The organism is Lacrimispora sphenoides (assembly GCF_900105215.1).
GTDB classification, from domain to species: Bacteria; Bacillota; Clostridia; order Lachnospirales; family Lachnospiraceae; genus Lacrimispora; species Lacrimispora sphenoides_A.
The window spans coordinates 1,671,501-1,729,171 of record NZ_FOIP01000002.1 but is presented as its reverse complement, the minus strand read 5'-3'; the positions used below and the strand labels follow the sequence as shown (position 1 = coordinate 1,729,171).

Sequence of the window (57,671 nt, the reverse complement as noted above, 5' to 3'; positions counted from 1 at the left end):
AGCAGAAAGATAAAAACAGGCGATAAAGATGAACGCGAGATTTCCTACCGCTATGGAAGGAGCCTGCTGGAATCCAAAGATCCTGTTTTAAAAGAATATTTAATAAAGGAAGAAGAGCAGCTGGAGCAGATCATGAGAGGGCTTTCCGGGAGCCAGACGGAGGCAGCGGTCAGAAGAATGGAAGAGCTGAAGCTGGAACTAGCCTATAACAAGGAGGCACAGGATGCAGTGCGATAAACTCATAGAAAAACTGGAACAGCTGGCGCCGCCAGTTTGTGCCTGTGATTGGGATAATGTGGGCCTTTTAGCAGGCCGTAGTGATAAAGAAGTAAAAAAGGTTTTTATTGCCTTAGATGCTACTGACGAGGTGGTGGAAAATGCTGTCCGGTGGGGAGCGGATTTATTGATTACCCATCATCCCCTTATTTTCAAGCCTTTGAATAGAATTAATGATAAGGATTTTATATCCAGACGTATTATAAGCCTGATTCGCAATGACATCTCTTATTATGCCATGCATACAAACTTTGATGCCGCTCCTGGCTGTATGGCTGATGCGGCCGCACAAAAGCTTGGGCTTACAGATTTAAACGTGCTGGATAAAGAAGGCGTGATGCTTAAAGAAACAACGGAAGGTTCCAGGGAAATGGTATATGGAATCGGGAAAACGGGGTATCTTAAGGAAGAGATGACAGTAAAGGAGATCGCTGTTCTTGTGAAGGAGCGGTTTCATCTTCCCTTTGTCACTGTTTATGGAGAGGCAGCACCAGGAGCGGCCGTACGTTTTGTAGGCATAAGTCCTGGATCCGGAGGAAGTATGATCAAACCGGCTCTGGCTGCAGGTGTGAAAGTCTTTATAACAGGCGATATCGGCCACCACAGTGGGATTGATGCCGCTGCAAACCATATGGCTGTCATTGATGCCGGCCATTACGGCCTGGAATATCTGTTTTTGGACTTTCTGGAAGAGTATCTGGAGAAAGAAGTAGGGGAGGACTTAGAAATCTGCAAGGCGGAAGTAGAATTTCCTGAAACATTCATATAAGGAGGAAGCGAATGGCAGTTGTTACTATAAACGGTGTAGAAAAGCAATACCCAATTGGAACGTCTTATCAAGAGATTGCAAAAGAATATCAGCCCCAATATGAAAATGATATCTTACTGGTAAGCATAAACGGAAAATTAAGTGAGCTCCATAAAACAGTCCAGTTCGACTGCAGCCTTCGTTTCTTTACAGGGAAGGATCAGCCCGGAATCCAGACTTATCACAGAAGCGCAATATTTGTTATGATGAAAGCCTTTTACGATGTGGCTGGCGCAGAAAATATTGAAAAAGTGACTGTGGATTTTTCTCTTGGAAAAGGCTATTATATAGAGGCTCACGGAAAGATTGGACTGACTGAGGAACTGCTTTCCCGGGTAAAAGCCCGCATGCAGGAGTATGTGAGCCAAAAAATCCCGATTATGAAACGGAGCGTAAACACGGACGATGCCATTGATTTATTTCACAAGCACCGGATGTATGACAAAGAAAGACTGTTTCGCTACCGCCGGGTTTCCCGTGTCAATATCTACAGCATAGGCGGCTTTGAAGACTATTATTATGGATACATGGTACAGAATACCGGATATGTTAAGTATTTTGACCTGATATTACATGATGACGGCTTTATGCTCATGCTGCCCCAGAAGGAAAACCCCAAAGAAGTGCCTGTATTCGAGCCGGAAAAGAAGAAGAAGCTGTTCCGTGTGCTGAAGGAGAGTGTAAAATGGGGGGAACGGTTGAATGTATCCCATGTAGGCGCTCTGAATGAAGAGATTGCATCGGGTAATATCAATGAACTGATTTTAATTCAGGAGGCCTTACAGGAAAAGAAAATTGCTGAGATCGCGGAACGAATTGGCGCTGACAGGAGCAAAAAATTTGTAATGATCGCCGGACCGTCCTCATCCGGAAAAACCACCTTTTCCCACCGGCTGTCCGTTCAGCTAAAGGCTCAGGGAATGATCCCTCATCCCATTGCCGTGGACGATTATTTTGTCAATCGGGTAGACAGTCCGAAAAATCCGGACGGAAGCTACAATTATGAGGTTTTAGAAAGTCTGGATATTGAACAGTTTAATAAAGACATGACGGCTCTTCTGGCCGGAGAAACAGTGGAAATGCCGCGGTACCAATTTAAAACAGGGGTCAGGGAGTACCGAGGTGATTATCTTAAACTGGGAAAAGACGATATCCTGGTTATCGAAGGGATCCATTGCTTAAATGACAGGCTCTCCTATACCCTGCCAAAGGACAGTAAATTCCGTGTATATGTAAGTGCACTGACTCAGTTGAATATTGATGAACACAACCGGATTCCAACAACCGATTGCCGCCTGATCAGGCGGATGGTACGGGATGCCAGGACAAGGGGCGCTTCCGCGCAGGACACCATACGCATGTGGCCGGCGGTGAGAGCAGGAGAGGAAGAGTATATTTTCCCCTTCCAGGAATCTGCGGATATGATGTTCAACTCGGCTACGGTCTATGAACTGGCTGTGCTGAAGCAGTATGCAGAACCGCTGTTATTTGGCATTCCCAGAGAATCCCCGGAATATATGGAAGCAAAGCGCCTGCTAAAATTCCTGGATTATTTTCTTGGGGTTAATTGTGAGGATATCCCACGCAATTCCATTGTCAGAGAATTTATAGGAGGAAGCTGTTTTAAGGTTTAAACCGGAAAGTAGCTTTACAAATTAAGAAATGTATGATATGTTAGTATAGCTTATGAGAAGCTGTCTTTTTCGCTTCTCATAAAAGGTGCTGTTTTTTAGCACCGTCCATCCGATTATGAAAACAGTTTTTCATAATATAGTTTTGAGTAAGACAAATGGCCGCAGCTGCAAAGCCGAAAGGCTGCAGGTGAGGAAAGTCCGGGCTTCACAGGGCAGGATGCCAGATAACGTCTGGCGGAGGCGACTCCAGGGAAAGTGCAACAGAAATATACCGCCGCTTAATGCGGTAAGGGTGGAAAGGTGGTGTAAGAGACCACCGCCCTTCTGGTAACAGGAGGGGTCCATGTAAACCCCATCCGAAGCAAGACCGAACAGGGAGCATAAGGCGGCCCGTCTGCTCCCGGGTAGGTCGCTTGAGCCTGCTGGCGACGGCAGGCCTAGATAGATGGCCATTCAATGACATAACCCGGCTTATCGTCTTACTCAAAACTTAGAGAAGTGGATACGTATGTAATGTCTCTGTTCCTTATCAGAGCAGATCATATGGAAAGAATAAAAAACTGCCTTCCTTATATTCCGGGAAGGCAGTTTTTGAATTATTTAGAATATTTTTCTTCGCAATACCGACAGCGGTAAACTTCTTTCTGCTCATCGGCAAGATAGAATACATGAGGAAGCCCCTGCTCGATGGAGGTAATGCAGCGGGGGTTTTTGCATTGTATCACGTTGGTGATCTTATTAGGAAGGCTTAAGGTCTTCTTTTCCACAATCAGGTTATCCTTAATAATGTTAACCGTAATGTTATGGTCAATATATCCCAGGATGTCTAAATCAATGTGGTCTAAGCCGCCTTCAATTTTTATGATGTCCTTTTTTCCCATCTTATTGCTTCTTGCATTCTTAATGATGGCGACCTGGCAGTCCAGCTTGTCCAGACCCAGGTTATAATAGATTTCCAGACTTTTGCCGGCTTCAATGTGGTCTAATACGATTCCTTCTTTTAATCCGCTGATATTTAACATGATTTTTCTACCTCCAGTAATGTCATGATAAGAGCCATACGCACATACACGCCGTACTGTGCCTGCTTAAAGTAGGCGGCTCGGGGATCCTCGTCAACCTCCACTGAGATTTCGTTGACTCTTGGAAGAGGGTGAAGAACATACATATCTTTTTTCGCCAGTTTCATTTTCTTTTTGTCCAGAATGTAGCAGTCTTTCAAACGGATGTAATCTTCCTCATTGAAGAAGCGTTCCTTCTGAACGCGGGTCATATAGAGGATATCAAGAGAAGGCATGGCATCGTCAAGGCTGTCCATTTCTACAAATTCAATGTTGTTGGCTTTCAGTACATCTTCTCGGATGTATTCAGGCACCCGTAGCTCTGGGGGGGAAATTAAGATGAATTTGATGTTTTCGTAACGTACAAGAGCATTAATCAGAGAGTGAACCGTGCGGCCAAATTTTAAGTCGCCACAGAGGCCAATGGTCAGATCATTCAAACGGCCTTTTAAAGAATTGATGGAAAGCAGATCAGTAAGGGTCTGGGTCGGATGCTGGTGGCCTCCGTCACCGGCATTGATGACCGGTATGCTGGAATGGTTGGCAGCTACCAGTGGAGCACCTTCCTTTGGATGTCTCATGGCACATATGTCTGCGTAGCAGGAGAGAACCCGAATGGTATCAGCAACACTTTCTCCTTTTGCGGCAGAACTGGAGTCGGCAGAAGAAAAGCCTAGTACACTGCCGCCCAGATTTAACATGGCAGCCTCGAAACTCAAACGAGTTCTTGTACTTGGCTCATAAAATAATGTCGCTAATTTTTTTCCATCGCATACATGAGAATATTTTGGAAGATTTTCCTCGATATCTTTCGCCAGGTCTAAGAGTTGTCCTGTCTCTTCCACACTAAAGTCTAACGGGTTAAGTAAATGTCTCATAAGAATCTCCTTTATCCACTAAATTATGGTTTAAAATTCTATCCCATCTATTATACAGTATCCGTTAGAAAATTTCCACACTTTTTTAAAATTTATGATATAATCTTTTCGTATGCCATTTTTCCAGAAATTAGCAGCTTCCCTCCTGTAAGGAATATTTAAGGAAGCTTAAGAAAATAAAGAATGACCGATGGAAATATCTTGTTGTATAATGTGTATGCAAAGTCAAGTGTCCTGCAACAGGTACAGGATCGTTGACACTAGCAGCATTCGCCAGATACAAGAATGTCTGTATTCCTGTGCCTGGCTCATTGCTTGCATAAATAAAGAAAGGGGGTATCTATTTTGGCGGAAAAAAAGTCACCTATGATTCAGGTCAAGAATCTCTACAAGGTGTACAAAGTGGGAAACACAAAGGTCTATGCGTTAAACGGCGTGGACTTTACTATATATAAGGGAGAGTTCTGTGCGATCGTGGGCCCCTCCGGTTCCGGTAAATCCACTCTCTTAAATATGTTGGCCGGCCTTGAGAAGCCGTCAAAGGGAGAGATTGTCATTGGAGGGAACCATATAGAAAAGCTTTCGGAAAATCAGCTGGTATCATTCCGCAGAAAGCACGTGGGTTTTATTTTTCAGTCCTATAATCTTATACAGACTATGAACGCGGTAGAGAATGTGGCTATGCCTCTGTCATTTCGGGGAGTGCCGAAGAAAACAAGAAATGAAAAGGCAAAGGAATACATAAAGCTGGTGGGGCTTGAGAAACAGATGAAGCATATGGCCAATGAGATGTCAGGAGGTCAGCAGCAGAGAGTCGGCATTGCAAGAGCTTTGGCAGTGGATCCTAAGATCATCTTTGCGGATGAGCCAACTGGAAACTTAGATTCCAAGACCACCAGGGAAATTTTAAGTTTAATGCAGAAAATCGTTCGGGAGCAGAATCAGACTCTGGTCATGGTTACACATGATAATTATATTGCAAAGTTTGCAGACAGACAATTCCATATAGTAGATGGAAAGATCGTTAAAATCGAAGAACAGCATCATGAGGAACAGCATCATGAGGTTACGAAGGAGGACATGGGATATGAAGAAGGTTAGGAAAGGGATTTTATGGCTGCTTGCGGCCCTTATGATCATAGGAGCCATGCCCGGTGCGGCTTTTGCCCAGTATGACCTAAGCAAAAACACTTACATAGATGTTAAGAAGACTCCGTCAGGAAAGACCGGGGAAAACGTTACCATTAATATGGTTTTTACGAATAATAGCGGCAATGATTTAAACAATGTGGCTGTGAGGTTTGACCGGGATCTGGCGGAACAGGAATACCGGGCAACGGAAGACGCAGATGAAGATTCGAAATATACTGGATCAGTCTTTCCTTTTGAAATTACTTCCAGTACTTTTGACAACAAAAAGCTGGGAACAGTAAAGAGCGGATCATCTAAGAGTATTTCTCTTACTGGAAGGGTTCGAAGAGATATTGCAGAGGGTTATTACCTGGTACCTTTGGAAGTCGTAACGGATGCATCAAAAAAGGATGACGGCGCCCATTCCAGCTACGAAAAGGTCAACATCTGGATCACAAAATCCTCATCAACCACGGAATCCGGGAAAGATGAAGGGACGATCCAGTTTGAGCTGGGTGAAAACCAGAATACGCCTTTTGGCATCTATCCTCAAACCATGAATTTTAATATGAACGTCCGCAATGCCTCCCAAGTTACGGCTTTTGATGTGAATGTCCGGATGAAGCTGGACCAGGACAGCACAAAGTTCCCATTTGATATTAACGATGGTAACTACACCAGACATTATGACCGCATGGGCGGCGGTGAAACGGTGGAGATTCCCTACAGCATGAATATCCGCAAGGATGTTTACAGCGGATACTATCCCATTACCTTTACGATCGAATACCGCGACAGCACGGACGGTGACGTCCAGAAAGCGGAAGAGACCTTTTATGTCAAAGTTCAGAATAAAGACAAGGAAGAGGAGACCGGTGATTTCAATGCCAATGACAGAACAAAGGCCAGAATCATTGTAGATGGGTTCCAGACGAACCCGGAGACAGTTTATGCCGGGGAGGAATTTGAAATGATCCTCCATATGAAAAACGCCTCCGAAAACGTGGCAGCAACCAACCTCCTCTTTAACCTGGAATCAGAAAAAGTTACAGACAGCGCGGTATTTACCATGGATTCCGGTTCCTCATCGATTGTTGTGAATTCTCTTCCCGCAGGCCAGACCACGGATATAAAGTTAAAGCTTCGGGCGGGAGCATGGGTGGATCAAAGAACCTATGCCATCACCATCAACGAAAAGTACGACAGCCCTGAATTTAAAAACGCGGAAGAAAAGGTGACAGTAAACATTCCTGTTAAGCAGGTTTCCAGGTTGAACACGGGAACGATCGAGGTAATGCCAGATACGATTTCCGTAGGTTCAGAGACAAATGTAATGTTTCCCATTAATAACACGGGAAAGGTTCTCCTTTACAACGTAATGGTGGCCTTTGTGGGAGATTCCATCCAGCAGACCAACAGCTATGTAGGAAATATAAAGCCAGGAGAATCTGGAAATGTGGATGCCATGATCAGCGGAACAGCGCCGACCATGGATGATGGGAAAATTAAGATTATGATCACCTATGAGGATGAAAATGGGGTGGTCAGCGAACCCGTCGAAAAAGAGATAAGTTTAACGGTAACGGAACAGGAAGATTTAGATCCCGGAATGGATGGTTCAGGAGAATTTCCGGCAGTAACAGAGCCGGAAGGCACTTCCAAATATGGAAAGATCATCATTCCAGCGGTGATTGCCGTCCTGGTGATAGGAACCATTGGAACCGTATATGTGCTAAAAAGGCGTAAAAAGAAAAAGGAAGCACTGGAAGAATTAGAAGAGGAAAAAGACAATGAAATTTAGCGATTTGCTTTCCATGAGTGTAAATAACTTAAGACGCAGGAAGCTAAGGACATTTTTAACGGTTCTGGGAGTTTTGATCGGTACGGCTTCCATTGTTGTCATGGTGTCTTTGGGGATCGGCTTTAATGAACTTACCATGGAACAGATCGCTTCCTATGGAAGCCTTACGGAAGTTTCCGTATATTCCAATGCCATGTGGGGAGGAAATGAAAGCAGCAAGGACCCAAATTACATGACGGATGATGTGATTGCACAGTTTGAACGGATCGATCATGTGAATGCAGCATCCCCCCTTCTGGAAACCAGTGTTATGATGACTCAGGGTGCTTACCAGGCTTATATCAACCTGATCGGAGTCACCCAGGAGTACATGAAAAATATTCCCTTAAAGGAAGGGCAAATTCCAGAAGCGGGAAAAAAAGACTTACAGATGATTGTAGGGAATATGGTTGCCAGGAATTTCAGCAACCCTAAAAGCAATCGTAACAACTATTATGACGATTCCTCCAGCATTCCTGATATTGATTTTATAAATAGGCCCATGTTTGTTATTTTTGATATGGATGCCTATTATCAGTCCCAAAACGGGGGAACTGGGGAAGGCGGTGTAACCGTCAAACCGCCCAAAAAGTATCTCATACCAACGGCCGGCCTGGTGGAAGGCGGGCCGGAGGATTGGAATAACTACAGTTATAGCGTTTATGTGGATTTAGAAGCGCTGAAGTCCCAGTTAAAACAGATTTTTAAAAAGAAGCCCATTCCCAACCAGCCAACCAATAAAAAGGGAAAACCCTACAACTATTTTATTTATCAGCAGGCGGTTGTGGAAGTGGATGATATGAACAATGTAACAGCGGTACAAAAAGCGATTACAGATATGGGCTTTCAGGCCAATAGCAACATGGAGTGGCTGGAGCAGTCTCAGAAGCAGGCCAAGATGGTTCAGGCTCTTTTAGGAGGAATCGGAGCTGTATCCCTATTTGTGGCGGCAATTGGTATCGCCAATACCATGATGATGTCCATTTACGAAAGAACAAAGGAAATCGGGATCTTAAAGGTCCTTGGCTGCGATATGAACAATATCAGGAACATGTTCCTTCTGGAGTCAGGTTTTATCGGATTTTTAGGAGGCATAACGGGAATCCTGTTCAGCTATGGGGTTTCTTTCCTTATTAACAGATTCCTTTCGGGCCGTTTTATGTCCAATATGCCTGGCGATCTTTCCAGGATTCCTCCCTGGCTTTCCCTAACAGCCGTTGGTTTTGCTGTTTTTGTAGGAATGGCCGCAGGATTTTTCCCTGCCCTAAGAGCCATGAAGCTAAGTCCTCTTGCAGCCATAAGGAATGAATAACTAAGGGGTTTACTTGACTCGGGTAAAAAAGAGGGTTGCTTTTTTTTAGAGAATATTATATGATGATGTACAAGGTACGTGCGACTGGCGGATAAGTGGATTTTTACCACGGGGAGCACGATACGTAAAAAGCCGACCGCCTGGGCACCCTATGGGATGCCCAGGCGGTTTTTTGCGTGAACAGCGAGCCAAATGAGTTCATTGTGTTTCATTCAGAAAGGAGACCAGATCTGATGAGTTTGATTTCTTTACAAGACGATTTAAAGAGTAATTCCTATCCGGGAAGAGGCATTATTATGGGAAAAACGCCGGATGGAACAAAGGCGGTTGCCGCTTATTTTATTATGGGAAGAAGCGATAACAGCCGCAACCGTGTATTCGTAGAGGAAGGGGAAGGAATCCGTACCCAGGCCTTTGATCCCTCGAAGGTCACAGACCCCAGCCTTATTATTTACGCTCCGGTGCGGGTTATGGGCAATAAGACCATCGTGACAAACGGAGATCAGACCGATACCATTTACGAGGGAATGGACATACAGCTGACGTTTGAACAGTCCTTACGGTGCCGGGAATTTGAACCGGATAGCCCGAATTATACGCCCCGTATTTCCGGGATCATGCACATAGAAGACGGACGCTTCAACTACGCCATGTCCATCATAAAGAGCAATCGTGGGAACCCGGATTCCTGCAATCGTTATACCTTTGCCTATGATAATCCTGAGGCAGGTGAAGCCCATTTCATTCATACCTATATGCATGATGGAAGTCCTTTGCCAAGCTTTGAAGGGGAACCAAAGGTGGCAGCTACCCTTGATGACCTGGATGAATTTACTGCCATGATATGGGAAAGCCTCCATGAGGAGAATAAGATTTCTCTCTTTGTAAGATATATTGACATAGAATCCGGAGCTTATGAAACACGGATTGTAAATAAAAATCAATGACAGGAGTACAAAAGATGAACGAGCTGGAATTAAAATATGGCTGTAACCCGAATCAGAAGCCCTCAAGGATTTTTATGCCACGAGGGAAAGAGCTTCCAATTAAGGTCTTAAGCGGCCGGCCGGGATATATCAATTTCCTGGATGCCTTTCATGGATGGCAGCTGGTAAAAGAATTAAAGGAAGCGACCGGCCTTCCTGCGGCGGCTTCTTTTAAACATGTGTCTCCGGCCGGTGCCGCAGTGGGACTGCCTCTTGACCGGATCCTTGCAAAGATCTACAGGGTAGAGGATATGGAAGGGCTTTCCCCCCTGGCCTGTGCCTATGCAAGGGCAAGAGGTGCCGACCGTATGTCTTCTTTCGGAGATTTCATTTCCCTGTCGGATATCTGTGATACGGATACTGCCAGAATAATCAAACGGGAAGTGTCGGACGGCGTTATCGCCCCAGGGTATGAACCGGAAGCCCTGGATATCTTAAAGTCAAAGAAAAACGGCAATTACAACATCATTCAAATTGACCAGGATTACCAGCCGGAGCCGCTTGAGAGAAAACAAGTTTTTGGGATTATGTTTGAGCAGGGAAGAAATGAAGAGAAAATTCATGAAGATCTTTTAAAGAATGTGGTGACAAAAAACCAGGATATCCCCCCATCAGCAAAAATTGACCTGATTATTTCCCTTATTACTTTAAAATATACCCAGTCCAATTCTGTCTGTTTTGCAAAGGACGGACAAGCGATTGGGATCGGGGCTGGTCAGCAGTCCCGCATCCACTGCACAAGGCTGGCAGGAAATAAAGCGGATAACTGGTTTCTTCGCCAGGCACCACAGGTCTTGGAGCTGCCGTTTGTGGATGGCATCAGTCGTGCCGACCTGGACAATGCCATTGATGTCTACATTGGAGAAGATTATATGGATGTTATTGCTGACAACAGATGGGAAAATATTTTCAGGGTAAAGCCAGCCGTATTTACAGGAGAAGAAAAGAAGGCCTGGCTTAGTCGGCTGACTGAGGTTTCCCTGGGATCTGATGCTTTCTTCCCATTTGGCGATAACATTGACCGAGCATACAGAAGCGGTGTAAAGTACGTAGCCCAGCCTGGGGGATCGGTCCGTGATGACCAGGTAATTGAAACGTGTGACCAATATGGGATGGCCATGGCTTTTACAGGGCTTCGTCTGTTCCATCATTAATGGAAAGGAAAATAAGTACCAGCCTATATTTTTTGTAAAAGCACTTTAAAGAGAAGGCCGGCATAAAATGAGAGTAAGTAAGTTTAAGGTGGCTTTCTTTGAAAACTTTTCCCAAACCTTTAACTGCGCGAGAAGAACGAGAGTGTCTGGAACGATACCAGGAAGGGGATCAGGAGGCGAGAGCCACACTCATCGAGCGAAATATGCGTCTGGTGGCACATGTGGCAAAAAAATATCAGAATACAGATTATGATATGGAAGATCTTCTTTCCGTAGGTACCATAGGACTTATAAAAGCCGTCAATACCTTTCACCCGGACAGAGGCTCCAGACTAGCCACTTATGCGGCCAAGTGTGTGGAGAATGGTATCCTATCATAGCGGCTCCATACGGGGCGAAAGCAAGGAACCGGTGTATGCCTGCAGCAGCAGAGCATACACCGGTTCCTGACGGTTATATATTAAATTCTAAGATCATAGCATGCAAATCTTCGGCGAGACCGGATAAAATGTCGCTGGAAGCTGCAATTTCTTCTAACACATCGGCTTACGATATTTTGACCAAATCCATGGTTGATTCCTGATCAGTATATCCTTAAAGTGGTAAGGGTGCAAGCTTGATTTTTCGAAACAATTGCAAAAATATGTGCAAAAGAAACAAAAGTTTATGAAAGTTTATGTGAGTAATGCATAAAGGTTTTGGGAAAATCATCCTAATATTTCCGGAACGTATCAGGAATACAGCCACCTTTCCGCCAATAATCCCCCCGGCAAAGAATATTTAAATTTGTCCAACATATATATTGATAAATAACAATTTTGAGAAGGGGGCAAGGGTATGGTGAAGTTAGTTGCTATCGGCAATCGTTTTATGAAGGATGACGCCATAGCAATTAAAGCTGCCGAAATCTTGGAAGACCGGCTGACCCGCCAGGATATTCATGTGATCATTGGTGAAACCGATTTTCAAAACTGCTTTTATTTACTAGATAAGGGTGACTTTGTTTTCATCCTTGATGCACTTTCTTCTGGAGCGGAGCCGGGAAGCGTTCATCTGACCAGCCTTGAAGATGTGATGTCACAGCCTTCCTTATTCTCCATGCAGCATGATTTGAGTATGGTGGAACTCATGAAGCTATATGGCAGTCCATTTAAAGGGTACCTGATGGGCATAGAAATCTGCGAAATCGGCTTTGACCAGGAAATAAGCACTGTTTTAAGGGATAAACTGCCCCAGATCTGCAGGGTAATTGAATGCGCAATAAAAAAAATCATATCGGAGGAAATCACTAATGCATGATACGTTCCTAAATCAGAATATATATGAAGCAATTGTCGAAATATGCGGGGAGAATTTCATTGAGAAGATTTTTTATTTAACAATTACGGTACATACAAACAGCCATATAAGTGAAGACAGCATCCGTGACTATTTTTCAGAAAGAAATAATACGCTGATTGGAGACTGGACAAACATACAGGTTCTTAAACAGGATATAGAGCCGCTTACTGCGGTTATAGATGAAATTGAAGGTGAGATATCCCAATGAGAAAGGCCTGACTGTTGTCCGGTAAAAATATCAATCATTCAGTATTTTATTATGGGAGGTTATTTCATGGAATTAAATATGTTTTTGAATTATATCGGGAACTGCATCAAGCACATGAACGAGGATATAGAGAGACTTCATTCCAACCAGTACAACAATAACGTTGTGTTGGATCATTTGAGCAGTGAAGTGTTTATGCTGGAAAGTCATATCAAATATTTTAGCCAGACAAATCAAGTGGATATGGAAGAAACACAGTATCCATATCAGAACATCCATGCAAATCAAGCTGAGGAGGAAGTTCCAAGATACTTTACCCTGGAAGAGTTATCCCTATACAATGGAAAGAACGGAGCTCCGGCTTATGTAGCGGTAAACGGAGTGGTGTATGATGTGACAAATAATTCCGTCTGGAAAGGAGACAGCCATTTTGGTCTTGATCCAGGAAATGATTTATCAGTTAATTTTGCAACATGTCATCCGGGAGCAATGGTCCTGACCAGATTACCGATCATCGGCTATTTGGCTACAGAGTAAAGCTGGTGAAACGTTTGGATTGCGGAAGCTTTGAATGTCCTTATCAGGAAAGCAGGTTAAAAACAACGGAAAGTCTTGTGAACAGGGTAAGGGATGAAATCGCTGGTGAGACGCGGCAAAAGCGGAATCTTGTCTGGCTTGAATTAAATGGCTGCTCTGGTAATACCATCTCCCTTTTGGACGGGCAAAATCCGGATTTTAAGTATCTGCTCACTCAAATGACTAATTTTATATACAGCAACAGTCTGATGAATTCTTTTGGAAACAAGGCCATGGATCAGTTGTTCAACGTGATAGGCAGTGATTATATCCTTGCTGTGGAAGGTGCAGTATCTTTAAAAGACAACGGTTCTTATAACGTCATCGGCCGGCACAACGGCAGGGAGATTACCGGATATGAGGCGGTTAAAAGACTGGGTGAACAGGCGGCCCATGTGATTGCCGTGGGAGCCTGCGCTTCCCACGGAGGCGTGTCGGCGGCAAGGCCCAATCCAACTCAGTGTGTGGGAGTACAGGAGGTTTTGCAGAGAAAAGTGATTAAATTAACAGGCTGTCCATGTCATCCGGACTGGTTTATGGGCACTCTGGCATATCTGATATTATATGGGGAACCCCCGCTTGATAGCAGAGACCGTCCCTTGATGTTTTACAGCATTACCATTCACGACAGATGTCCAAGGAGATCTTATTTTGACAGCGGCATCTTTGCAACGAAGCTCGGACAGGAAACCTGTATGTACATGATGGGCTGTAAAGGTCCGGTTACCCAGATCGACTGTCCCATTCGCCAATGGAACGGGCATGTCAACTGGCCCATAGGAGGTGATTCGCCCTGCATCGGGTGTGCTCAGTTTGGATTTCCTGATGCAATGGAGCCTTTTATCACCTATGACACTATGAGAGGGGAGTAAATATGGCCGAGAGAATAACCATTAATCCTGTGACCCGTATCAGCGGCTTCATGGAAATTGATGCCGATATTGAAGAACGGTCAGTGGTGGATGCAAAAATGAGAGGCCTGATGTTCCGTGGATTTGAAAAAATGCTTCAGGGCAGAAGTCCTTTTGATGCTGTTTATTTTACACAGCGCATCTGCGGTATCTGTTCAACCGCACATTCCATGGCTTCTGCTCTTGCCCTGGAAGAAGCATTGAACATTGTCCCCTCTGAGCAGGGAAGGTATTTAAGGGACCTTCTTCATGCCTGCGAGTTCCTGCAAAATCACTTAAGACATTTTTACCAGTTTACCTTGCCGGATTTTGTAAAGCTTCCTGAGGATTATCCGCTGTTTAAGACAGATCACAATGATTACAGGCTTCCAAAGGACATAAACGATAAAATGGTAAACGATTATTTTGAATCCCTTCAGTTCAGCAGGGCTGCGCATCAGATGCTGGCCATTCTTGGAGGAAAAGTTCCTCATAATCACGGAATATTCATTGGAGGGATCACTTCGCCGATCTCAGCAGATAAGATCATTACCATAAAATCTATCCTATATGACATTGGACAGTTTATCATTGAAAAAATGGTTCCGGACGTATACACAATCGGAACCTTTTATCCGGAGTATTATCATTACGGCGGAGGCTACGGCAACTTACTTTCCTATGGGAGCTTTAACCATTATAAAAATTTAGGAACGCTCTATGTGGATCCTCTGGTTTATTCTAATGGACAGACATCCCCCTTTGATCCTGCCCTTATAACTCAGGAAGACGAATACGCCTGGTTCAACGAAAATGATGAACCGGACAGAAATAAACCCCAGGCATATTCCTGGATAAAAGCGCCGAGATACAATAATATCCCTTATGAGGTAGGGCCGTTGGCAAGGCAGTGACTCTCCGGCGAGTACAGAAACGGGATCTCTGCCATGGACCGGACCATTGCAAGAGTGCTGGAAGCTAAGAAAATTGTGGAAATTATGCAGACCCTTATCGATCATCTGATCCCGGGAGTATCCATGCAGAGGGAATATGAGATTCCTGTGCAGGCATCGGGGAAAGGACTGGTGGATACGACACGGGGAGCCCTGGGCCATTGGCTGTATATTGACAACAGTAAGATAGCCTTTTACCAGATCATAACCCCGTCTGCATGGAATCTGTCAACACAGACAAATGGAATGAAGGGAACCGGAGAACAGGCACTGATGGGGGCACCTGTAAAAGATGCAACAGAGCCTATGGAAATCGGAAGGATCATACGGTCTTTTGATCCCTGCGTGTCCTGCGCCACTCATGTTTTCTTAAGCGGGAAGTATATGAATACAATTCAGATTGTGTGAAGCTCTTCCATAAGAGCCTGTTTTTGGTCATTCGGGCAGGAAAGCTGCTGGATGTATTGAATGACAGCCTGACTATGCAGGAGTGCAGCTTTTTTTCTCAATTCTTTTCTGTCTTCTTCTGTTTTGGGCTGATATACGATCATATTCATAAACGGACCTGATATAGACTGTTATTATAATGTATGTTGCCTCCCATGTCCTGTATGTTTGGGATTAAGGGGGCAAAACGCAGCGTAATGCTTTAGTAAGGAGGAAGGGCCAGGTGGAAGCCGGGAAAGAGCGGTTTGCAATTTATTCAAGAAAATCAAAATTTACCGGAAAAGGAGAGAGCATCGGAAACCAGATCGAGCTGTGCAGACAATACATTTCCGCACATTATGGAGCGTGTTTCGCTGACAGCGCCTGTGTATATGAGGATGAGGGGTTCTCCGGTGGAAACCTTGAACGGCCTCAGTTTAAAGTCATGATGCAGGAAGCAAAAAAGAAGAAATTTACGGCGGTGGTATGCTACCGTCTTGACCGGATAAGCCGTAATATCGGTGATTTTGCAAATCTGATTGAAGAACTTAATGAACTTCATATTTCCTTTATCTCCATAAAAGAGCAATTTGACACATCCTCTCCCATGGGGCGGGCCATGATGTACATTGCTTCTGTTTTCTCTCAGTTGGAGAGAGAGACAATTGCGGAACGCATCCGGGATAATATGCTGGAGCTCTCCAAAAGCGGAAGATGGCTGGGAGGAAATACTCCTACGGGTTATACGTCGGAGAGCGTGTCCTCCGTGACCATAGACGGTAAGGTGAAAAAAGCATTTAAGCTTAAGATGATTCCGGAAGAGGCAAATCTAATCAAGGTTATTTACGAGAAATTCTTAGAGACAGGATCACTGACTCAGACTGAAACCTATTTGCTCCAGAATGGTCATAGGACAAAATATGACCGTTTATTCAGCCGTTTTGCATTAAAAGGAATATTGACCAATCCGGTTTATATGATTGCAGATCAGGAGGCCTATGAGTATTTACGGGAAAAGAACGTGGATCTGTTTGCAGAAAGAGAAGCCTTTGACGGAAACCATGGGGTGATTGCATATAACCGTACCCTTCAAAAAGCCGGAAAAACTCACGAGATGAAAGATATGGAAGAATGGATCGTGGCAGTTGGAAAGCATAAAGGAGTGATTTCCGGCTCCATGTGGGTCAAGGTTCAACTGCAGCTGGACCAAAATAAATCAAAAAATTACCGGAAACCCCGCAGTAATGTGGCTTTGCTGTCCGGAATTCTCTTTTGCGGCGGCTGCGGCGGTTATATGCGGCCAAAGCTGTCCGGCCGGTACAATGACGAAGGGGAACAGATCTATTCTTATTTATGCACCATGAAGGAAAAAAGCCGTATGAAATGCTGCGGAATGAAGAATGTTAATGGAAATATGCTGGATCAGATGGTCTTGGAGGAAATCAAAAAAATATCTGTGGATTGGAGTGAATTTCAAAAGCAGCTTTGCCGGAGCAAAAAGGCAGTGGATGACAGCAAAGAGGAAGCGGAATGGGATATATCCCGTTTAAAGGGTGAACTGAAGAATATGGAAGGAGAAATAAACGGACTGGCGGCCTCCCTTGGAAAAGCCGGAGGAACCGGGGCAGAAGGATATATCATACAGCAAATCGAAGGACTCCATAAAAGAAAAGGGGAAATGGAGCGACGGTTATGGGAGCTTTCCCTTAACACAGAAAATAAAGAGCTTTCCGATACAGAATTACAGTTCATTAAGCAGACCCTGTCTTCTTTTCAACAGGTGATAGACCTTATGGATGTCCGGCAAAGACGGGCGGCGGTCCGTACATTTGTGTATAAGGTCATATGGGATGGAGAGAATGTTCATCTGTACCTGTTTGGCTCGAAGGTGCCTGAATTACCAGAGCCGCAAGGTGACTCTAGCAAATGAAATCCTAATGCTTCTTCGTGCGAACAAGAAATATTCAAAAGAGGTTTCTTTGTTTGAACCCATCGGCGTAGACAAGGATGGAGAGACTGTAAGTCTAGTAGATGTCATTGAAATGGAAAATAAGGAGACTCTGGAATCTATTATTTTAAAACAGGATATTAAGGAACTGTATGAGGCCTTTGACAGTTGTCTTAAGGAAAATGAAAAAACCATAATCGGAATGAGGTACGGTCTGCATGGAGGAAAAGAGTATACACAGCGGGAGATCGCGGATGTCATGGGAATCTCCAGATCCTACGTATCCAGGCTGGAAAAAAAGGCTTTGGAGCGGTTGAGAGACGAACTTAAAAAGAATTGTATTTAAAAAGAAGCATTATTAAATTATCCCATCTCTGATGGTTGAGTAAAAAGTCTGGGAGGCCTGATAAACAGGGCGTTCCGGACTTCTTTGCTGTCATGAAACAGTGTGTAAGACGATTAGGGTGTTCTTATAAGGACTTGCTGCAGATTGTAATTAATATGGTTGACAAAAAAACAAAATCATAATACTATGTAAAAAAGGATATTTCATACTAAACATATATGTATTCTTAATATAAGAAATGCGTACAATGCGCAGGACAAATATCTGAGAAAATTATGTTTATTTAAGGAGGAGGACAATTATGAAAAAAGTAGTCTTTCAAAAACTGCATAAGGTAATTGGATCCATGCTTGTTTTCGGCATGGTAGTATCTCTTGCGGCCTGTGCAAAGCCAAATTCCAATCCGGGAGCTGAGAATCCGGCTAAGGGAAATGCGGCAGAGGATAATTCCGCAAAAGGTGAGAGTTCGGAGGATAAGATCGTTAATATTGGAATGACCGATTCTATCAGCAGCGTCAACCCACTGTTGATGGATGCAACTGAGATCATGAAGACCTCCACGGCAATGGAATTCCTGCCTCTTGTTGAATTAAACAGCAATCTGGAGTTTGAGGGGATGCTGGCTTCTTCTATTACTACGGAGGACAATATTCATTTTACAGTGAATATTGATCCGAACGCAAGCTGGTCCGACGGTCAGGCAGTAACTGCGGATGACGTCGTATACACCGTTCTTAAGCTGTCAAGCCCTGTCCGTGCCAATGCAAGCATGGCGCTCTATGCCATTGAAGGCGTGGGCGACGATGGATTTTCGGAGGCGGGAGCGACGGAGATATCCGGTGTTAAAGCAATCGACAATAAAACCGTCGAATTCACGACCAAATATCAGATGGCTCTTACCACCTTCCAGAATACATATGGACGCTATATACTGACACTGCCCAAACATGTTCTTGAGAACGTAGCGGATGAGGATCTGGCAGGTTATGACTGGTTCAACGCTCCGACGGTAGTTAACGGACCCTACCGCATCACTTCCGTTGATTTGCAGCATTATGTGTCCTATGAGGCAAATGATACATACTGGAAGGGCGCTCCAAAGATTAACAGGTTAAATATCAAGATCGTACCTGCGGCACAATTGCTGACCGGGCTGCAATCAGGAGAGATTGATTTTGTGCAGCAGACCACCGGCAATATCCTGCAGGAGGATTATGCCAGCGTAGAAGCCCTTGCGAATGTGACGGTCAACTATGGTGCTCCTGTTATCAACCAGTCGATCTTCTTTAATACCACCACGGTTACGGATCCCCGCATCCGTCAGGCGATTCTTTATGGAATTGACCGCCCATCCATAATAACAGGGCTTTTAAACGGAAAAGGCGAAGTGGTTGACGGTTTCCTGTCCAGTGCGGGACCTTTCTATGATGAGGGCCTTACGCCCGCTGTTTATGATCCGGAAAAAGCAAAGGAATTAGTCGCCCAGGCAGTTGCAGACGGCTGGGATGATTCAAGGACATTGAACTTCTATGTAAACAGTGGAGATTCCACTTTCTGCCAGGCCGCAGATTATATCGCTGCGAAGCTGCAGGAAATCGGACTTAAGATTCAGGTGACAACCGTGGACTTATCCAGCTTAATGACCAAAGCGGGAAGTAAGGATTTTGATTTGCTGGCAGTGCAGTATACCTATGCACCGGTAGATCCTTATCCGGACGTTAACTGGTTATTATCTGCGGACGGTTGGACCGGCTATGTGAATGATACCGTAACACAGGCCCTGGCGGCAACCCAGGCTACCAGTGACATTAGTGAAATCAAGAAAGAATATAGAAAGATCGATACCGTCATGCAGCAGGAGGCCCCAATGATTTCTGCCTATATCATAAGTGCAATCGGAGCTGTGAATAAAAGGGTGGAGAATGCAACGCCGGATGTATATGGCTCTTTTAATAATATCCACCAATGGGATGTGACACAATGACACCGCTGCTGGAAGTAGATTCGCTGGAAATGGCGTTCTCTACCGGTGCCGGAGATATCAAATGTTTAGACAGGGTCAGCCTTCGTGTAAATCAAGGTGAGATCCTGTGCATCGTTGGAGAATCCGGCTCCGGCAAGAGCGTTACGCTTCTGTCGGTCATGGGTCTGCTTGGAGAAAATGGTAAAATCACAGGAGGTAAGGTGGTCTTTGACGGGCAGGAGCTGCTTAATCTGCCGGATGAGGAATTGGACCGTATTCGCGGAAGTAAGATGACCATGATCTTTCAGGATTCCATGGCCAGCTTAAATCCGTTATTCACCATTGGGAACCAGATCATGGAAGCTATGCGAATACATATGAACCTGGACAGGAAAACAGCGAAGGAACGGGCACTGCTCCTCCTGGATAAGGTGGGGCTTCCGGATCCTTCTTCTATTATGAACAAATATCCGCATACACTGTCTGGAGGAATGCGGCAACGGGCAATGATCGCCATGGCGCTTGCCTGTGATCCGAAGCTTCTCATTGCGGATGAGCCAACCACTGCGCTGGATGTTACGATTCAGGCACAAATTATGGAACTCTTAAGGAACTTGCGTGAAGAGCTTCATATGTCAATCATTTTAATTACCCATGACATGGGACTGGTTGCAGAAATGGCGGACCGGGTTATGGTTATGTATGCCGGACAGATTGTGGAGGAGGCAGGCGTTCTCGATTTATTTAAAAAGCCGGGACACCCTTATACACAGGCTCTGCTGAAATCCATTCCCAGTATCAGAGATAAAGAAGAGAGAGAACTGCTGACGATTAAGGGTACTGTTCCAGAGCATTACGGTGAGATCACCGGCTGCCGCTTTGCAAACCGCTGCCCGTATTTGGCCGATGGCTGTGATCTGGAGCAAAGTCTGGTTGAAATAGAAGATAGTCACGGGATAAGATGCTGGCGGGCAGAAGAAATCCGGGAGAAGAAGACGCAGGCGTCAGGAAGGAATTAACAAATGCAAAAGGAACGACAACCTCTGGCAGAGATAAAGGGATTAAAAAAATATTATCCGGTTCGCGACGGTATTATTCCACATACAGTTGGGTTCATCCATGCTGTGAACGGTGTGGATTTTGAACTATATCCGGGAGAAACTCTGGGACTGGTAGGTGAATCCGGCTGTGGCAAATCCACCATAGGGCGGCAGCTGGCAGCGTTAGAAACTCCCACAGAGGGCAGCATTGTATATGAAGGACAGCCGTTCACGGACCGGTCGGCGGCTGGAATGAGGCAAATCCGCACCCAGATACAGATGGTGTTTCAGGATCCTTATACCTCCCTTAATCCGAAAAAACGTATTTTTGAAACTCTATCCTATCCAATGCTGTATCATGGCGTCACTACAAAACAGAATGTCCATAGGGAGGTTGACCGCCTGCTTGATATGGTGGGACTTCCGAAAAATACGAAGGGGCGTTATCCTCATGAGTTCTCCGGCGGGCAACGGCAAAGGATTGGAATCGCAAGAGCGCTGTCTCTTAACCCCAGGCTGATCATCTGTGATGAGCCGGTCAGTGCCCTTGATGTATCAATACAGGCTCAGATTCTTAATCTGCTTCGTGATCTGCAAAAGGAGCTAAAGCTTACCTATCTGTTTATTGGCCACGGTCTGGATGCGGTCAAATACATCAGTGACCGAATTGCCGTCATGTATCTTGGGAAAATTGTGGAGCTTGCGGATGCAAAAGAACTGTTTGATAATCCGGTGCACCCTTATACGCAGGCATTGTGCAGTGCAGCACCGATTCCCGATCCTGAGGCCAGAGGCAGAAAAAGAGTAATATTGCAGGGGGAACTGCCTTCCAATAAGGATCTTCCTTCCGGCTGTCATTTTCACAGCCGGTGTCCCTATGCCATAGAGGAATGCAAACGATCGGAGCCGGCGCTGATCCAGGTCCAGCCAGGAAGCGGGCACCTGGCGGCCTGTCCGGTGCTGACCCTGGGTAAACGGCCAAAGGAGGGTGCGGATGCTTAAATATATTATTAAGCGTATTCTTATCGCTATCCCGGTCCTGATAGGCATAACCGTAATCGATTTTCTGATCATGACTATGGTAGGAAGTCCATTGGAACTGCTCCAGGGCCCCAGAGTGTCCGAGGCGGCCATCGAAACGAAAAGAATAGCTTTGGGCCTTAATAAGCCTGTCTATGTACAATACTGGATCTGGCTGACAAATCTACTTCAGGGCAACATGGGATATTCCATGAAGAGTTTCCAACCGGTAAGCCAAATGATTAAAATCTATATTGGGCCAACGTTACTGCTCATGTCCGTCTCGTTATTTGTCAGTATGCTGATTGCGGTACCGGCAGGAATCTATAGCGCAGTCCACAAATATACACCGCAGGACTATACCGTAGTTACGCTTTCCTTCCTTGGAAGCAGTGTCCCCAGTTTTTTCCTGGCATTGGTGCTGATCTATCTTTTTACCGTCAGGCTTGGCTGGCTGCCCTCCAGCGGTATGTATACCCTGGGAGCGCAGAAAAGTGCCATTGATGTCCTCAGGCATATGATCATGCCTGTGATTGTATTGGCGACCTCCATGGCGGGGACAAATATCCGTTATATCCGCAGCGCCATGCTTGAGATACTTCGGATGGATTATCTGCGAACGGCAAGGGCAAAAGGAATTGGCCGATTTCTGGTGATTAATAAACATGCGCTTCGCAATGCGTTAATTCCGGTCATTACTGTATTCGGGATGCATATACCGATCTTGTTTGGCGGAGCCATCATCATAGAACAGGTATTTTCCTGGCCAGGGCTCGGGATGATGACCATGAGTGCAATTATCAGCAGAGATTATCCGGTCATTATGGGCGTCTGTCTGATGTCCGCCATTGTTGTTCTGGTGGCAAACCTGCTGACAGATATCATCTACGCACTGGTAGATCCGACGATTACGTATTAAAAGCAGGAGAAAATGTATGAATAGAGATAAAACAATAATCAGTGAAGATAATGCATACCGCAATACGGTAATGAGGCGGTTCTTAAAACACAAATTGGCTGTGGCCAGCACCGTGTTCCTGGCTATAATCCTCCTATGTGCGCTGCTGGCGCCGGTTCTTTCGCCTTATGACCCGAATAAGGTGGTCGGTGGATTCAGCGATCCGCCTTCCTTAAAGCATCTGCTTGGAACCGACCAGGTGGGAAGGGATGTATTAAGCAGAATGCTGTACGCCGTTCGAATCTCATTGTTGGTAGGATTTGCTGCTACTGCTGTATCCACGGTTGTGGGTGTGGTTCTGGGCCTGGTATCCGGGTTCTTCGGAGGAATCCTTGATATGATTATCATGCGGTTTACTGATATGGTCATGTCCTTTCCTTATATCCTGCTTGTATTAGTTTCTGCCGCGATCTTTCGCCCGGGCCTTTTAAATATTATTCTGATTCTCGGTTTTGTTGATTGGCCCGGAATTGCCCGGCTGGTCAGAGGGAATGTTTTATCCATCCGGGAGATGAATTTTATTCAGGGGGACCGCGTCGCAGGAATGCCAAAGCGTTATATCCTGTTTTCTGAGATACTTCCCAATACGGTCGCACCCATTCTGGTATATGCGACTTCGGTTATCGCCATATCGATGTTAGATGAAGCAGCCCTAAGCTTTCTTGGTATGGGGATTCAACCGCCACAGTCCAGCCTTGGCAATATGTTAAATGGAGCTCAATCCATCTCCATCCTCACTTCCAAGCCATGGTTGTGGGTACCGCCGGGACTGATGATCATATTGCTGGTTGTCAGTATTAATTTCATTGGAGACGCTTTAAGAGATGCTTTTGATCCTTCGGGAAATTAAAGGAGAGAGGATTTAGGCAAAAAATCGAGGAATTATAAAAAATATAAATAATGTATAAAATTTTATTGACTTTTTTGAAATAACTGGTATAGTTATAGCAAGGATATATAAAGTGGATTGTTACTGGAAAGCAGGCAAAACCAATTTTGATTATGGAAAATGAAATTTTATTTTCGTGGTCGAAGTTGGTTTTTTATTTTATAGGATGGGACATTGTATGAAAATTGACAAAATAATCAATAACAATATTGTCAGTGCGCTGGAGCCGGATGGAAAAGAAATTATAGTCATGGGCAGGGGAATCGGTTTCGGTATGAAGCCGGGAAAAGAGATTCCGGAGAGCGCAGTTGAAAAAGTATTCCGTCTGGACAGCCAGAACAATGTTGACAAATTTAAAGAATTGCTGGTGAACCTTCCCCTTGAACACATCCAGGTTTCTACGGAAATCATAAATTACGCGAAAAGCGTATTAAACAGGAGTCTTAATCAAAACATATACATAACGCTGACGGACCACATCAATTTTGCCATTCACCGATTTAAGCAGAAGATGAAGTTTTCTAACCCTCTGCTTAATGAGATAAAAACCTTTTACAAAGAGGAATACTTAATCGGTGAATACGCCATCGCATTAATTGAGCGGAGGATAGGAATAACCCTTCCTGTTGACGAGGCGGGATTCATTGCGTTTCACATCGTCAATGCGGAATTTAATACCGCCATGCGTGATACCATTGATATCACAAACCTGATCCAGAATACCGTAGGGATTGTGAAAGAATATTTTTCAATGGAACCTGATGAAATGTCTTTAAATTATCAGCGGTTTGTTACCCATTTAAGGTTTCTGGCACAAAGAATCGTTACAAAGGAGCTGTTAAACAGCGGGAATGTTGAATTTAACCAATTAATATCCGAGATGTACCCGGAGGAATATAGGTGCAGTTTAAAAATTAAGGATTATATCATGGAAACATACCATCACGATGTAACAGAAGAAGAGACCGCATATCTGGCGGTTCACATCAAGAGAATGAGGCTATAGTAGAAAGGAGAATCATTTATGTTTGATTCATTAAAAAAAATATTCGGTGGAGGGGGAGAAAAAGAAAGAGAAAAAATTCTGGCCCCGGTTGAAGGAACAGTAGTACCCTTAAGTGAAGTGAATGATCCCACATTCAGCCAGGAGATTCTTGGAAAAGGAGTCGCCATTATTCCGGCAAAAGGTAGAATTGTGGCTCCGGCCGACGGAATCCTGACGGTGGTGTTTGAGACAAAGCATGCTGTCAGCATAACGACTCCGGAAGGCGCTGAGATCATTGTCCATGTAGGACTTGATACGGTCAATTTAAAAGGGGAGCATTATACTGCTCATAAAAAGCAAGGAGACAAAGTGAAAGCTGGGGAGCTTCTTCTTGAATTTGACATGGCAGCCATAAAGGAAGCAGGATATGAGGTGATTACTCCGGTTATCGTCTGTAATACGCCGAATTATCCGGATATGGTATGCCATACAGGGATGCAGGTAAAGGAACTGGAACCAATCATCGAATTATAGGTATTAAAATGAGGGAGTATTTGTATGAATTAAAAGATCCCCTGGGACTTCATGCCAGGCCGGCTTCCATGATCTTTATGGAAGCAAGGAAATATTCGTGCAGCATAGAAGCCCAGTGGGAATCAGACAAAGCGGATTGTAAAAGCCTTTTGGCATTAATGGGGCTTGGAGCCAAAAGAGGAAGCATCATCCGGTTTCGGTTTGACGGAGAGGATGAGGCGGCGGCCATGACCGCGCTTTGCACCGTTTTGGAAGAAATGTGATCTGAACCTGCTTGGCAGCAGGTGTGGATAAAAAATGTCCGTTAGGACAAAAAGAAAGGGGTTTCTTTATTATGATGAAGTATTTGCAAAAACTAGGTAAGTCATTGATGCTTCCGGTGGCATGTTTGCCTGCGGCAGGCATCCTGATGGGAATTGGTTACTGGATTGACCCCACCGGCTGGGGGGCTAACAGTGCCATTGCTGCCTTTTTAATTAAGGCAGGAGGCGCCATCATCGATAACATGGCAGTTCTGTTTGCAATCGGTGTAGGTGTTGGTATGGCAGATGACCATGAGGGTACCGCAGCACTTGCAGCCATTGTTTCCTGGCTGATGATTCAGACGATTCTTTCACCTGGAGTGGTTGCCATGCTGAAAGGAATTGATGTCAGCGAAGTGAATCCTGCTTTTGGTAAGATTGGAAACCAGTTTATCGGTATCGTATCCGGTATTATCGGTTCCAGCTGCTATAACAGGTTTAAGAATACCAAGCTTCCTGATGCGTTGGCATTCTTCAGTGGTAAACGGTCTGTTGCCATTGTCACAGCACTTGTTTCTTTGGTAGCCTGCCTTGTTTTATTCTTTATATGGCCGGTTGTATATTCAGGATTGGTTGCATTTGGTAAGGGCATCCTGGGATTGGGCGCAATAGGAGCTGGTATTTATGGTTTCTTCAACCGTCTTCTGATCCCGGTAGGTCTCCATCACGCACTGAACTCCGTATTCTGGTTTGACGTTGCAGGAGTAAACGACCTTGGTAATTTCTGGTCAGGAAATGGTGTCCTGGGTCAGACAGGTCAGTACATGACAGGATTTTTCCCGGTTATGATGTTCGGTCTTCCGGCTGCAGCTTTGGCTATGTATCATACCGCAAAACCTGGTAAAAAGAAAAATGCATATGGTTTATTGCTTGCAGCAGCAGTTTGTTCCTTCTTTACAGGCGTAACGGAACCTCTGGAATTCGCTTTCATGTTCCTTGCTCCAGGCCTTTACTTAATCCATGCAATTTTAACTGGTATTTCCTTAACAATCTGCGCCCTGCTTCCTGTACGTGCAGGCTTTAACTTCAGTGCAGGTTTCGTTGACTGGTTCTTGAGCTTTAAGGCTCCTATGGCTGTAAATCCTCTGCTTATTATCCCGCTGGGCCTTGTTTATGCAGCTGTTTACTACTTCGTGTTCCGCCTTGCAATCTTAATGTTTAACTTTAAGACTCCGGGACGAGAAGATGATGATGTAGATGAAAACATAGTCACTCTTTCCAATAACGACTATACGGCAGTTGCTTCCATTCTTCTGGAAGGACTTGGCGGTAAGAATAACATCACCAGCATCGATAACTGTATTACAAGATTAAGACTGGAGATCAAAGATTATACTCTGGTAGACGAGAAGAAGATCAAATCCGCAGGCGTTGCCGGTGTCATCAGGCCAGGTAAGACCAGCGTACAGGTTATCGTAGGACCCCAGGTACAGTTTGTTGCAGATGAATTTAAGAAGCTGTGCCAGTAATAAACAGGCAAGAAGCAGGGGCATATTACAGCCCCTGCTTTTTTGTTCTTGTATAGGAGTGGAAAATTCGATAGATTCCGGGGTCCCAGACAGGCCATGAATGAATATATTAAAATAAAAAGGTAAGTTTGCCAGGATATGCGTGATATATTAATTCTTGTGCTGGCGCTTTGCACCGACACCTTTGTTGCCAGCATTGCCTACGGGGCTAACCGTCTGAAGATTTCCTGCGGAAAGGTTATCGCAGTAAATTTGATTTGCAGCGGCTGTCTGGGAGCTGCTCTTATATTTGGAAGCGTGATCAGCGGATTGGTACCGGAAAGTTTTGCAAAAGGGGCTGCATTTTCCTGCCTGTTTCTTCTGGGCATTATAAAGCTTCTGGATTATACCATTAAAAAATATATTAACAACCATGTAAACGTTCAAAAGAATCTTACATTCTCTATTTCCGGCCTGAGCATCATCATAAATATATACGGGAATCCTTTGGCGGCAGACTGGGATCACTCGAAGTCTCTGTCCTGGAAGGAAACCATCATGTTTTCCCTGGCCATGTCCTTGGACAGTCTGGTAGCTGGGGCTTTATCCGGATTTCTGATGATTCCACCGGGGCTTACGGCCCTTTCCGCCATGGTTGTGGGTACTGCCGTCATGTATATCGGCCTATTTCTGGGACATAAGATTGCAGCGTTAAAAGGCTGGGATTTGACCTGGGTCAGCGGTATACTGTTTTTGTTCCTTGCATTTGGGAAATTATAATCTGATTATAAAATGGGGTTCCGCTCATTTAAATGGGTTGCACCCCATTTTTATTTGAGGTATAATCGTTATCAAAAACAGGAGCAATTATTTATGCAGTATACAATACCTCATTATTATAATAAATTCCGCTGTGTAGCCGGAGAGTGCCCGGATACCTGCTGTGCAGGCTGGGCCATCATGATCGATGATCATACTAAGAAACGATACCAAATGCGAAAGGATGCTTTTGGCAGAAGGCTTAATCAGTGGATTGACTGGAAAAATGGCTCCTTTAAGCAGTGTGACGGCCGGTGTGCGTTCTTAAATAAGGACAATCTGTGCGATATCTATAAAGAAGCCGGCCCGGGAATGCTTTGCAAAACCTGCCGGGATTATCCAAGGCATATAGAAGAATACGAAGGGGTCAGGGAAATTTCTCTGTCCTTATCCTGTGAGGAAGCTGCCGGTCTGATTCTTGGCTGTAAAGATCCTGTCCGTTTTTTTACAAAAGAGGATGAAAGAAAGGAGTCCTATCCTGATTTTGATTTTTTATTGTTTACCAAGCTTATGGATGCAAGGGACCTGATTTTATCCTTCCTGCAAAACCGGGACATGGATTGCAGTCTGCGCACTGCCATGGCACTGGGGTTTTCTCATGATATGCAACGGAGAATCAATGAGGAAAAATTATTTGAGTTGGATGAATTAATGAAACGGTATCAAGGGACGGCCGGAGCCGAGATGGTAGAAAAGAAAATGGCTGTTCGCAGGATAGAAGACAGGATCCGTTATAAAAAGATGAAGAAATGGTTTTCTCTGTTTGGAAAGCTTGAAGTGCTTAATGAGAGCTGGCCACAATATTTGGGTACTCTTAAAAGGATATTGTTTGATGCCGGTGCAGAAAGCTATGAGGAAAACAGAAAAGCTTTTCACTGGTATTTAATGGAGGATGAAGGCCGTAAGCGTCAATGGGAGCGGTGGAGCGAACAGCTTATGGTATACTTTATCTTCACCTATTTCTGCGGAGCTGTTTATGACGAACACCCCTATGTGAAAGTAAAGCTTGCCGCAGTAAGCACAATTCTTATTCAGGAAATAGCCCAGGCTGTTTTTAAAAGAAATGACGGCAGCCTGGATTTTAAGGAATTTGTTCATCTGTCTCACCGGTTTTCCCGAGAGGTAGAGCATTCGGATGTGAACCTCAATGAAATGGAACGAATATTCCGGACGGATAAAAACTTTGGTCTGGAGGAGATTCTTCAAATGCTTTAGGGTTAATCAAATATAGAATTAACAGGTCAGACAACAGGAGGTTTAAAAAGCATAACTTTTGAAATTATGCTTTTTAAACCTCCTGTTATCTTTGCAAGTTAATCCCTTCTCAAGCAGAACTCTTTGAGATGGGAGAGGATATTACAGGAAGCCAGAGAATACAGAAGCAAATATAACGGTACAAAGTCCGGAGGTTGCTATGGCAAGGCTGCTCATAGCCCCTTCGATTTCCCCCATTTCCAAAGCTTTTGTAGTTCCCACGGCATGGGAAGCTGAACCGATGGCAATGCCCTTGGCAATGGGGTCCGTAATTTTAAATATCTTGCACACAGCTTCCGCAATGATGCTTCCCTGGATGCCAGTGATGATGATGCTGGCTACCGTTATGGTCACATATCCCTTCATTTCCTCCGTAATTCCCATTGCAATGGCTGTGGTAATGGACTTTGGCAGAAATGTAACATACTCCTGATGATTTAAACCAAAGACCAGAGCCAGAAGCAGTACGGTGGTCATTGTGGTGAAAACCCCGGTCAGGGTTCCGGCTATAATGGCTTTTGAATGCTTCTTAAGCAGTTCCATCTGGCGGTAAAGAGGGATTGCCAGGCAAATGGTGGCCGGCGTTAAAAGATAACTGATGTATTTGGCGCTTTTATCGTACACCTCATAATCAATGTGAAATACAGACAGAAATACCATGACAACACAGATGGATATTAAAAGAGGGTTGAAGATAGCCCATTTGAATTTTTTCTTTAAACGGAGTCCCAGCTCATAGCTTAAGAGACTGAGCACTGCACCAAAAAACAAAAAATCACTTACTGTATTACTCATTTTTTTCTGCCTTTCCATTTCTGTTGTTATTAATAAATAGCTGAGTCACTTTTCCGGTAATTACCATCACGATGATTGTGGAAAGCAGGGTGATGACCAGAAAAGGAACTAAAATGGGCCTTAGTACTCCCCAGGAATCCAGAAGTCCGACGGCCGCCGGGATAAACATCAATGGCATGATGTCTATGAGAAATATGCTGACGTCCTCGACTGCCTCCAATGGAATCCATTTCTTCCTTAACCCGATCAGCATGATCAGTAGACCATAGATGCTTGCGGGGACCGGAAGAGGAACCAACAGATGTATGATTTCTCCTGCCAGAGATATAAATAGAATTATAGTGAATTGTCTGATGTATTTCATTAAATAGCCTCCTTAGTGTCCTTCCTGACTTTTCAACTATGGTTTATCCTAAACTTAAATTTAGGGCTTGTCAAATGGTTTTATTATCATGGCAATTTTTTTGTTGTTAAATTTAAGGAGAACAATGTATAATAGATACTAGTGCCTAATATTTCTCTGCATTCGCCAAATGCCGCTAAAGAGGAGGTTGGCTCATTGCTTGATATAATAGACACATGAATGAAAAGGAGTAAAAAATCATGATGGCTGGTACGGAATTTGGTATTCTGTATTTTTTACAATCGTTACATACTCCCTGGCTGGATGTGCTTATGAAGGAGATAACCAGTCTGGGAGATCACGGGATTTTCTGGATCCTCACCGGAGTTATTTTGCTGTGTTTTAAAAAGACAAGAATCGTGGGACTTTGTGTTATTTTATCCCTGGCAGCCGGCTTTTTGGTTGGAAATACGTTCCTTAAGAACGTGATTGCCAGAGAAAGGCCTTGTTGGATCGACAGCAGCGTGCCCCTTTTAATTCATAATCCAAGAGACTATTCCTTTCCCTCCGGGCATACCCTGGCATCTTTTGAAGGAGCTGTTAGCATCTGGCTTTACAATCGGAAATGGGGAACTGCGGCCCTGATACTGGCGGCGCTTATCGGTTTTTCCAGAATGTATCTGTTTGTTCATTTTCCCACCGATGTACTGGGAGGGCTGATTCTTGGCGTTTTGATCGCTTTTTTTGTTCATTACATAGTGGAGAAAGGAAGAAAATCTAAAAAAAATATTTGCTTTCCAGGAAATCTATGATATACTGATGGCGTTACAAAATACAATTTAATAGTCGCAGAGTAGACCCGTGTGCGTTAAGTGCCAGCTGAACAGGGAGTTGTCAGCCGGACGAAAAGATTTTCTTGCGGTACATCGGTCGCATCCCGCTGCATCAGAAGATAGGAATATTATCTCCGGTTGTAGTTAGAGGTCTGCAAAGGAGGTATTTTTTATGAAAAAATTCGTCACTTTGTTCACCGATTCTTACAGAGAGCTGAAGTCTGTAAGAACCATTACCACAGCCGCCATGTTTGGCGCAGTAGCAATTGTTTTGGGCATGTTTTCCATTAACATGGGAAATTACATCCGGATCAGTTTTTCTTCCATTCCCAATGGAATGGTTTCATACCTGTTTGGTCCGGTAGTAGGAGGCCTTTTTTCCGGAAGTATGGATGTGCTTAAATACCTCTTAAAGCCTACGGGAGCATTTTTTCCGGGACTGACCCTGGTAACTGTTCTGGCAGGTATCATGTATGGCTGCATGTATTACAGAAAGCCGATCACCTTAAGAAGGGTCCTGGTTTCCAAGCTTTTAGTCATGCTGGTATGTAACGTGATACTTAATACCATGTGTCTTTCTATCCTGTACGGAAAGGGCTTTATGGTACTTCTTCCGGCAAGGGCACTTAAAAACCTGGTCATGTGGCCGATTGATTCCATGATTTTTTATTCCATGTCAAAAGCGCTGGATACCATGGGGGTTTTTAAAACTATCCGTAATGTTAGGACTGCGGGAACAAAATAAAAAACAAAGGCCTGTAGCGTCATTGATGACGGCACAGGCCTTTTGCCAAGAATCGGATATTTGCAATCTGCGGCCCTGCTTGCTCACAGCGTGCCACGCTTCACCGGGCATAACCTCATAGCTGCTATCGCAGCTTGTCGGAACGGCCCAAAACGTCCTTTTATCTTCCTTTGCGTTGCAAGTTCAGATAAGATATATTATAATCTTAAGTGTTTGCATGTTGTGACGGGCACAGATAAGAATAATCAGATTAAGAAGGAATGATGGAAAAGTGGAAAAGAAGATAAAGGCCATTTTTTTTGATATTGATGGAACGCTTCGGGATTTTCAAACAAAACGGATTCCGGACAGTACAAAAGAGGCACTTTTGGAAGCCAGAAAGACAGGAATCCTGCTGTTTATTGCAACGGGTCGCCATAAGCTTGAAATGGAAGAAGAAAACCTTCTGGAGGGAATTCCCTTTGACGGCTATGTGACGCTAAACGGCCAGTATTGCTATAGCGGGGACAGGATCATTTATGATCTGCCCATAGATCCTGGTGAAGTTGAGAGAACTTTAATGTTTTTGGAGGAAGAGCCATTTCCATGTATGTTTATGGAAGGGGACCGCATGTACATCAATATGGTGAATCATGTAGTGGAAAAGGTCCAGTCAGATATAGGAACCAGGATTCCTCCGGTTTTAAATGTAGAACGGGCCAAAAACCAGCGTATTTACCAGATAATACCTTATGTATCCTACGACATGGAGCAGAAGCTGAAGAAGTATCTTTGCGGCTGTGAGTTCATGCGCTGGCATGATGAGATGGGCTGTGATGTGATTCCCGCAGGCGGAAGTAAGTGGAACGGGATCATGAAGATGGCAGAGCATTACGGCTTTTCTGCCGGTGAGATGGCTGCCATTGGCGACGGCAATAACGATATTTCCATGATAACCGGTGCGGGCCTTGGTATTGCCATGGGAAATGCCTCTGACGAAGTAAAGAGTGCGGCCGGTTATGTTACGGATTCGATAGAAACAGATGGCTTAAAAAAAGCCGTCTTCCATATATTAGACTATAATTCATTAGGAGGAATCATCAATGAGTGAGGTAAATTGTACTCATAATTGTAATACCTGCCAGGAGAACTGCGGCAGCCGAGAGGAACAGGTAAGCTTTTTAGAACCCCTTAACCCTGCCAGCACAGTAAAAAAGGTAATTGGGGTTGTAAGCGGAAAGGGCGGCGTGGGCAAATCCCTGGTAACGTCCCTGATGGCTGTAGGTATGAACGGGAAAGGTTATAAAACGGCAATCCTTGATGCGGATATAACCGGCCCTTCCATTCCAAAGGCCTTTGGCCTTTCGGATTACGGTGTGGGCATGACGCCTGGTGGTCTTATGATCCCGGCTATCACGGCAACAGGAATTGAAGTGATGTCAGCGAATCTGATTCTGGATCATGAGACGGATCCTGTCATTTGGCGGGGGCCGGTCATTGCAGGAGCTGTGAAACAGTTCTGGCAGGAAGCCCTATGGGATAATATTGACTACATGTTCGTGGACATGCCTCCGGGAACCGGAGATGTGCCCTTAACCGTGTTCCAGTCCCTTCCTGTGGACGGAATTATCATTGTCACCTCTCCTCAGGAGCTGGTTACCATGATTGTTGAAAAAGCGGTAAATATGGCGAAAAAGATGAACATACCGATTCTGGGGCTGGTGGAAAACATGAGTTACTTGATTTGCCCGGACTGTGGGAAGCAGATTTCTGTATTTGGGGAGAGCCGCGTAGATGAAGCAGCCAAAGTGAATGGTCTTACTGTTCTGGCTAAAATCCCCATTGATCCACAGATCGCAGCCGCAGTGGATGGCGGTACGGTCGAGTATTTAGAGGTGAACTGGCTTAACGAGGCAGTTTCGGCAGCAGAGAAAGCTTAAAGTAATGTAAGTTTCGAGGGATAAGAATGAATATTAGCATGAACCCCAATAGTGAATTGAACCAGTCCATTGTGAATGTTCCCAATCTGGTTCAGGTTCCGGACCCGCTTATGAAGCAGGCATACCAGTTTCAGGAAGCTATGATGATGTATACCTGTGCCATCCGGGAGATCAAGACAAAGCTGGAAGTCCTTAATGATGAACTGTCAGTTAGGAACTCCAGAAACCCAATTGAAATGGTTAAATCAAGAGTAAAGAAGCCCATCAGCATTGTGGAAAAGCTGCAGCGCAGAGGGTTGCCGGTTTCCCTGGAATCCATGATGGAAAATCTGGATGATGTTGCAGGAATCCGCGTAATATGCTCGTTCCTTGATGATATTTATGCAGTGGCAGATATGCTGGCACGCCAGGATGATGTACATATCATTGCCATTAAGGATTACATCCGCCACCCCAAAAAAAATGGTTATCGCAGCTATCATATGATCGTAGAGATCCCCGTGTTCTTTTCCGACCAGAAAAAATGGATGAGGGCAGAGGTCCAGATCCGTACCATTGCCATGGATTTCTGGGCCAGTCTGGACCACCAATTAAAATATAAAAAAGAAGTGGAAGAGTACTCCCAGGAAATCAGCGAAGAACTGCGGGAGTGTGCGGACGTGATCGCACAGACCGACGAAAGAATGCTGGGTATCAGAAAGAGAATTGAGGATCATGGAATTGCAGTTTCTAAATAAATAAAAGAAGGGAGCAATTGAGGTAAAAACCTGCAATTGCTCCTTTTTTATGTTCTGTTTATATGTTGGCGGGAAGAGAGGGGAAGGCTGACGGTAAAAATAGTTCCTGTTTCAAGGCTGCTGGTCAGGTTAATCTTTCCCTTATGGTGGTCAACAATGGTCTTTGCAATGGAAAGGCCAAGTCCATAGCCTCCTTCCTTACGGACTCTTGATTCATCCGTCCGATAAAACCGCTCAAAGACATGGATCTGCTCCTTTTCGGGAATAGGGTCTCCCGTATTTTGAACGGTCAAGACGGCATTATGGGATGATTTCTTTAAGCTGACAGATACGGAACCATGTTTTCCAGCGTATTTGCAGGCATTGTCCAGCAGGATGTTGATTACCTGCTTTAGCTGGACTTCCCAGCCTTCCAGGATAATGCCGGGATCAATTTTATTTTCCAGGTTCACCTTATTTTCAAAGGCAACGGATTCAAAAAGCAGGACTCCGTTTAATACGATGTCACTGAAATCCAGAGGAGCCATTGCCATCTGGGAGGCCTGGACGGCCCCAGTATCGGAGCGGGCCAAAAAGAGCAGTTCTTCCACAAGCTGTTTCATGCGTTCTGCCTCTTCTTTTGTGTTGTTCAGCCATTTCTGCTGATCCATGATGGTGCATTCCTTATGAAGGGAAAGAATCTGTAAATTGGCCAGGATCACAGTAAGAGGTGTCTTAAGTTCATGGGATGCATCGGCAATGAACTGGTTTTGCATCCGCCATGCGGTTTCCGCAGGCCTTAACGCCAGACGGGAAAGGAAAATACTCAGGATCAAAAAAAGAAAAACCGCCGCAAGAAAGACCAAAAAACAATTGATCAGGAGGGCTTTTAAATTATTCCGTTCATATCTTTGGTCTGCAAATACTATTTTCGTACCCTCTGCGGAGGAAACTTTAAGGTAGCGAAGAGAATAATCCTTAAGTTCCCCCTGGGAAGAGTCATTTGCTTTTGCCAGCTCCACCAGGGTAGAAGCCAGCTCCCTTGTAACCGTTAAATTGTTTTCCCTTATGTTTTCTATGGAGTTGCGATTGTTTAAATTAACCACGAAAATAGGGACAAGAGGCGGCAGATTCCTTTGAGGTCTGCGGGTGATTTCCACCTTATCCGGCAGATGGTCCGGCTGGTTTCGGTCGGCGGCCTGGTAAAGAGCCATGACGGTCTGCCGCTCGATGCGTTTAAAATTGGCGTAGTAAAAGATACCAAGAACTGCGGAAAGAATGGTTATTACAAAAATCATGTTAACCAAAACTAACCGTCTTCTTAATTTTTTTATCATGTTGTTTCCTCCAGGCGGTATCCGACCTTTCGGAGAGTGCTGATTTCCACCCTTGAACCCACAAAATTCAGCTTTTTGCGTAAAAAGGAAATATAAGCCTCAACATTATTGTCCTCTGCGTCGGAATCGCTGCCCCATACCCTTGAGATGAGAGTTTCCTTTGAAACGATCCTTCCGGAATTGCTCATAAGGATCTTTAACACTTCAAATTCCTTATATCCAAGATGAATGGATTTGGTGCCGCAGCATAAATCATTTGCGGAGAGAGTAAGTGTCAAGTCTCCGAATTTCATTTCTTCTACAATCACTTCTCCCTGGCGGCGGGAGAGGGCTCTGATGCGGGCTAACAGTTCTTCCGGTATAAAGGGCTTTGTCATATAGTCATCAGCTCCTCTGTCAAGTCCGGTTACCTTATCCTGAATGTCATCCCGAGCGGTCAGCATGAGAACAGGAGTCTGGATGCGGGCCTCTCTCAGCTTTTTCACCACTTGAAAACCATTTTCTCCCGGCAGCATGACATCTAAAACAATGACGTCATATTCCCCGGAAAGACCGCAGGACAAACCGTCAGTACCATTATACACAATATCAGCCTGGTAATGTTGTTCCTTCATAATCTGTCCCAAAGCATCGGCCAGCCTTACTTCGTCTTCTACAATCAATACCTTCATGATTCGATTCTCCTATATTTATTATTATGTACCTGTTGACATCTATTATAAGCTGAGACTGCCTGTTAGGCAATCTTACATTTTTGTGCGTACAAATATGCTCGCATATTTATTCGGAGAACGCGGCAGTTAAGAAATTTTCCTTAGTTATGTTAATCATAATGGATTAAGCTTAAAATAAGCTGAAATAACATACCCAGAGTCTGCTATGGTATAAAGAATACGAGGAACTTTTCGTCAGAAATACCAAGTTTCAGGTTAATTTCAGCTTACTGTCACAAAACAGACATAAGCGCCTGTTAAAATAAGTTTCAGATTTGAATGATGAGAGGAGAAACTGGATGAACGGACGTAAAATAGCGGCTTCCCTGGCTTTTGTAATGGCCGCGACGGCAGTCAGCCCTATGATAACTGAGGCGTCAAGTAGTTTTGATTTAAGAAAAAAGGTAGTCGGAGTTTCGGGAATCATGAACACCGGGAATCTGAATCTGTCGGTAACGCGGGGAGAATTTGCCAGCATGCTGGTAAATGCATCCTCCTATCGAAGCACGGCCGGCAAGACCAGCAACACTTCCGTATTTGCCGATGTTCCAAGAAACCATGAATATGCATCCCAAATCAGGATTGCAGCGGAACAGGGGTGGATGAACGGATATTTAGGAGGAAATTTTAAACCAGACGATTCCATAACACTTCAGGAAGGGGTAAAAGGAGTTTTAGGACTTTTGGGCTATGTAAATTCTGACTTTACAGGTGACCAGACCGGTTCCAGGCTTTCCAAATATCATTTTCTGGAATTGGATGAAAATCTGAATAAAGAAGCTTTGGAAGTCTTAAATAAAGAAGACTGCATCAACCTGTTTTATAATTTGTTAAAAACAGATACGAAATCTGGAACCATGTTTGGAAAAAGCTTGGACTGCGAATTGACCAGTGATGGGGAGATCGATCCGTTTTCAATGGTCGACAACAGCATCAAGGGACCGAAGATCGCAAAAAGCAGCAGCAGGCTCAAATCCATTCTGCCTTTTAAGCTTAGTGAAGCCAATATTTATCTTGATGGAGAACCTGTTAATAATTCCAGCAATGCGATTGATGTTTCCTTGGAAAGCGAAGACGGAGTTCTGGTATATTATCATACCATTTCTAAAACCGTGTGGCTTTATACCATTGGAAACGAAAATGAAAGCGGACGCTCCGCCGTATTTGGGGAAATCACAAACGTTGTTTATGATTCTTCTGATTTAATGACACCGGGAGCAATCATACTGGATGACGGCAACACCTATGAGCTTACCAGCACTGAGATGAAGTTTGCATTTTCTTCCTATGGGGACCTTCGGGTAGGTGATACCGTGAATCTGGTCTATACCCTGTCTGTAGATAAGGATGGAAATGAAACCCGGACTGTCATTGATTATATAGAATAGAAGATTAACAGGAGAAGCCGGAATGAAAAAAGTCATTCAGAAATTATTTTCAAAAGAAAAAAGAAAAGGTCGGATAAAGGGAAAAAAGATTTTGATCCTTCTTATCATAATCCTTGCGGTGCTGGCAGGAGTGATGGCGGCGGCAAGCTTTAAAAAATCAAAGGAAGCATCCGCCGAATCAAAGAGCATAAGAACTGCAAAAGTTACGAAGCAGGACATTGTCTCTGAGCTATCCTCCTCTGGAACCATTTCTCCTCAGAATACCTATGACATTACCTCTTTGGTGGAAGGAGAAGTCATTGCAGCAGATTTTGAAGAGGGAGACGAGGTAGAAAAGGGACAGATCCTCTACCAGATTGATACGTCATCCATGGAATCGGAGATGACATCGGTGAATAACTCCCTGTCCAGAGCCCAGGAAAATTATCAAACTGCGCTGAATGATTATAATTCTGCTTTAGGTGATTACAGCGGAAATACCTATAAATCCACAGAGAGCGGGTACATAAAATCGCTTTCCATTAAGGAAGGAGATAAAGTAGGAAACAATACGGAAATTGCCTCTATTTATGATGATAAAACCATGAAGATCAAGCTTCCGTTCCTCTCCGGAGAGGCAGCCCAGATAACGGCCGGACAGGCGGCAGTTCTGACCCTTACAGATACGGGAGAGCAGATTCAGGGCGCAGTCACTTCTGTCAGCAATATGGATGTAACCTTAACAGGAGGGCGTATCGTTCGTTATGTCACCATTGAGGTTACAAATCCAGGCGGTCTTACCACGGAAACCCCGGCTACGGCAGCGATAGGCGATTATGTGTGCAGTGTGGAAGCAACGTTTGAACCCAAGCTTGAGTCGACCATGAAAGCGGACTTATCCTCCAACGTGGAGGTAGGAACCCTGCTGGTGCATGAAGGTGATTATGTAACGAAGGGCACTCCTCTATTTACAATGGAAAGCAAGTCTGCGGATAAACTGCTGCGCACTTATAAAGATACCATGGAAAAGGCCCAGGAAACTCTGGAAGGAGCAAAAAGCAAGCTGGAGAGCACCGAGAATACTTATGATAACTACACCATTACCGCTCCTATATCCGGAAAGGTCATTACAAAAACCGTGAAAGCGGGAGATAAGATTACCAAAAGCTCCAGCGGCAGTACAACTCTGGCAGTCATATACGATATGTCCGCCTATACTTTTAAAATGTCTGTGGATGAATTGGACGTAAAGTCCGTGAAAGTAGGCCAGGAAGTAAACATTACGGCAGATGCCGTAACCGGTAAAACCTTTTCCGGAACAGTTACCAATGTCAGCCTTGAGAGTTCTACTTCCAATGGTGTTACCAATTATCCTGTTACTGTCACCTTAAATGATGGCATGGATGAGCTTCTCCCCGGTATGAACGTAGATGGAGTGATCATTCTGGATAAAGCTGCTGACGTCCTTGCCGTACCGGCCGATGCGCTGATACGGGGAAATCAGGTCTATGTAAAGGATGATACGGTGAAGGAGCCCCAGGGGAATATTCCGGCAGGCTTTCGGGCGGTAGAAGTTACCACAGGCTTAATCAGTGATGATTATGTGGAAATTACCAGCGGGTTGGAAGAGAACCAGGAGGTCTACGTTGCACAAACCACTGTAGGCACCTCAACAAACATTATGATGCCGGGAGGTATGGGCGGTGTAAACGTAGGCCCAGGCGGCTCCGGCTCTGGTTCCGGAGTCAGGTACCGCAGTGAAGGCGGTGGCTCCGGTAGCGGAAGCCGCAGTACAGGCAACGGCGACCGCCAGCCTTAAGGGCTGCAAGGAGGTTATATAGCGTGGAAAATACCTTGATTGAATTAAAGGATATCTATAAAGTATATCAGATGGGAGAGGAGGAGGTCCGTGCAAACAACGGCGTATCCTTAACCATTTGCCACGGGGAGTTCGTGGCTATTGTAGGAAAGTCGGGAAGCGGAAAATCCACGCTCATGAATATTATAGGCGCACTGGATGTCCCCACGTCAGGAGAATATCTTCTGGGCGGTGAGGATGTGGGCAGGATGTCGGATAACCAGCTGGCTGGGATACGGAATAAGATGATTGGCTTTATCTTCCAGCAGTACAATCTGCTTCCCAGACTGAATCTTCTTGAAAATGTGGAACTGCCCCTATTATATGCAGGGGCAGGAACCAATGAACGTAACAAACGCGCCATGGCCTCTCTGGAACGGGTTGGCCTGGCGGAAAAGTGGAAAAATTTCCCCAACCAGCTTTCCGGAGGCCAGCAGCAGAGGGTTTCCATTGCAAGGGCGCTGGCAGGAGATCCCTCCCTGATTCTGGCCGATGAGCCTACGGGGGCTCTGGATTCAAAAACCAGCCGGGAAGTCCTTAATTTCTTAAAAAAGCTGAACGATGAAGGGAATACCATCGTTATGATCACCCATGACAGCGCCATTGCAAAGGAAGCCAGGCGGGTGATCCGGGTACACGATGGTAAGATTAATTTCGATGGAGACGTAAATGAATATTCTGCAATCCTTTAAAATGGCTTTAAAGAGCATCTGGGGCAATAAGATGCGATCCTTTCTCACCATGCTTGGAATCATTATCGGCGTGGCATCGGTCATCATTCTGGTGAGTCTTGTAAACGGACAAATGTCCTATATGACGGAACAGTTTACCAGCATGGGTACCAACCAGATTAATGTGAACGTAACCAATCTTTCATCCAGGTCCGTAACCGTGGATCAGATGTATCAATTTTATGAAGACAACAAAAATCTTTTTTCTCAGATGACGCCAAAGGTTTCCTTGTCCTCTACCTTAAAAAACGGTACGGAATCCCTGACCAATACTTCGGTATCCGGTGTCAGCGAGGAATATCTGGAGATGAAGGATCAGACCCTGGATTCAGGGCGGTTCCTCCAATATTCCGATGTCATATCCAGGCAAAAAGTTTGTGTTGCAGGGTATTATGTGGCCTGGGAATTATATGGAGGAGCAGAAAAAGCCATTGGCCAGACCATAAAAATAAACGGTTATGCCTATCAGATCGTTGGTGTGGTATCCAGACAGGATGAGGATGAGCTTAAGGACGGCGGTTCAGACGACGTTTTGTACCTTCCCTACAGCAGTGCCGCCAAGTTGAACAACACTGCAGACATAAACAGCTATGTCTTTGCCACCGCCGACATGGACCATTCTACAGAGGCCAAAGAGGCCATCAATACCTTTCTTTATGGGATTTTCAAAGATGAGGACCTGTACCGGATTAATGCTATGAGTGAGCTATTAAACTCCCTAAATTCCATGATGTCCATGATGTCCATGATGCTTGGCGGAATCGCCGGAATCTCCCTTTTAGTTGCCGGAGTTGGAGTTATGAATATCATGCTGGTGTCCGTAACGGAGCGTACCAGAGAAATCGGAATCAGGAAGGCGCTGGGGGCAAAAAAACGTAACATCATGCAGCAGTTTGTAATAGAGGCCGCAGTTACCAGCTCTCTTGGCGGGGTTGTGGGTATCCTGGTGGGCTCCGTGGCAACTACCATCATTGGTTCTGCCATGGGAATGAATGCCACACCAACGTCCGGTGCCGTCATGGTTTCCTTCAGCGTATCCGTAGGGATCGGCCTTTTGTTTGGCTATATGCCTGCCAGAAGGGCTGCTGATTTAAATCCCATTGATGCTCTGCGAAGCGAATAATAAACCGAACATTTTCTTGCAAATATATCATATTGGTGATACTATTTGCATAGTTACCAAAGGAGTAGCTCATTTTTGGGCTGCTCCTTTTGCGTAGAGTAAATACTTTGAATTATGAGAAAGGGAAGAATTTATGAAAGTTGTTGATATGCATTGTGATACCATTTCAGAGCTTTTTTACCGGAGGGAAGAGGGAAAGGTCTTTTCTATCTTAAAAAATGACTGTCATATTGACTTGGAGCGAATGAAAAAAGGTGATTATTGCTTACAGAACTTTGCTTTGTATACAAATCTCGCCAGGCAGGAGCATCCGTTTGAATATTGTATGAAGCTTGTTGACCTCTTTTACACGGAGCTGGAACAATATGAGGATATCATTGGTATTGTAAAAGGCTACAAGGATATTGAAGAAAACCGGAAGAATGGGAAGATGTCTGCCATGCTTACCATAGAAGAGGGAGGCGTCTGCCAGGGAGAACTGGCATTCTTAAGAAATTTTTACCGTCTGGGAGTTCGGATGGCCACTCTTACATGGAACTATAAAAATGAGCTGGGGCATCCCAACCGGATCTGGGAGGAAAACGGAGAGGCCTTTTTTGAGCCGGAGATGGAGCATGGGCTTACGGAAAAGGGAATCGAATTTGTTCAGGAGATGGAACGGCTGGGAATGGTTATCGATGTCTCCCATTTGTCAGATGCGGGGATAGAAGATATGTTCAAGTATACGGAAAAACCATTTGTAGCCAGCCATTCCAATGCAAGAACCATTGCCTCCAATCCCAGAAACTTAACGGACGATATGATTAGAAAGCTTTCCGAACGAGGCGGCGTGACCGGAATCAATTATTGCGCTGATTTTCTTCATGACTGGAAGAAGGGGGAAGGAGCCTTAAGCCGGGTGGAAGATATGGTTTTACATATGAAGCATATGAAAAAGGTGGGAGGCATCCAGTGTATTGGGCTTGGATCAGATTTTGACGGCATCGGGGGAAATTTAGAAATGAAATCTCCGGAAGACTTACCCCTATTGGAAGTTTATATGAAAAAAGAGGGATTTTCGGAAAGCGAAATTGAGGCAGTTTTTTATGGAAACGTCCTTCGTGTCTACAAAGAAATTTTACATTAAGACAAAAATTTACATAAATTTTACATTTATGTGCATTTTACTTTACATAGTTTTGATATAGTATTTACAAAAATGTATTATCATGAAAAACGGAGGATGCTATGTCAATCGCAGATTTACAAATGCTATTTAAATTCATTGGGGGACTGGGAATGTTCCTTTATGGAATGGATGCTATGGCCGATGGGCTGCAAAAATCAGCAGGCCACAAAATGCAGCAGCTTTTAGGAGTCCTTACCAGCAACCGGCTCATGGGTGTGCTTTTGGGAACTGGAATTACCGCCATCATTCAGAGCAGCTCGGCCACCACAGTCATGGTGGTAGGCTTTGTAAATGCCGGGATCATCAATCTGCAGCAGGCCGTTGGTATTATTATGGGTGCTAACATCGGAACAACTGTCACCAGCTGGATCGTATCCATGAGTGAATGGGGAGAGATGATGAAACCCGAGTTTTTTGCTCCGGCACTGGTAGGCGTGGGCGCTGTTTTAAGCCTTTTTACCGGAAGCGGGAAGAAAAAACAGGTTGGAGAAATTCTGGTAGGCTTTGGTGTGCTGTTTATAGGACTTTCCTTTATGTCTGACTCCATTACGCCTTACCGGAACGCACCAATTTTCAGCCAGGCCTTTTCTGTTTTAGGAAGAAACCCTTTTCTTGGAATTTTGGCAGGCCTTGTTGTTACCGGTATCATTCAAAGCTCCTCAGCATCTGTAGGAATTTTGCAGACACTGGCTCTCAATGGTATCGTAAACTGGCAGTCAGCGATATTTATCACTTTAGGGCAAAATATCGGTACCTGTGTTACTGCCCTGCTTTCCAGCGTTGGAGCTAATAAAACCGCAAAGCGTGCCGCTGTCATTCATCTTCTTTTTAATGTGGTGGGTGCTGTCATTTTCGGATGCGTCATGTTTGTCGTGTTTAAACTGAATCCGGTTTTCGCAGCATCACGAATCAGCAGTGTGGGAATATCCATCTTCCATACGATATTTAATGTGAGCAATACCATCATTTTATTCCCATTTGCCGGGCTTTTGGTAAAGGCTTCCGGTCTGCTTGTACGGGAAGATCAGAAAGAATCACCGGTTGATTCTGATACCCAGATGAAACGTCATCTAGATGAAAGAATTTTAGAAACCCCTTCCTTTGCTATCGAGAATGTGAATCATGAAGTTGTGAGTATGGGATATGCTGCCATGGAAAACTTAGATCTTGCGGCGGCGGCTCTTCTTGGCAACAACAAAGCAGAGGCAAAGCTGGTGGAAAAAATGGAACAGAAAATCAATGATTATGAAAAGATACTCACAGATTATCTGATAAAACTTAATAACCAGTCCTTAAATGAGGAGCAGCATCTTCTGGTTAAAAACTTATTTTATACAATCAGTGACTTTGAGCGGGTCAGCGATCATTGTGAGAACTTATCTGAGCTGGCAATAGAAAAATACAACCGGAACATAATTTTTTCAAATGGTGCAGAAAATGAAATCAAGGAAATGCTCAAGGAAGTTCGTTCCTCTTTGGAGCATGCCATAAAAGCCAGGGAGACTGGAGACATGTCAGAGGTCCGCGCAGTGATTCAGAGCGAAGAACGTGTGGACAGCCTGGAGGAGGAATTAAGAGAACGTCATATCGAACGTTTATCCGCTCAGACATGTAAACCGGAAAATGGAATTATCTTTTTGGATGCACTGAGCAATCTGGAACGTATTTCAGACCATGCCCATAATATCGCCGGTTACGTGAGGGATGAAATGTAACAGAAAGCGTGGGCGGGAAATAAGAAAGGAGAATGTATGGAACGTATCTATGTAATTGAAGACGATGACAATATCAGGGACTTAATTAAAATTGCCCTGGAAGGTTTTGGCTATGAAGTATCCGCTTTTGAGATGGCGGAAGATGCCTTAAGGCATATTGAATCAGATAAACCGGCACTGGCTGTGTTTGATCTGATGCTTCCTGGTATGGACGGACTGACAGCCATTCGCAGGATTCGGAAAAATGAGTCTTTGAAAGATATTCCCATTCTTATTCTTACCGCAAAAGACAGGGAGTTTGATAAGGTGGCAGGACTTGACGGCGGAGCAGACGACTACATGACAAAGCCATTTGGAGTCATGGAACTGGCAGCCAGAATCCGGAGCCTTTTGCGGCGGAGCACCAGGGGAGAGGCGAACGCAAACGAATTGAATCAATATTGCTTAAGTTTAAATAAAAAAACAAGAGAGGTCTATTGTGACGGCGTTAAGGTTGAACTGACGTTAAAAGAGTTTGAGCTTTTGCAGTATTTAATGGAGAACCATAATAAGGTCGTTACCAGAGATGAGCTTTTAAACCACATCTGGGGGTATGATTACGATGGAGAGACCAGGACTCTGGACATGCATATCCGTACGCTCCGGCAAAAGCTGGGAGAAAACGGGGGTTCCTGCATCAAGACAATCCGCGGCGTAGGCTATCGTTTTATTAAGACGGAAGAGTAGGACAATCAATCGTCTGGCTATATCCGCAGAATGAGGGAATCTATGAGAAGCGTGATCTTTAAAAAATTTATCCAGATCATTCTGGTAGTGCTGATACTAAGCAGTTCTGTATTTTATATTGCTTCCAGCAGCGCATTGCTTAAAAATTCCAGAAAAGACATGACATACACCTTAAGAGCTATGGATGAGATTCTGGATTATTCCAGTAATCTTGCCGGTGAAATAGGGGATTTAAAGCAGGTACTCAGTGAGAATGAGAGCCGTTTTACAATTATACGCATGGATGGAAGTATTGTGGCCGATACTGGGAATGTACCGGCCGCTTCCCTGGATAATCATCTGGACAGGGAAGAAGTGAAGGAGGCTCTTGTGGAGGGAACGGGCACAGCCAGACGCTATTCCAAGACCCTTAAGGTAAATATGCTTTATGTGGCGATCCGCTCCTCACGGGCGGATTATATTCTTCGTATGGCAATTCCCTATTCCGGCATGAAAGAATACCTGATGCTTCTATTACCTTCGATCTGGCTCAGCTTTCTGATGGCCATTATGTATTCCGCGTTTTCGGCGGACAGCTTTTCAAAATCCATTACAAAGCCGTTAAAAGAAATTTCTCAGGAGATGTTAAAAGTAAACGGGGACTATACAGACCTATCTTTTGAAAAATACCAGTATCCGGAAATTAATATTATTGCGGAAACGACAACGGAAATGTCTAAGAACGTAAAAGAATATTTAAACCAGATTGAGCTTGAAAAGCAAATTCGCCAGGAATTTTTCAGTAATGCTTCCCATGAGTTAAAAACCCCAATCACATCGGTTCAGGGCTATGCGGAGCTTTTAGAAAGCGGGATCATTCAGGATGAAGAACAAAAGATGGATTTCATAAGACGCATCAAAAAGGAAGCGGTCAACATGAATCATCTCATCAATGACATCCTTATGATCTCCCGGCTTGAGGCTAAAGAAGCAGAGGTATTAAAAAATGATGTGCGCCTGTCCATTCTTGTAGGCGACATCGTCGAATCTTTAAAGCCACTGGCTGCATCCCATGAAGTCACTGTCCATGTGGATTGCAAACCACTTTGTATTTACGCCAATGGACAGCAAATGAAGGAACTATTTGGAAATCTCATAAGCAATGCAGTAAAATACAATAAGCCGGGCGGCGAAGTTTGGGTCACGGTGACAGAAGAGGACCGCAATGTAATAATCCGTGTGAAGGATAATGGAATGGGTATTCCAAAAGAATCCTTAAGCCGTATCTTTGAACGCTTTTACCGGGTAGACAAAGGACGGAGCAAAAAACAGGGCGGAACAGGCCTTGGACTATCCATTGTAAAACACATTGTAAATTTCTATCATGGGACCATTACCGTTCGGTCGGAGCTTGATATGGGAACGGAATTTATGGTAAAGATTCCAATTCAAGAGAAAATATGATAATATTGATTCAGTAAATGATAGGAGGTGTGCAGATATGGGAAGTTTTATTTTAACCTGCTGTTCTACGGTAGATATGAAGAAGGAATTTTTTGAGCAGCGCCATATTCCCTATGTGTGTTTTCACTATACAATGGATGGCGTTACCTATCCGGATGACTTAGGGCAGAGCATTCCCTTTCCTGAGTTTTATGACCGGATCGCCAAAGGTGCGACCCCAGTGACTTCCCAGGTAAATGTGGAAGAATATTGTGATTTTTTTGAACCATTTTTAAAGGAAGGCAAAGATATATTGCATCTCACTCTTTCCTCCGGTATTTCAGGAACCTACAATTCTGCATGCGTAGCCAGAGAGGAAATGAGTTCCAGATATCCGGATAGAAAGATCGTCATTGTGGACTCCCTGGGCGCTTCTTCCGGCTATGGTCTTCTGACCGATTCAGTGGCAGACTTAAGGGATAAAGGGGTCTCCCTGGAAGAGGCCACCGAATGGACGGAGAATAATAAATTGTTCGTGCATCACTGGTTTTTCTCCACAGATTTGACCAGTTTTAAGCGGGGAGGCAGGATTTCAGCCACATCCGCAATGCTTGGCACGGTGCTTAATATCTGCCCTCTCATGAGCATTGACAACACAGGACATCTGATTCCAAGGCAGAAGATCCGTACCAAGAAAAAGGCCATCCAGGAGATTATAAACACAATGGAAGCCCATGCAAAGGGCGGGAGAGATTACAGCGGCAAATGCTTTCTTTCTTATTCCGCCTGTGAAAATGATGCCAGGGAGGTAGCGGTCCTGGTGGAGGAACGCTTCCAAAAGCTTTCCGGAAAGGTACTGTTAAACAGCATTGGAGCAGTCATCGGCTCCCATACCGGACCGGGTACTGTGGCATTATTTTTCTGGGGTGATAAAAGAACAGATTAGTTCCAATCCCGGAGAGCACTTTCATAATAATGAGGATGCTCTCCGGGATTTTCTTTTACATAAATGTCAAAGTGTGATAAGATAAATGCTGAATGCAGGAAAAAGGAGAGCTCTTATGAAAGTAAAAAATTCAGCACATGTGGCAGCGTTGTACGGAATGCTGATTGCACTGGCGTTTGTTCTCAGCTTTGTAGAAACCCTGATTCCCATTTCCCTTGGAATACCGGGTGTAAAGCTGGGGCTTGCCAATCTGGTCACGGTTGTGGGGCTCTATACGGTTGGGACAGGCGGAACGGTTGTCATTTCACTTTTGCGGATCGTTCTCACCGGATTTACCTTTGGAAACTTGTTTGCCATGCTCTACAGCCTGGGAGGCTGGAGCTTAAGCCTGCTTCTAATGGTTCTTTGCAAGAGAAAAAACTGGATGGGCACAACGGGAATCAGTATTCTTGGAGGCGTGGGGCATAACATCGGACAGGTTTGCGTGGCTGCCCTTGTGGTCAAACAGGCCGGAGTATTCTTTTATCTACCCTTTCTTTTGATCGCCGGTACAGCAGCCGGACTTATCATAGGGATCCTGGGCGGCATGATTATAAGCCGGATCAGTAATTTTATTAAAAAAATGCAATAAAAACAAAATATAGGATATTGTTTTGCCGCTTTTGGAAATGTATAATGGGATAGGTATATTAGGATAAAAAAAACCAGGAGGAACATCACAATGATTTACGAGGCAATTAAGAAACTGGTACAATATGGACGGAACACAGGCTTGATCGGAGAAGCGGACCGGTATTATGCCCTTAACCAAATCCTTGATGTAATGATGATGGACGAGTATGAGGAGTCTGATGGAGTACCGGAAGATATTGATCTGGAAGCTGTTTTGCAGGAATTACTTGATTATGCATGCCAGGCCGGAATCATAGAAGAAGACAGTGTTACATACCGGGATTTGTTTGATACAAAACTGATGAATTGTCTGATGCCAAGACCTAGCGAAATAGAAAAAACATTCTGGGAGCTGTATCAGGGCCAGTCGCCTGAGGCTGCAACCGGATATTATTATAAACTAAGCCAGGATTCCGATTATATCAGGCGGTACCGGATTAAAAAGGATATGCGGTGGGTGACCCCTACCAAATACGGTGACCTGGATATTACGGTGAATTTATCAAAGCCTGAGAAGGATCCAAAGGCGATTGCCGCAGCAAAGCTTGCAAAACAAGGCGGTTATCCCAAATGCCAGCTTTGTATGGAAAATGAGGGCTATGCCGGAAGGACCAATCATCCGGCCAGAAATAACCACAGAATCATCCGTCTTGAAATCAATAACAGTGAGTGGGGCTTTCAGTATTCCCCCTATGTTTATTATAACGAGCACTGTATCGTTTTCAACGGAAAGCATATTCCCATGAAGATAGAGAGAGATACCTTTGTAAAATTGTTTGATTTTGTCAAAATGTTTCCTCACTACTTCCTTGGTTCCAATGCAGATCTTCCCATTGTAGGAGGATCCATCCTGTCCCATGACCACTTTCAGGGAGGAAATTATGATTTTGCCATGGCAAAGGCCCCCATGGAGAGTTGTTTCCAGTTGGAAGGCTTTGAGGGAGTGGAAGCCGGAATCGTGAAATGGCCGATGTCCGTACTGCGCACCAGAAGCAAAAATCCGGAGGACCTAATCGCCCTTGGAACTAAGATTCTTGATGCCTGGAGGGCTTATACGGACGAGGAAGCCTTTATTTTTGCAGAAACAGACGGAGAGCCTCACAACACCATCACCCCTATTGCCAGAATGCGGGATGGTGTATACGAACTTGATCTGGTCTTAAGAAATAATATCACCACAGAAGAATTCCCTCTTGGAGTTTACCACCCTCATCAGGAGCTACATCATATCAAGAAAGAGAATATCGGCTTAATTGAAGTCATGGGATTGGCTGTCCTGCCTTCCAGGCTGAAGGTAGAGCTGAACCTGCTGGCTCAGTGCATTGTGGAAGGGAAAAGCATAAGAGATGAAGAAGCCATTGAAAAGCATGCAGATTGGGCGGAGGCTTTCCTTGGAAAATATGAAGAAGTGACAAAAGAAAATGTGGATGAAATTTTAAAGAAGGAAGTTGGCCTGGTATTTGAACGGGTTCTGGAGGATTCCGGCGTATACAAATGCGATGAGCAGGGACGGAATGGGTTTGGACGGTTCCTTGCCAGTGTCGGATTTACTCCTTGTTCACAATAGAAAGACTGTGAGAATATCAGATGGAATTGTGTTTGTAATTACCGCCCCTTTGAGGTATAGTCGAGTGGGAGTGAAAGGAAACTATAAATTCACTCAAAAACGTACAGAACCGGCTTAAAGGAGCCGGAGGGAGATAGACAAACAGTCATGAAGCAGATAGAAAACAAAACACTGAGAACGCTTGCAGAGTATGGACTGATCACGTTCAGCATCTGGATTATGGTAGTGGGGATTTATTTCTTCAAATTCCCCAATAATTTTGCATTCGGAGGTGTCACAGGGTTTGCGACGGTTATCAGTGCATTAACCCATTGGTCGGCCAGTGAGTTCACAACCATTGTGAATACAGTTTTACTGGTGGCTGGCTTTCTCTTCCTGGGACGGAGCTTTGGGATTAAAACGGTTTATGCCACCCTCATGATGTCCCTATTTCTTTACTTTTTGGAACGGCTGTATCCGATTACAAGGCCTCTTACCAGGGAACCACTTTTGGAACTGATCTTTGCGATACTTTTGCCAAGCGTAGGTTCTGCGCTCCTTTTTAACACCGGAGCTTCCAGCGGGGGAACGGATATTATCGCCATGATTCTGAAACGGTACACCAGCCTTAATATTGGAACCGTGCTTTTGCTGGTGGATGTGACAGGAGTCATTCTGGCCTACTTTGTATTTGGACCGGAGACAGGGTTATTCTCTTCCCTTGGTTTATTAGCCAAATCCCTTGTGATTGGCGATGTCATCGAAAACATTAATCTGTGCAAGTGTTTCAGCATCATTTGTGATGATCCGGGGCCCATCTGTGATTATATCATTCATGGACTTAACCGGAGTGCCACGGTTTATGAGGCACAGGGCGCGTTCAGTCATCATAAAAAGACAGTCATCCTGACGACCATGAAGCGTTCACAGGCACTTAAGCTAAAAAATTATATACGTACTGTGGAACCAACAGCGTTTATACTGATATCTAATTCCAGCGAGATAATAGGAAAAGGATTTCTTGCCAATTAAAAAAAACCGGAGAACATAGATTCTCCGGTTTTTTTAATGAATAAAGCGGGAAATGTGGGACCAGCTTTCGTCATTTTTTACAAAAATGTACTTTAGCACATTAAAAACGCATAAATTTAAAGCAATAAAATTGACGGCTAATCTTTTTTGTAGTATGATACGAATTAAGTTCCAAAAAGGACGAAATTTTGGAAGGAAGAGGAGAGAAGATTATGAAGAAATCAGCAAATGTTTTATCATTGGTCCTTGCCGGCGCAATGATGTTGTCCTTAACGGCATGCGGCAGCAAAGCACCAGACACGGCGACCTCAGCTCCGGAAACCACGACTGCAGCAGAAAAAACAAGTGAAGCAGCAGAATCCACAGGAGAAAAGACAGCAGATGGAAAGCAGTATAAAATCGGGGTTCTCCAGCTTGTACAGCATGCAGCCTTAGATGCATCCAATAAAGGCTTTATCCAGGCGCTTGATGATGCAGGTCTTAACTATACCGTTGACCAGCAGAACGCCTCCGGTGACCAGCCTACGTGCCAGACCATTGCCAGCAAGCTGGTTAATGACAACGACGATTTGATCCTCGCGATCGCAACACCGGCGGCTCAGGCTGTGGCAGGAGCCACAAGCGATATCCCGATTCTGTTGACAGCGGTCACTGATCCGGCATCATCTGATCTGGTTGAGAGCAACGATAACCCAGGAGGAAACGTAAGCGGCACCTCTGATTTAACTCCTGTGAAAGAGCAGATAGCTCTCTTAAAAAAGATTCTCCCTGATGCAAAAACCGTGGGAATTCTTTTCTGCTCCGCAGAATCCAACTCTGAAATCCAGGCTAAGATGGCAAAAGATGCAATTGAAGCGGAAGGCATGACAGCGGTAGAGTACACCGTTTCCAACTCCAACGAGATCCAGACGGTTGTTACCTCCATGGTAGGCAAAGTAGATGCACTCTATACTCCTACCGATAATACCATTGCAGCAGGTATGGCAACCGTGAGCATGGTAGCGAATGAAAACGGTATTCCGGTAATCTGCGGAGAAGAAGGTATGGTAAATGCCGGCGGTCTTGCTACATATGGCATTGATTATTATGAACTGGGTTACTTAACCGGACAGCAGGCAGTAAAGATCCTGACAGAGGGTGCGGATATCTCCAAGATGCCGATTGAATACCTTCCTTTGGATAAGTGTAAGCTGACTGTCAATGAGGAAACAGCAAAGACCCTGGGAATTGATATTTCCAGCCTTAAATAAGCGGTTTAAAAAATGAGCGGCAGGCGGGACCTGTTTGAAGGGTCCGCCTGCCGGCCATAGATGCTTTACATAAAGGATGGGCTTTCATTCTTTATGTAAGGCATTTATGTCTATGAAAGCCCTTTGGGCATTGCAGGAAATATGAAACGAGAAAATACGCGGAGGAATGATTGATGAGTGGTTTGTTGGTATCCCTTCAGGATGCAGTTGTTCAGGGGGTTTTATGGGGGATTATGGTTTTAGGAGTTTACATTACCTACAAACTATTGGACATTGCCGATTTGACGGTAGATGGAAGCTTTGCCATGGGCGGCTGTGTTTGCGCCGTTATGATACTTAATTTTAACGTTGATCCCTGGATTGCCTTAGGGATTGCGGCAGTGGCCGGGATGGCAGCCGGGGCAGTGACAGGGTTGTTGCATACGATCTTTGAAATACCGGCGATACTGGCAGGAATCCTGACACAGATCGGTCTTTGGTCCATAAATCTCCGGATTATGGGTGGAAAGAGTAATGTACCGCTTTTAAAGACTGATACAATTATGTCTAAATTCATAGCGGTAACCGGGTTAAGCAAGCAGGCCGCCGCAATGATCATCGGAATCGGCCTGGCAATCGTAATGATTTTCTTTCTTTACTGGTTCTTTGGAACAGAAATCGGCAGTGCCATGCGTGCTACAGGGAATAATCAGGCAATGATACGCGCTCAGGGCGTCAATACAAACTGGACAAAGCTTTTAGCCCTCACCATCAGCAACGGACTTGTAGGACTTTCCGGAGGACTGGTCTGTCAAAGCCAGAAATACGCGGATATCGGTATGGGCACCGGTGCGATAGTCATTGGCCTTGCGGCTATTGTAATTGGTGATGTGCTGATGGGAAAACTTCGTTCCTTTGCAAGTAAGCTTATCTCTGCAGTCGTGGGTTCTGTCATATATTTCGTGATCCGTGCCATGGTTTTAAGAATGGGTATGGATGCCAATGATATGAAGCTTTTGTCGGCTGCAATCGTTGCAGTGGCGCTTTGCGTGCCAGTCATGGTGAATAAATGGCGCATCAGGAAATCTTATACAGAAGGAGGAGAATAACCGTGCTGGATATTAAGAATGTCAGAAAAACATTTAATAGGAACACCATCAATGAAAAAAAGGCATTGAATGGCATTGACCTCCATCTGAATGAGGGTGACTTTGTTACGGTGATCGGCGGTAATGGAGCAGGGAAATCCACAATGTTAAACATGATAGCAGGAGTGTACCCGATTGATTCCGGTAAGATCCAGATTGATGAGATTAATATTTCCAGGGACCCGGAGTATAAAAGAGCTAAATATATCGGAAGGGTATTCCAGGATCCTATGCTGGGAACTGCCGCCGGAATGGAAATACAGGAAAATATGGCTTTGGCTTATCGGCGGGGGCAGGGAAGAGGCCTTGCCTGGGGAATTAAGACCAGCGAAAAGGCTTTTTACCATGAGGCGATAAAAAAACTGGGTCTTGGACTTCAGGACCGTATGACCAATAAGGTCGGGCTTCTTTCCGGAGGCCAGAGACAGGCGCTTACCTTGTTGATGGCGACCTTAAAAAAGCCAAAACTGCTTCTTCTTGATGAGCATACCGCTGCGCTTGACCCCAAAACTGCTAAAAAGGTTCTGGAAATTACACAGGAGATTGTGAAAGAGCAAAATCTCACGACTCTTATGATCACTCATAACATGAAGGATGCGATCCAGATCGGCAACAGGCTTGTCATGATGCATGAAGGACGCATCATATATGATGTGTCAGGGGAAGAAAAAAAGAAGCTGGAAGTTGAGGACCTTCTTAAGAAATTCGAAGAGGCAAGCGGTGAGGAATTTTCAAATGACAGAATGATTCTGGCGAAATAGCCGTTGAAAAAACAGGACATGGAACCTTTTATAGGGTTTCCTGTCCTGTTTTTTGTTCTCGTGCCTGGAGGCTTATGATTCAAATCTGCCTTTTCCGGATGTATCTTTCTTAATATATGTAACATAATCTTAATAATTTTTTGTTGTAGTTATATCGCAAATAATGACATTTTATGCTATACTTAGGCAGATAGACTTTTAGTCTGAATTGGCTTTCCGCTAGAAAACAGGAATATGGAGAGAAAGTACAGGATGGAAAATAACAACGAGAAAAAAGATTATATAATTCGTTTGGATAAGGCAAGAAAAAAACGCAGTAAGAATGATTATAAGAAACTTTTGGCAATGGGAGGTACAGTGGTTCTCTGTGTAGCAGTTATTTCCGCAGTGGGGATGGCGGTGAAGAATCACCTCTCTGCAAAACCTGCAGGGCTTGCAACAGGATCCGAGGCCACAGCAATAAAGCTGGAGGAATCAGCAGGCATAAATGCAGAAGCCGAGTCTGAAGCTCAGGCAGCAAAGGAAAAGGACGAAAAAGAAAAGGTTGTAAATTCCTATAAGAATTTAGGGATCATTCAGGTATCAGGATACTTAAACGTGAGAAAAGCGCCGGGAACCGAGGAGGATGTAATCGGAAAACTCCAGGGAGACAGTGCCTGCGATATCCTGGAGAATACGGAATCTGGCTGGTGCAAAATATCTTCCGGCGGGATTGAAGGATATATAAATTCCGAATTTGTTTTAACTGGGGAAGACGCAAAAAAGAAAGCAATGGATCTGGTGAAGTTAAGAGCTATCGTTCAGACCGATAGCATGAACATCAGGAAGGAACCCTCCACCAGTTCAGATGTGGTAGGCCAGGCGCTTTCCAATGAGCGGTATGAGGTCTTAGGACAGACTGAGGGCTGGATACAGATCCCGGCCGGGTATTTATCCGCGGATTACGTTAAAATGGAATATGGACTGAATGAAGCCAGAAAACTGGATCTAAAGGCCATGATATTCAATCTCTATAAGAACATCGGTATTTCCGACGTGGATAATTATTTGAATGTAAGAGAAGAGCCGAATGAAAACGGCAAGGTTATTGCAAAGATGCCAAGCAAAGCCGCAGGAAATATTTTAGAGACGACGGATGGCTGGTATAAGATTCAGTCCGGTAACATTACCGGCTATGTGAAGTCTGATTATATCCTGACAGGACAGGCGGCAAAGGATGAGGCTTTGCAGGTTGCAGAGTTGATGGCCATCGTCAACACGGATATGTTAAACGCCAGGACCGAGCCTTCCACTGAATCAAAGATATGGACACAGATATCCAATAACGAGCGGTATCCGGTTTTAAAGCAGATTGACGGCTGGATACAGATCGAGCTGGAGGAAAACAGCAGCGCCTATGTATCCACAGATTACGTTGATGTCCGGTATGCTCTTCCTGAGGCAATCAAATTCTCTCCTTTAGAGGAAAAAGCCAATGCCCAGGCATCATTTAGGACCCAGATCGTCAATTATGCCCTGCAGTTTTTGGGAAATCCTTATGTATGGGGCGGAACCAGCCTCACGAAGGGGGCCGACTGCTCTGGGTTTACCATGTCAGTTTATGCTCATTTTGGCATTGGACTGCCTCATTATTCCGGCTCTCAGGCCGGTATGGGTAAGGCAGTAAAATCCGGCGAAATGAGGCCTGGGGATCTGATCTATTATGCAGACAGCAAAGGGACCATTAACCATGTGTCCATGTATATCGGTAACGGACAGATCGTCCATGCGGCCAGCAGACGAAGCGGTATTAAAATTTCCACATGGAATTACCGGACACCGGTAAAAATCCGTAACATGATCGGTGATTGATGTAAGGTCCCCGGATTGAAATTTAATTGATGTTTTGATTAACTTTCAATCCGGGGGCCTTTTGTTTTTTACTTTTTATCGGGTTTACAAATTCTGGAAAAAGGATTATAATAAATAAGGCCGTTGTATTTTTGAAAATATAACGGAAAGGCGGGATCCGATATGAAGATAGGTGCAGTCATTTTCGCGGCGGGGCATAAATGTGCCACCAGTACATTTAAACCATTGATGCCCATTGGAGGCACCACCGTTATTAGACGGATAATCATGACGCTCAAAAGGTCTGGTGTAGATCCGGTCGTGGTCATAACCGGAAAAGATGCAAAGGAATTGGAAAAACACATTTCCAAGCTGAGAGTGATCTGCCTCAGAAATGAAAATTATGAAAGCACTCAGATGTTTGACAGCATCTGTACAGGCCTTAATTACATTGAGGATTTGTGCGACCGGGTTCTTATTCTTCCGGTAAAATTCCCTATGCTGTTGCCGGAAACCATTAAAAAAGTTATGAACAGTAGCCGGCTGGCTGCTTGTCCGGTCTTTGACGGCCGTAGAGGCCATCCGATAATGATCAGCAGGGAGCTGATTCCTGCCCTCCTGTCATACGATGGTAGACAAGGGTTGTGGGGAGCTTTCAAGCAGACGGAAATAGATGTCTTAATTGATGAAATCCCAGTTGATAATAAGGGAATCATAGAGTCCATGGAAACGGAAGCGGATGATGCAGAAAACTATGATACGGGACGGGCTTCCATGCACCCCACTGCAAATCTGTTTCTGGAATGCGACGAGATCTTTTTTGGGCCGGGGATTGCCCAGTTTTTGATGCTGATTGAGCATAACGGGTCCATGCAGACGGCTTGCCGGCAGATGAACATGTCTTACAGCAAAGGTTGGAAAATCATAAAAGAGGCAGAAAAGCAGCTTGGGTATCCTCTTTTGATCACCCGGTCGGGCGGAGCGGAGGGAGGATTTTCCCAACTTACACCTAAAACAAAGGATTTTCTAAACCGGTTCTTAAGCATGGAAAAAGAATTAAATGAAAAAACTGAAGAATTGTTTATAAAATATTTTGAGGGGGTATTAAAATGAGAAAGCTGTTCAAAACAGTTTTAGAAACACTGGAAAAAGGCGAAGATGGGGTTTTGGTAACCATTATTGCAAGTTCTGGATCCACTCCCAGAGGTGCAGGATCCCATATGCTGGTAAGGCGGGATGGAACCACCGAAGGAACCATCGGAGGCGGAGCGGTGGAATACCGGTCCATACAGCGTTCACAGAAAGCGATTGAGGAAAAGACCTCCTATATGCACAGCTTTGTACTTGGTAAGGAGCAGGTAGCTGATCTGGGTATGATCTGCGGTGGTGATGTAGTGGTTTACTTCCAGTATCTGGATCATGAAAATCAGGAATTTATGGACTTGTGCAGGAAGATAGAAGAAGCCTATAACAAGGATGAAGACAGCTGGCTGCTTATGGATATTACCAACGAAACCACATGGGGGCTGGGCATCTACAGCAAATCAGCGGGATTATCAGGAATACATGGAATTGATGAAGAAGATAGAAAAATCCTTCTTCAACATAAGGCGGTTCAAAAAAACTTTGGTGAACGTAAGTATTACAGCGAGCCTCTGGTCCGGGCTGGCTGCGTCTATATTTTCGGAGGCGGACATGTGGCACAGGAATTGGTGCCGGTTCTGGCTCATGTAGGATTCCGGTGTACTGTTTTTGATGACCGGCCGGAGTTTGCCAATGAAAAACTATTTCCCCAGGCAGAGAGGACCATTGTGGGGGATTATGAAAGGATTTTTGACTCCCTTGAATTAAGGGAATGTGATTATGTATGCGTTATGACCAGAGGACATCAATCGGATTACGTTGTTCAGAGACAGGTCCTTACAAAAAATGCCTGCTATGTCGGTGTGATTGGCAGCCGAAGGAAACTGGAAACGTTGGCTGAAAAGCTTATGGCAGATGGCGTTACCAGAGAAC

Annotated in this window: 55 protein-coding genes, 1 other RNA gene, 3 pseudogenes and 2 riboswitches (2 of these 61 cut by a window edge); of the genes and pseudogenes, 52 read left to right on the top strand and 7 right to left on the bottom strand. The window is 44.6% G+C overall.

Annotated features, from left to right (window positions below):
- The 4 genes from BMW45_RS24750 to rnpB form a co-directional block, all read left to right on the top strand.
- On the top strand, positions 1-237 hold the 3' portion of the coding sequence (locus BMW45_RS24750; protein ID WP_092250209.1) for a tRNA (adenine(22)-N(1))-methyltransferase. The gene continues 465 nt to the left of window position 1, outside the view; 237 of the gene's 702 nt are visible here — the last part of the coding sequence; the start codon falls outside the window, past its left edge; it ends in the stop codon at positions 235-237.
- Positions 224-1,045, top strand: coding sequence for a Nif3-like dinuclear metal center hexameric protein (locus BMW45_RS24745; RefSeq protein ID WP_092250206.1), 822 nt, complete (start codon positions 224-226; stop codon positions 1,043-1,045). The genes BMW45_RS24750 and BMW45_RS24745 overlap by 14 nt, the downstream gene beginning before the upstream one ends.
- An 11-nt stretch (positions 1,046-1,056) precedes the next feature.
- The gene (locus tag BMW45_RS24740; protein WP_025233292.1) at positions 1,057-2,718 is read left to right on the top strand and encodes a nucleoside kinase; all 1,662 of its coding nucleotides are present in this window, start codon (positions 1,057-1,059) and stop codon (positions 2,716-2,718) included.
- A gap of 143 nt (positions 2,719-2,861) precedes the next feature.
- Positions 2,862-3,208: RNase P RNA component class A (rnpB, locus tag BMW45_RS24735), an RNA gene on the top strand.
- Between the two features lie 106 nt (positions 3,209-3,314).
- Here the strand turns inward: rnpB and BMW45_RS24730 are convergent.
- Positions 3,315-3,740, bottom strand: coding sequence for an aspartate carbamoyltransferase regulatory subunit (locus tag BMW45_RS24730; RefSeq protein WP_025233291.1), 426 nt, complete (start codon positions 3,738-3,740; stop codon positions 3,315-3,317).
- The gene (gene pyrB / locus BMW45_RS24725; protein WP_025233290.1) at positions 3,734-4,657 is read right to left on the bottom strand and encodes an aspartate carbamoyltransferase; all 924 of its coding nucleotides are present in this window, start codon (positions 4,655-4,657) and stop codon (positions 3,734-3,736) included. Before pyrB ends, BMW45_RS24730 begins: the two co-directional genes overlap by 7 nt.
- A gap of 366 nt (positions 4,658-5,023) precedes the next feature.
- Between pyrB and BMW45_RS24720 the strand changes: the two genes are divergently transcribed.
- From BMW45_RS24720 to BMW45_RS24670, 12 genes and pseudogenes are all read left to right on the top strand, one after another.
- The gene (locus tag BMW45_RS24720) at positions 5,024-5,758 is read left to right on the top strand and encodes an ABC transporter ATP-binding protein (RefSeq protein ID WP_092251181.1); all 735 of its coding nucleotides are present in this window, start codon (positions 5,024-5,026) and stop codon (positions 5,756-5,758) included.
- The gene (locus BMW45_RS24715) at positions 5,745-7,589 is read left to right on the top strand and encodes a COG1361 S-layer family protein (protein WP_092250203.1); all 1,845 of its coding nucleotides are present in this window, start codon (positions 5,745-5,747) and stop codon (positions 7,587-7,589) included. The genes BMW45_RS24720 and BMW45_RS24715 overlap by 14 nt, the downstream gene beginning before the upstream one ends.
- Positions 7,579-8,940, top strand: a complete 1,362-nt coding sequence (locus tag BMW45_RS24710) for an ABC transporter permease (RefSeq protein WP_092250200.1) — start codon at positions 7,579-7,581, stop codon at positions 8,938-8,940. The genes BMW45_RS24715 and BMW45_RS24710 overlap by 11 nt, the downstream gene beginning before the upstream one ends.
- Positions 8,941-9,010: 70 nt before the next feature.
- Positions 9,011-9,093, top strand: a riboswitch (ZMP/ZTP riboswitch).
- A gap of 80 nt (positions 9,094-9,173) precedes the next feature.
- Entirely contained in the window at positions 9,174-9,887 is a 714-nt protein-coding gene (locus BMW45_RS24705; protein ID WP_092250197.1) for an IMP cyclohydrolase, read from the top strand.
- Positions 9,888-9,901: 14 nt separating this feature from the next.
- A complete protein-coding gene (locus BMW45_RS24700; protein WP_092250193.1) occupies positions 9,902-11,080 on the top strand; it encodes a phosphoribosylaminoimidazolecarboxamide formyltransferase in 1,179 nt (392 codons plus the stop codon).
- A 98-nt stretch (positions 11,081-11,178) separates the two neighbouring features.
- Positions 11,179-11,454, top strand: a pseudogene (locus tag BMW45_RS24695) (sigma-70 family RNA polymerase sigma factor); the annotation flags it as partial.
- Positions 11,455-11,495: 41 nt separating this feature from the next.
- On the top strand, positions 11,496-11,663 hold the full coding sequence (locus BMW45_RS28155; protein WP_166433468.1) for a hypothetical protein: 168 nt from the start codon (positions 11,496-11,498) through the stop codon (positions 11,661-11,663).
- Between the two features lie 254 nt (positions 11,664-11,917).
- Positions 11,918-12,379, top strand: a complete 462-nt coding sequence (locus tag BMW45_RS24690; protein ID WP_092250190.1) for a hydrogenase maturation protease — start codon at positions 11,918-11,920, stop codon at positions 12,377-12,379.
- Positions 12,372-12,629, top strand: coding sequence for a hypothetical protein (locus BMW45_RS24685; protein WP_092250186.1), 258 nt, complete (start codon positions 12,372-12,374; stop codon positions 12,627-12,629). The genes BMW45_RS24690 and BMW45_RS24685 overlap by 8 nt, the downstream gene beginning before the upstream one ends.
- A gap of 66 nt (positions 12,630-12,695) precedes the next feature.
- Positions 12,696-13,166, top strand: coding sequence for a cytochrome b5 domain-containing protein (locus tag BMW45_RS24680; RefSeq protein ID WP_242883223.1), 471 nt, complete (start codon positions 12,696-12,698; stop codon positions 13,164-13,166).
- Positions 13,167-13,171: 5 nt separating this feature from the next.
- Positions 13,172-14,077, top strand: coding sequence for a hydrogenase small subunit (locus BMW45_RS24675; protein ID WP_330390882.1), 906 nt, complete (start codon positions 13,172-13,174; stop codon positions 14,075-14,077).
- 2 nt (positions 14,078-14,079) lie between these two features.
- Positions 14,080-15,456 (top strand): annotated as a pseudogene (locus tag BMW45_RS24670) (nickel-dependent hydrogenase large subunit).
- Here the strand turns inward: BMW45_RS24670 and BMW45_RS28150 are convergent.
- The gene (locus BMW45_RS28150; RefSeq protein ID WP_166433467.1) at positions 15,444-15,605 is read right to left on the bottom strand and encodes a hypothetical protein; all 162 of its coding nucleotides are present in this window, start codon (positions 15,603-15,605) and stop codon (positions 15,444-15,446) included. The pseudogene BMW45_RS24670 and the gene BMW45_RS28150 overlap by 13 nt on opposite strands.
- A gap of 113 nt (positions 15,606-15,718) precedes the next feature.
- On the opposite strand from BMW45_RS28150, the gene BMW45_RS24665 reads away from it, so the two are divergent.
- The 13 genes and pseudogenes from BMW45_RS24665 (at position 15,719) to fliB (ending at position 28,941) form a co-directional block, all read left to right on the top strand.
- Positions 15,719-17,404, top strand: coding sequence for a recombinase family protein (locus tag BMW45_RS24665; protein ID WP_092250180.1), 1,686 nt, complete (start codon positions 15,719-15,721; stop codon positions 17,402-17,404).
- Positions 17,397-17,768 (top strand): annotated as a pseudogene (locus BMW45_RS24660) (sigma-70 family RNA polymerase sigma factor); the annotation flags it as partial. The gene BMW45_RS24665 and the pseudogene BMW45_RS24660, both read left to right, overlap by 8 nt.
- A gap of 301 nt (positions 17,769-18,069) precedes the next feature.
- Positions 18,070-19,752, top strand: a complete 1,683-nt coding sequence (locus BMW45_RS24655; protein ID WP_092250177.1) for an ABC transporter substrate-binding protein — start codon at positions 18,070-18,072, stop codon at positions 19,750-19,752.
- A complete protein-coding gene (locus BMW45_RS24650; RefSeq protein WP_092250174.1) occupies positions 19,749-20,750 on the top strand; it encodes an ABC transporter ATP-binding protein in 1,002 nt (333 codons plus the stop codon). Before BMW45_RS24655 ends, BMW45_RS24650 begins: the two co-directional genes overlap by 4 nt.
- A gap of 3 nt (positions 20,751-20,753) precedes the next feature.
- On the top strand, positions 20,754-21,773 hold the full coding sequence (locus BMW45_RS24645) for an ABC transporter ATP-binding protein (RefSeq protein ID WP_025233275.1): 1,020 nt from the start codon (positions 20,754-20,756) through the stop codon (positions 21,771-21,773).
- Positions 21,766-22,710 carry an ABC transporter permease gene (locus tag BMW45_RS24640; RefSeq protein WP_092250172.1) on the top strand — a complete coding sequence of 315 codons (945 nt, stop codon included), beginning with the start codon at positions 21,766-21,768 and terminating at the stop codon, positions 22,708-22,710. The genes BMW45_RS24645 and BMW45_RS24640 overlap by 8 nt, the downstream gene beginning before the upstream one ends.
- A gap of 16 nt (positions 22,711-22,726) precedes the next feature.
- Positions 22,727-23,599: an ABC transporter permease gene (locus BMW45_RS24635; protein WP_092250169.1), complete on the top strand. Its 873-nt coding sequence runs from the start codon at positions 22,727-22,729 to the stop codon at positions 23,597-23,599.
- 217 nt (positions 23,600-23,816) lie between these two features.
- Complete coding sequence (licT, locus tag BMW45_RS24630) at positions 23,817-24,644, top strand: BglG family transcription antiterminator LicT (RefSeq protein WP_092250166.1); 828 nt, start codon at positions 23,817-23,819, stop codon at positions 24,642-24,644.
- A gap of 18 nt (positions 24,645-24,662) precedes the next feature.
- The gene (locus BMW45_RS24625; RefSeq protein WP_025233271.1) at positions 24,663-25,157 is read left to right on the top strand and encodes a PTS sugar transporter subunit IIA; all 495 of its coding nucleotides are present in this window, start codon (positions 24,663-24,665) and stop codon (positions 25,155-25,157) included.
- Between the two features lie 20 nt (positions 25,158-25,177).
- Complete coding sequence (locus BMW45_RS24620) at positions 25,178-25,420, top strand: HPr family phosphocarrier protein (protein ID WP_242883222.1); 243 nt, start codon at positions 25,178-25,180, stop codon at positions 25,418-25,420.
- Between the two features lie 71 nt (positions 25,421-25,491).
- Positions 25,492-26,928, top strand: coding sequence for an N-acetylglucosamine-specific PTS transporter subunit IIBC (gene nagE, locus BMW45_RS24615; RefSeq protein WP_092250163.1), 1,437 nt, complete (start codon positions 25,492-25,494; stop codon positions 26,926-26,928).
- Between the two features lie 138 nt (positions 26,929-27,066).
- Positions 27,067-27,687, top strand: a complete 621-nt coding sequence (locus BMW45_RS24610) for an MntP/YtaF family protein (RefSeq protein ID WP_092250160.1) — start codon at positions 27,067-27,069, stop codon at positions 27,685-27,687.
- A 93-nt stretch (positions 27,688-27,780) separates the two neighbouring features.
- Positions 27,781-28,941 carry a flagellin lysine-N-methylase gene (fliB, locus tag BMW45_RS24605; protein WP_092250157.1) on the top strand — a complete coding sequence of 387 codons (1,161 nt, stop codon included), beginning with the start codon at positions 27,781-27,783 and terminating at the stop codon, positions 28,939-28,941.
- 141 nt (positions 28,942-29,082) lie between these two features.
- Here the strand turns inward: fliB and BMW45_RS24600 are convergent, their stop codons facing one another.
- Positions 29,083-29,775: an LrgB family protein gene (locus BMW45_RS24600; protein ID WP_025233266.1), complete on the bottom strand. Its 693-nt coding sequence runs from the start codon at positions 29,773-29,775 to the stop codon at positions 29,083-29,085.
- Positions 29,768-30,139, bottom strand: a complete 372-nt coding sequence (locus BMW45_RS24595) for a CidA/LrgA family protein (protein WP_092250154.1) — start codon at positions 30,137-30,139, stop codon at positions 29,768-29,770. Before BMW45_RS24595 ends, BMW45_RS24600 begins: the two co-directional genes overlap by 8 nt.
- 242 nt (positions 30,140-30,381) lie before the next feature.
- On the opposite strand from BMW45_RS24595, the gene BMW45_RS24590 reads away from it, so the two are divergent.
- The 5 genes from BMW45_RS24590 to BMW45_RS24570 all read left to right on the top strand — a co-directional run bounded on the left by BMW45_RS24590 (position 30,382) and on the right by BMW45_RS24570 (position 34,352).
- Positions 30,382-30,930 carry a phosphatase PAP2 family protein gene (locus BMW45_RS24590; protein WP_092251179.1) on the top strand — a complete coding sequence of 183 codons (549 nt, stop codon included), beginning with the start codon at positions 30,382-30,384 and terminating at the stop codon, positions 30,928-30,930.
- Positions 30,931-30,965: 35 nt separating this feature from the next.
- Positions 30,966-31,063, top strand: a riboswitch (THF riboswitch).
- A gap of 60 nt (positions 31,064-31,123) precedes the next feature.
- Positions 31,124-31,696, top strand: coding sequence for a folate family ECF transporter S component (locus BMW45_RS24585; protein WP_025233263.1), 573 nt, complete (start codon positions 31,124-31,126; stop codon positions 31,694-31,696).
- Positions 31,697-31,967: 271 nt separating this feature from the next.
- Complete coding sequence (locus tag BMW45_RS24580) at positions 31,968-32,786, top strand: Cof-type HAD-IIB family hydrolase (RefSeq protein WP_092250151.1); 819 nt, start codon at positions 31,968-31,970, stop codon at positions 32,784-32,786.
- Positions 32,779-33,615, top strand: coding sequence for an Mrp/NBP35 family ATP-binding protein (locus tag BMW45_RS24575; RefSeq protein WP_092250148.1), 837 nt, complete (start codon positions 32,779-32,781; stop codon positions 33,613-33,615). Before BMW45_RS24580 ends, BMW45_RS24575 begins: the two co-directional genes overlap by 8 nt.
- A 26-nt stretch (positions 33,616-33,641) precedes the next feature.
- Entirely contained in the window at positions 33,642-34,352 is a 711-nt protein-coding gene (locus BMW45_RS24570) for a GTP pyrophosphokinase (RefSeq protein WP_092250145.1), read from the top strand.
- Positions 34,353-34,399: 47 nt separating this feature from the next.
- Here the strand turns inward: BMW45_RS24570 and BMW45_RS24565 are convergent, their stop codons facing one another.
- The gene (locus BMW45_RS24565) at positions 34,400-35,668 is read right to left on the bottom strand and encodes a sensor histidine kinase (protein ID WP_092250142.1); all 1,269 of its coding nucleotides are present in this window, start codon (positions 35,666-35,668) and stop codon (positions 34,400-34,402) included.
- Positions 35,665-36,339 (bottom strand): response regulator transcription factor, encoded by a 675-nt coding sequence (locus BMW45_RS24560; protein ID WP_092250139.1) that lies wholly within the window; start codon positions 36,337-36,339, stop codon positions 35,665-35,667. The genes BMW45_RS24565 and BMW45_RS24560 overlap by 4 nt, the downstream gene beginning before the upstream one ends.
- A gap of 341 nt (positions 36,340-36,680) precedes the next feature.
- Here BMW45_RS24560 and BMW45_RS24555 point away from each other — a divergent pair, with 341 nt between their 5' ends.
- The 18 genes from BMW45_RS24555 to BMW45_RS24470 all read left to right on the top strand — a co-directional run.
- On the top strand, positions 36,681-37,769 hold the full coding sequence (locus BMW45_RS24555; RefSeq protein WP_092250135.1) for an S-layer homology domain-containing protein: 1,089 nt from the start codon (positions 36,681-36,683) through the stop codon (positions 37,767-37,769).
- Positions 37,770-37,791: 22 nt separating this feature from the next.
- Positions 37,792-39,567: an efflux RND transporter periplasmic adaptor subunit gene (locus BMW45_RS24550; protein WP_092250132.1), complete on the top strand. Its 1,776-nt coding sequence runs from the start codon at positions 37,792-37,794 to the stop codon at positions 39,565-39,567.
- A gap of 71 nt (positions 39,568-39,638) precedes the next feature.
- Entirely contained in the window at positions 39,639-40,298 is a 660-nt protein-coding gene (locus BMW45_RS24545; RefSeq protein WP_085961668.1) for an ABC transporter ATP-binding protein, read from the top strand.
- Complete coding sequence (locus tag BMW45_RS24540; protein ID WP_166433498.1) at positions 40,282-41,460, top strand: ABC transporter permease; 1,179 nt, start codon at positions 40,282-40,284, stop codon at positions 41,458-41,460. Before BMW45_RS24545 ends, BMW45_RS24540 begins: the two co-directional genes overlap by 17 nt.
- Before the next feature lie 133 nt (positions 41,461-41,593).
- Positions 41,594-42,586, top strand: coding sequence for a dipeptidase (locus BMW45_RS24535; protein ID WP_092250129.1), 993 nt, complete (start codon positions 41,594-41,596; stop codon positions 42,584-42,586).
- Between the two features lie 101 nt (positions 42,587-42,687).
- Positions 42,688-44,343 (top strand): Na/Pi cotransporter family protein, encoded by a 1,656-nt coding sequence (locus BMW45_RS24530; RefSeq protein ID WP_092250125.1) that lies wholly within the window; start codon positions 42,688-42,690, stop codon positions 44,341-44,343.
- Between the two features lie 36 nt (positions 44,344-44,379).
- A complete protein-coding gene (locus BMW45_RS24525) occupies positions 44,380-45,069 on the top strand; it encodes a response regulator transcription factor (RefSeq protein ID WP_025233251.1) in 690 nt (229 codons plus the stop codon).
- Between the two features lie 42 nt (positions 45,070-45,111).
- The gene (locus BMW45_RS24520; RefSeq protein WP_092250122.1) at positions 45,112-46,512 is read left to right on the top strand and encodes a sensor histidine kinase; all 1,401 of its coding nucleotides are present in this window, start codon (positions 45,112-45,114) and stop codon (positions 46,510-46,512) included.
- A gap of 37 nt (positions 46,513-46,549) precedes the next feature.
- Positions 46,550-47,437 (top strand): DegV family protein, encoded by an 888-nt coding sequence (locus BMW45_RS24515; RefSeq protein WP_092250119.1) that lies wholly within the window; start codon positions 46,550-46,552, stop codon positions 47,435-47,437.
- Between the two features lie 115 nt (positions 47,438-47,552).
- Complete coding sequence (locus BMW45_RS24510) at positions 47,553-48,068, top strand: Gx transporter family protein (protein WP_025233248.1); 516 nt, start codon at positions 47,553-47,555, stop codon at positions 48,066-48,068.
- Between the two features lie 90 nt (positions 48,069-48,158).
- Entirely contained in the window at positions 48,159-49,676 is a 1,518-nt protein-coding gene (galT, locus tag BMW45_RS24505; protein WP_092250115.1) for a UDP-glucose--hexose-1-phosphate uridylyltransferase, read from the top strand.
- A gap of 147 nt (positions 49,677-49,823) precedes the next feature.
- A complete protein-coding gene (locus BMW45_RS24500) occupies positions 49,824-50,687 on the top strand; it encodes a YitT family protein (protein ID WP_025233246.1) in 864 nt (287 codons plus the stop codon).
- 212 nt (positions 50,688-50,899) lie between these two features.
- Positions 50,900-51,937, top strand: a complete 1,038-nt coding sequence (locus BMW45_RS24495; RefSeq protein ID WP_092250112.1) for an ABC transporter substrate-binding protein — start codon at positions 50,900-50,902, stop codon at positions 51,935-51,937.
- A gap of 173 nt (positions 51,938-52,110) precedes the next feature.
- Positions 52,111-53,025 carry an ABC transporter permease gene (locus tag BMW45_RS24490; RefSeq protein WP_092250109.1) on the top strand — a complete coding sequence of 305 codons (915 nt, stop codon included), beginning with the start codon at positions 52,111-52,113 and terminating at the stop codon, positions 53,023-53,025.
- Between the two features lie 2 nt (positions 53,026-53,027).
- Positions 53,028-53,825, top strand: coding sequence for an ABC transporter ATP-binding protein (locus BMW45_RS24485; protein ID WP_092250106.1), 798 nt, complete (start codon positions 53,028-53,030; stop codon positions 53,823-53,825).
- A gap of 252 nt (positions 53,826-54,077) precedes the next feature.
- Positions 54,078-55,676 (top strand): C40 family peptidase, encoded by a 1,599-nt coding sequence (locus tag BMW45_RS24480; protein WP_242883221.1) that lies wholly within the window; start codon positions 54,078-54,080, stop codon positions 55,674-55,676.
- Between the two features lie 162 nt (positions 55,677-55,838).
- Positions 55,839-56,768, top strand: coding sequence for an NTP transferase domain-containing protein (locus BMW45_RS24475; protein WP_092250100.1), 930 nt, complete (start codon positions 55,839-55,841; stop codon positions 56,766-56,768).
- Positions 56,765-57,671 carry the 5' portion of an XdhC family protein gene (locus BMW45_RS24470; RefSeq protein WP_092250097.1) on the top strand. 125 nt of this gene lie beyond the right edge of the window, so 907 of the gene's 1,032 nt are visible here — the first part of the coding sequence; the start codon lies at positions 56,765-56,767; its stop codon lies off the right edge, out of view. Before BMW45_RS24475 ends, BMW45_RS24470 begins: the two co-directional genes overlap by 4 nt.

Excerpts from the sequence above, each read along its gene's own strand:
- BMW45_RS24745 (WP_092250206.1), top strand. The coding sequence starts at position 224 with ATGCAGTGCGATAAACTCATAGAAAAACTGGAACAGCTGGCGCCGCCA.
- BMW45_RS24740 (WP_025233292.1), top strand. The coding sequence starts at position 1,057 with ATGGCAGTTGTTACTATAAACGGTGTAGAAAAGCAATACCCAATTGGA.
- BMW45_RS24730 (WP_025233291.1), bottom strand. The coding sequence starts at position 3,740 with ATGTTAAATATCAGCGGATTAAAAGAAGGAATCGTATTAGACCACATT.
- pyrB (WP_025233290.1), bottom strand. The coding sequence starts at position 4,657 with ATGAGACATTTACTTAACCCGTTAGACTTTAGTGTGGAAGAGACAGGA.
- BMW45_RS24720 (WP_092251181.1), top strand. The coding sequence starts at position 5,024 with ATGATTCAGGTCAAGAATCTCTACAAGGTGTACAAAGTGGGAAACACA.
- BMW45_RS24715 (WP_092250203.1), top strand. The coding sequence starts at position 5,745 with ATGAAGAAGGTTAGGAAAGGGATTTTATGGCTGCTTGCGGCCCTTATG.
- BMW45_RS24710 (WP_092250200.1), top strand. The coding sequence starts at position 7,579 with ATGAAATTTAGCGATTTGCTTTCCATGAGTGTAAATAACTTAAGACGC.
- BMW45_RS24705 (WP_092250197.1), top strand. The coding sequence starts at position 9,174 with ATGAGTTTGATTTCTTTACAAGACGATTTAAAGAGTAATTCCTATCCG.
- BMW45_RS24700 (WP_092250193.1), top strand. The coding sequence starts at position 9,902 with ATGAACGAGCTGGAATTAAAATATGGCTGTAACCCGAATCAGAAGCCC.
- BMW45_RS28155 (WP_166433468.1), top strand. The coding sequence starts at position 11,496 with ATGCCTGCAGCAGCAGAGCATACACCGGTTCCTGACGGTTATATATTA.
- BMW45_RS24690 (WP_092250190.1), top strand. The coding sequence starts at position 11,918 with ATGGTGAAGTTAGTTGCTATCGGCAATCGTTTTATGAAGGATGACGCC.
- BMW45_RS24685 (WP_092250186.1), top strand. The coding sequence starts at position 12,372 with ATGCATGATACGTTCCTAAATCAGAATATATATGAAGCAATTGTCGAA.
- BMW45_RS24680 (WP_242883223.1), top strand. The coding sequence starts at position 12,696 with ATGGAATTAAATATGTTTTTGAATTATATCGGGAACTGCATCAAGCAC.
- BMW45_RS28150 (WP_166433467.1), bottom strand. The coding sequence starts at position 15,605 with ATGAATATGATCGTATATCAGCCCAAAACAGAAGAAGACAGAAAAGAA.
- BMW45_RS24655 (WP_092250177.1), top strand. The coding sequence starts at position 18,070 with ATGAAAAAAGTAGTCTTTCAAAAACTGCATAAGGTAATTGGATCCATG.
- BMW45_RS24650 (WP_092250174.1), top strand. The coding sequence starts at position 19,749 with ATGACACCGCTGCTGGAAGTAGATTCGCTGGAAATGGCGTTCTCTACC.
- BMW45_RS24645 (WP_025233275.1), top strand. The coding sequence starts at position 20,754 with ATGCAAAAGGAACGACAACCTCTGGCAGAGATAAAGGGATTAAAAAAA.
- BMW45_RS24640 (WP_092250172.1), top strand. The coding sequence starts at position 21,766 with ATGCTTAAATATATTATTAAGCGTATTCTTATCGCTATCCCGGTCCTG.
- BMW45_RS24635 (WP_092250169.1), top strand. The coding sequence starts at position 22,727 with ATGAATAGAGATAAAACAATAATCAGTGAAGATAATGCATACCGCAAT.
- licT (WP_092250166.1), top strand. The coding sequence starts at position 23,817 with ATGAAAATTGACAAAATAATCAATAACAATATTGTCAGTGCGCTGGAG.
- BMW45_RS24625 (WP_025233271.1), top strand. The coding sequence starts at position 24,663 with ATGTTTGATTCATTAAAAAAAATATTCGGTGGAGGGGGAGAAAAAGAA.
- nagE (WP_092250163.1), top strand. The coding sequence starts at position 25,492 with ATGATGAAGTATTTGCAAAAACTAGGTAAGTCATTGATGCTTCCGGTG.
- BMW45_RS24610 (WP_092250160.1), top strand. The coding sequence starts at position 27,067 with ATGCGTGATATATTAATTCTTGTGCTGGCGCTTTGCACCGACACCTTT.
- fliB (WP_092250157.1), top strand. The coding sequence starts at position 27,781 with ATGCAGTATACAATACCTCATTATTATAATAAATTCCGCTGTGTAGCC.
- BMW45_RS24600 (WP_025233266.1), bottom strand. The coding sequence starts at position 29,775 with ATGAGTAATACAGTAAGTGATTTTTTGTTTTTTGGTGCAGTGCTCAGT.
- BMW45_RS24595 (WP_092250154.1), bottom strand. The coding sequence starts at position 30,139 with ATGAAATACATCAGACAATTCACTATAATTCTATTTATATCTCTGGCA.
- BMW45_RS24590 (WP_092251179.1), top strand. The coding sequence starts at position 30,382 with ATGGCTGGTACGGAATTTGGTATTCTGTATTTTTTACAATCGTTACAT.
- BMW45_RS24585 (WP_025233263.1), top strand. The coding sequence starts at position 31,124 with ATGAAAAAATTCGTCACTTTGTTCACCGATTCTTACAGAGAGCTGAAG.
- BMW45_RS24575 (WP_092250148.1), top strand. The coding sequence starts at position 32,779 with ATGAGTGAGGTAAATTGTACTCATAATTGTAATACCTGCCAGGAGAAC.
- BMW45_RS24570 (WP_092250145.1), top strand. The coding sequence starts at position 33,642 with ATGAATATTAGCATGAACCCCAATAGTGAATTGAACCAGTCCATTGTG.
- BMW45_RS24565 (WP_092250142.1), bottom strand. The coding sequence starts at position 35,668 with ATGATAAAAAAATTAAGAAGACGGTTAGTTTTGGTTAACATGATTTTT.
- BMW45_RS24560 (WP_092250139.1), bottom strand. The coding sequence starts at position 36,339 with ATGAAGGTATTGATTGTAGAAGACGAAGTAAGGCTGGCCGATGCTTTG.
- BMW45_RS24555 (WP_092250135.1), top strand. The coding sequence starts at position 36,681 with ATGAACGGACGTAAAATAGCGGCTTCCCTGGCTTTTGTAATGGCCGCG.
- BMW45_RS24550 (WP_092250132.1), top strand. The coding sequence starts at position 37,792 with ATGAAAAAAGTCATTCAGAAATTATTTTCAAAAGAAAAAAGAAAAGGT.
- BMW45_RS24545 (WP_085961668.1), top strand. The coding sequence starts at position 39,639 with ATGGGAGAGGAGGAGGTCCGTGCAAACAACGGCGTATCCTTAACCATT.
- BMW45_RS24535 (WP_092250129.1), top strand. The coding sequence starts at position 41,594 with ATGAAAGTTGTTGATATGCATTGTGATACCATTTCAGAGCTTTTTTAC.
- BMW45_RS24530 (WP_092250125.1), top strand. The coding sequence starts at position 42,688 with ATGTCAATCGCAGATTTACAAATGCTATTTAAATTCATTGGGGGACTG.
- BMW45_RS24525 (WP_025233251.1), top strand. The coding sequence starts at position 44,380 with ATGGAACGTATCTATGTAATTGAAGACGATGACAATATCAGGGACTTA.
- BMW45_RS24520 (WP_092250122.1), top strand. The coding sequence starts at position 45,112 with ATGAGAAGCGTGATCTTTAAAAAATTTATCCAGATCATTCTGGTAGTG.
- BMW45_RS24515 (WP_092250119.1), top strand. The coding sequence starts at position 46,550 with ATGGGAAGTTTTATTTTAACCTGCTGTTCTACGGTAGATATGAAGAAG.
- BMW45_RS24510 (WP_025233248.1), top strand. The coding sequence starts at position 47,553 with ATGAAAGTAAAAAATTCAGCACATGTGGCAGCGTTGTACGGAATGCTG.
- galT (WP_092250115.1), top strand. The coding sequence starts at position 48,159 with ATGATTTACGAGGCAATTAAGAAACTGGTACAATATGGACGGAACACA.
- BMW45_RS24500 (WP_025233246.1), top strand. The coding sequence starts at position 49,824 with ATGAAGCAGATAGAAAACAAAACACTGAGAACGCTTGCAGAGTATGGA.
- BMW45_RS24495 (WP_092250112.1), top strand. The coding sequence starts at position 50,900 with ATGAAGAAATCAGCAAATGTTTTATCATTGGTCCTTGCCGGCGCAATG.
- BMW45_RS24490 (WP_092250109.1), top strand. The coding sequence starts at position 52,111 with ATGAGTGGTTTGTTGGTATCCCTTCAGGATGCAGTTGTTCAGGGGGTT.
- BMW45_RS24480 (WP_242883221.1), top strand. The coding sequence starts at position 54,078 with ATGGAAAATAACAACGAGAAAAAAGATTATATAATTCGTTTGGATAAG.
- BMW45_RS24475 (WP_092250100.1), top strand. The coding sequence starts at position 55,839 with ATGAAGATAGGTGCAGTCATTTTCGCGGCGGGGCATAAATGTGCCACC.